At 35.8% G+C, this 57,671-nt stretch carries 46 protein-coding genes, 1 tRNA gene and 1 pseudogene (1 of these 48 only partly in view); 24 read left to right on the forward strand and 24 right to left on the reverse strand.

Going from position 1 to position 57,671, the window contains the following annotated elements; translation table 11 throughout:
- The coding region (locus J3U63_RS11505) for a hypothetical protein (protein WP_267371582.1) at positions 1-239 on the forward strand (239 nt) is incomplete at its 5' end.
- 452 nt (positions 240-691) lie between these two features.
- On the opposite strand, the gene J3U63_RS11510 is transcribed toward J3U63_RS11505, so the two are convergent.
- Complete coding sequence (locus J3U63_RS11510) at positions 692-2,002, reverse strand: hypothetical protein (protein ID WP_267371583.1); 1,311 nt, start codon at positions 2,000-2,002, stop codon at positions 692-694.
- A gap of 1,202 nt (positions 2,003-3,204) precedes the next feature.
- Here J3U63_RS11510 and recC point away from each other — a divergent pair.
- The 13 genes and pseudogenes from recC (at position 3,205) to lysS (ending at position 17,507) form a co-directional block, all read left to right on the forward strand.
- On the forward strand, positions 3,205-6,420 hold the full coding sequence (recC, locus tag J3U63_RS11515) for an exodeoxyribonuclease V subunit gamma (RefSeq protein WP_267371585.1): 3,216 nt from the start codon (positions 3,205-3,207) through the stop codon (positions 6,418-6,420).
- Between the two features lie 8 nt (positions 6,421-6,428).
- On the forward strand, positions 6,429-7,220 hold the full coding sequence (locus J3U63_RS11520) for a TatD family hydrolase (RefSeq protein ID WP_267334329.1): 792 nt from the start codon (positions 6,429-6,431) through the stop codon (positions 7,218-7,220).
- 57 nt (positions 7,221-7,277) lie between these two features.
- Positions 7,278-8,243, forward strand: coding sequence for a ketopantoate/pantoate/pantothenate transporter PanS (panS, locus tag J3U63_RS11525; protein WP_267334330.1), 966 nt, complete (start codon positions 7,278-7,280; stop codon positions 8,241-8,243).
- Between the two features lie 137 nt (positions 8,244-8,380).
- A complete protein-coding gene (locus J3U63_RS11530) occupies positions 8,381-9,784 on the forward strand; it encodes an MFS transporter (RefSeq protein WP_065633176.1) in 1,404 nt (467 codons plus the stop codon).
- Between the two features lie 4 nt (positions 9,785-9,788).
- Positions 9,789-10,421: an MBL fold metallo-hydrolase gene (locus tag J3U63_RS11535; RefSeq protein ID WP_065633177.1), complete on the forward strand. Its 633-nt coding sequence runs from the start codon at positions 9,789-9,791 to the stop codon at positions 10,419-10,421.
- Between the two features lie 124 nt (positions 10,422-10,545).
- Positions 10,546-11,124 carry a biotin transporter BioY gene (locus J3U63_RS11540; RefSeq protein WP_267371589.1) on the forward strand — a complete coding sequence of 193 codons (579 nt, stop codon included), beginning with the start codon at positions 10,546-10,548 and terminating at the stop codon, positions 11,122-11,124.
- Positions 11,100-11,681 carry a YiiX/YebB-like N1pC/P60 family cysteine hydrolase gene (locus J3U63_RS11545; RefSeq protein ID WP_081297440.1) on the forward strand — a complete coding sequence of 194 codons (582 nt, stop codon included), beginning with the start codon at positions 11,100-11,102 and terminating at the stop codon, positions 11,679-11,681. Before J3U63_RS11540 ends, J3U63_RS11545 begins: the two co-directional genes overlap by 25 nt.
- Before the next feature lie 114 nt (positions 11,682-11,795).
- A tRNA-Asn gene (locus J3U63_RS11550) sits at positions 11,796-11,871 on the forward strand.
- 481 nt (positions 11,872-12,352) lie between these two features.
- Positions 12,353-13,081, forward strand: coding sequence for a type 1 glutamine amidotransferase (locus J3U63_RS11555; protein ID WP_267371592.1), 729 nt, complete (start codon positions 12,353-12,355; stop codon positions 13,079-13,081).
- A 29-nt stretch (positions 13,082-13,110) separates the two neighbouring features.
- Positions 13,111-13,926: pseudogene (locus tag J3U63_RS13440) on the forward strand (VanW family protein).
- Between the two features lie 140 nt (positions 13,927-14,066).
- On the forward strand, positions 14,067-14,693 hold the full coding sequence (locus tag J3U63_RS11570; RefSeq protein ID WP_267371596.1) for a Fe-Mn family superoxide dismutase: 627 nt from the start codon (positions 14,067-14,069) through the stop codon (positions 14,691-14,693).
- A 175-nt stretch (positions 14,694-14,868) separates the two neighbouring features.
- Positions 14,869-15,967, forward strand: a protein-coding gene (gene prfB, locus J3U63_RS11575) for a peptide chain release factor 2 (RefSeq protein ID WP_323849472.1) whose coding sequence is annotated in 2 segments (ribosomal slippage) — positions 14,869-14,943 and positions 14,945-15,967 — 1,098 coding nt in all. Because the reading frame shifts where the segments join, the coding sequence is not laid out codon by codon here.
- 25 nt (positions 15,968-15,992) lie between these two features.
- Entirely contained in the window at positions 15,993-17,507 is a 1,515-nt protein-coding gene (gene lysS / locus J3U63_RS11580) for a lysine--tRNA ligase (protein ID WP_267344771.1), read from the forward strand.
- Between the two features lie 796 nt (positions 17,508-18,303).
- Here lysS and J3U63_RS11585 read toward each other — a convergent pair.
- The 4 genes from J3U63_RS11585 to upp all read right to left on the reverse strand — a co-directional run bounded on the left by J3U63_RS11585 (position 18,304) and on the right by upp (position 24,467).
- Positions 18,304-19,725 carry a hypothetical protein gene (locus J3U63_RS11585; protein WP_267371598.1) on the reverse strand — a complete coding sequence of 474 codons (1,422 nt, stop codon included), beginning with the start codon at positions 19,723-19,725 and terminating at the stop codon, positions 18,304-18,306.
- A 775-nt stretch (positions 19,726-20,500) separates the two neighbouring features.
- On the reverse strand, positions 20,501-21,991 hold the full coding sequence (locus tag J3U63_RS11590; RefSeq protein WP_267371601.1) for a hypothetical protein: 1,491 nt from the start codon (positions 21,989-21,991) through the stop codon (positions 20,501-20,503).
- A 496-nt stretch (positions 21,992-22,487) separates the two neighbouring features.
- Entirely contained in the window at positions 22,488-23,744 is a 1,257-nt protein-coding gene (locus tag J3U63_RS11595; protein ID WP_267371602.1) for a uracil-xanthine permease family protein, read from the reverse strand.
- A 96-nt stretch (positions 23,745-23,840) separates the two neighbouring features.
- Positions 23,841-24,467 (reverse strand): uracil phosphoribosyltransferase, encoded by a 627-nt coding sequence (gene upp / locus J3U63_RS11600; RefSeq protein WP_065633185.1) that lies wholly within the window; start codon positions 24,465-24,467, stop codon positions 23,841-23,843.
- A gap of 254 nt (positions 24,468-24,721) precedes the next feature.
- Between upp and J3U63_RS11605 the strand changes: the two genes are divergently transcribed.
- Positions 24,722-25,084, forward strand: a complete 363-nt coding sequence (locus J3U63_RS11605) for a DUF805 domain-containing protein (RefSeq protein WP_267371603.1) — start codon at positions 24,722-24,724, stop codon at positions 25,082-25,084.
- A gap of 64 nt (positions 25,085-25,148) precedes the next feature.
- On the opposite strand, the gene gntR is transcribed toward J3U63_RS11605, so the two are convergent.
- Positions 25,149-26,153 carry a gluconate operon transcriptional repressor GntR gene (gene gntR / locus J3U63_RS11610; protein WP_267334354.1) on the reverse strand — a complete coding sequence of 335 codons (1,005 nt, stop codon included), beginning with the start codon at positions 26,151-26,153 and terminating at the stop codon, positions 25,149-25,151.
- Positions 26,153-26,839 carry a uracil-DNA glycosylase gene (gene ung, locus J3U63_RS11615; protein ID WP_267334356.1) on the reverse strand — a complete coding sequence of 229 codons (687 nt, stop codon included), beginning with the start codon at positions 26,837-26,839 and terminating at the stop codon, positions 26,153-26,155. Before ung ends, gntR begins: the two co-directional genes overlap by 1 nt.
- A 741-nt stretch (positions 26,840-27,580) precedes the next feature.
- On the opposite strand from ung, the gene grcA reads away from it, so the two are divergent.
- Positions 27,581-27,964 (forward strand): autonomous glycyl radical cofactor GrcA, encoded by a 384-nt coding sequence (gene grcA / locus J3U63_RS11620; RefSeq protein WP_065633189.1) that lies wholly within the window; start codon positions 27,581-27,583, stop codon positions 27,962-27,964.
- Positions 27,965-28,044: 80 nt separating this feature from the next.
- Here grcA and J3U63_RS11625 read toward each other — a convergent pair whose 3' ends face one another.
- From J3U63_RS11625 to dnaK, 3 genes are all read right to left on the reverse strand, one after another.
- Positions 28,045-29,136 carry a DUF695 domain-containing protein gene (locus J3U63_RS11625; protein ID WP_267334358.1) on the reverse strand — a complete coding sequence of 364 codons (1,092 nt, stop codon included), beginning with the start codon at positions 29,134-29,136 and terminating at the stop codon, positions 28,045-28,047.
- A 249-nt stretch (positions 29,137-29,385) separates the two neighbouring features.
- A complete protein-coding gene (gene dnaJ / locus J3U63_RS11630) occupies positions 29,386-30,534 on the reverse strand; it encodes a molecular chaperone DnaJ (protein WP_065633191.1) in 1,149 nt (382 codons plus the stop codon).
- Positions 30,535-30,660: 126 nt separating this feature from the next.
- Positions 30,661-32,574 (reverse strand): molecular chaperone DnaK, encoded by a 1,914-nt coding sequence (gene dnaK, locus J3U63_RS11635; protein ID WP_267334361.1) that lies wholly within the window; start codon positions 32,572-32,574, stop codon positions 30,661-30,663.
- Positions 32,575-32,804: 230 nt separating this feature from the next.
- Between dnaK and satP the strand changes: the two genes are divergently transcribed.
- Positions 32,805-33,383 carry an acetate uptake transporter gene (satP, locus tag J3U63_RS11640; protein WP_267371606.1) on the forward strand — a complete coding sequence of 193 codons (579 nt, stop codon included), beginning with the start codon at positions 32,805-32,807 and terminating at the stop codon, positions 33,381-33,383.
- A 91-nt stretch (positions 33,384-33,474) separates the two neighbouring features.
- On the opposite strand, the gene J3U63_RS11645 is transcribed toward satP, so the two are convergent.
- The 12 genes from J3U63_RS11645 to polA all read right to left on the reverse strand — a co-directional run bounded on the left by J3U63_RS11645 (position 33,475) and on the right by polA (position 47,399).
- Positions 33,475-34,416, reverse strand: coding sequence for a hypothetical protein (locus tag J3U63_RS11645; RefSeq protein WP_267371608.1), 942 nt, complete (start codon positions 34,414-34,416; stop codon positions 33,475-33,477).
- 115 nt (positions 34,417-34,531) lie between these two features.
- Positions 34,532-34,975 carry a PTS sugar transporter subunit IIA gene (locus J3U63_RS11650; protein WP_267344781.1) on the reverse strand — a complete coding sequence of 148 codons (444 nt, stop codon included), beginning with the start codon at positions 34,973-34,975 and terminating at the stop codon, positions 34,532-34,534.
- A 14-nt stretch (positions 34,976-34,989) separates the two neighbouring features.
- On the reverse strand, positions 34,990-35,487 hold the full coding sequence (locus tag J3U63_RS11655; RefSeq protein ID WP_267334367.1) for a PTS system mannose/fructose/N-acetylgalactosamine-transporter subunit IIB: 498 nt from the start codon (positions 35,485-35,487) through the stop codon (positions 34,990-34,992).
- Positions 35,488-35,512: 25 nt separating this feature from the next.
- Positions 35,513-36,373 (reverse strand): PTS system mannose/fructose/sorbose family transporter subunit IID, encoded by an 861-nt coding sequence (locus J3U63_RS11660; RefSeq protein ID WP_267349118.1) that lies wholly within the window; start codon positions 36,371-36,373, stop codon positions 35,513-35,515.
- Positions 36,374-36,416: 43 nt separating this feature from the next.
- Positions 36,417-37,241: a PTS mannose/fructose/sorbose/N-acetylgalactosamine transporter subunit IIC gene (locus J3U63_RS11665; protein WP_416379615.1), complete on the reverse strand. Its 825-nt coding sequence runs from the start codon at positions 37,239-37,241 to the stop codon at positions 36,417-36,419.
- A 59-nt stretch (positions 37,242-37,300) separates the two neighbouring features.
- Positions 37,301-38,281 (reverse strand): D-isomer specific 2-hydroxyacid dehydrogenase family protein, encoded by a 981-nt coding sequence (locus J3U63_RS11670; RefSeq protein ID WP_267349115.1) that lies wholly within the window; start codon positions 38,279-38,281, stop codon positions 37,301-37,303.
- A gap of 460 nt (positions 38,282-38,741) precedes the next feature.
- Positions 38,742-40,415: an asparagine synthase B gene (gene asnB, locus J3U63_RS11675; RefSeq protein ID WP_065633200.1), complete on the reverse strand. Its 1,674-nt coding sequence runs from the start codon at positions 40,413-40,415 to the stop codon at positions 38,742-38,744.
- Between the two features lie 188 nt (positions 40,416-40,603).
- Positions 40,604-40,948 carry a YdbL family protein gene (locus J3U63_RS11680; protein ID WP_267344784.1) on the reverse strand — a complete coding sequence of 115 codons (345 nt, stop codon included), beginning with the start codon at positions 40,946-40,948 and terminating at the stop codon, positions 40,604-40,606.
- A 129-nt stretch (positions 40,949-41,077) separates the two neighbouring features.
- Complete coding sequence (locus J3U63_RS11685) at positions 41,078-41,263, reverse strand: YnbE family lipoprotein (protein WP_267334378.1); 186 nt, start codon at positions 41,261-41,263, stop codon at positions 41,078-41,080.
- A gap of 11 nt (positions 41,264-41,274) precedes the next feature.
- Positions 41,275-42,876, reverse strand: coding sequence for an intermembrane phospholipid transport protein YdbH family protein (locus J3U63_RS11690; protein ID WP_267371610.1), 1,602 nt, complete (start codon positions 42,874-42,876; stop codon positions 41,275-41,277).
- A gap of 56 nt (positions 42,877-42,932) precedes the next feature.
- Positions 42,933-44,363: a glutamate--tRNA ligase gene (gltX, locus tag J3U63_RS11695; protein ID WP_267334382.1), complete on the reverse strand. Its 1,431-nt coding sequence runs from the start codon at positions 44,361-44,363 to the stop codon at positions 42,933-42,935.
- 267 nt (positions 44,364-44,630) lie between these two features.
- Positions 44,631-47,399, reverse strand: a complete 2,769-nt coding sequence (gene polA / locus J3U63_RS11700; protein WP_416381307.1) for a DNA polymerase I — start codon at positions 47,397-47,399, stop codon at positions 44,631-44,633.
- A gap of 197 nt (positions 47,400-47,596) precedes the next feature.
- On the opposite strand from polA, the gene folE reads away from it, so the two are divergent.
- The 5 genes from folE (at position 47,597) to ispH (ending at position 53,749) form a co-directional block, all read left to right on the forward strand.
- A complete protein-coding gene (gene folE / locus J3U63_RS11705) occupies positions 47,597-48,256 on the forward strand; it encodes a GTP cyclohydrolase I FolE (RefSeq protein ID WP_267334385.1) in 660 nt (219 codons plus the stop codon).
- 178 nt (positions 48,257-48,434) lie between these two features.
- Complete coding sequence (gene ribF / locus J3U63_RS11710; protein WP_267334387.1) at positions 48,435-49,373, forward strand: bifunctional riboflavin kinase/FAD synthetase; 939 nt, start codon at positions 48,435-48,437, stop codon at positions 49,371-49,373.
- A gap of 40 nt (positions 49,374-49,413) precedes the next feature.
- A complete protein-coding gene (gene ileS / locus J3U63_RS11715) occupies positions 49,414-52,221 on the forward strand; it encodes an isoleucine--tRNA ligase (RefSeq protein WP_267371615.1) in 2,808 nt (935 codons plus the stop codon).
- 108 nt (positions 52,222-52,329) lie between these two features.
- On the forward strand, positions 52,330-52,800 hold the full coding sequence (gene lspA / locus J3U63_RS11720) for a signal peptidase II (protein ID WP_267334391.1): 471 nt from the start codon (positions 52,330-52,332) through the stop codon (positions 52,798-52,800).
- Position 52,801: 1 nt separating this feature from the next.
- Positions 52,802-53,749 carry a 4-hydroxy-3-methylbut-2-enyl diphosphate reductase gene (gene ispH, locus J3U63_RS11725; protein ID WP_267349106.1) on the forward strand — a complete coding sequence of 316 codons (948 nt, stop codon included), beginning with the start codon at positions 52,802-52,804 and terminating at the stop codon, positions 53,747-53,749.
- A gap of 4 nt (positions 53,750-53,753) precedes the next feature.
- Here ispH and J3U63_RS11730 read toward each other — a convergent pair whose 3' ends face one another.
- Positions 53,754-54,008, reverse strand: coding sequence for a YfhL family 4Fe-4S dicluster ferredoxin (locus J3U63_RS11730; RefSeq protein WP_267334395.1), 255 nt, complete (start codon positions 54,006-54,008; stop codon positions 53,754-53,756).
- A gap of 357 nt (positions 54,009-54,365) precedes the next feature.
- On the opposite strand from J3U63_RS11730, the gene J3U63_RS11735 reads away from it, so the two are divergent.
- Entirely contained in the window at positions 54,366-55,571 is a 1,206-nt protein-coding gene (locus J3U63_RS11735) for an efflux RND transporter periplasmic adaptor subunit (protein ID WP_416379613.1), read from the forward strand.
- A 1-nt stretch (position 55,572) separates the two neighbouring features.
- The gene (locus tag J3U63_RS11740) at positions 55,573-57,537 is read left to right on the forward strand and encodes a MacB family efflux pump subunit (RefSeq protein WP_267334399.1); all 1,965 of its coding nucleotides are present in this window, start codon (positions 55,573-55,575) and stop codon (positions 57,535-57,537) included.
- A gap of 124 nt (positions 57,538-57,661) precedes the next feature.
- Here J3U63_RS11740 and J3U63_RS11745 read toward each other — a convergent pair whose 3' ends face one another.
- A protein-coding gene (locus J3U63_RS11745) for a DsbA family protein (protein ID WP_267334401.1) crosses the window boundary here: on the reverse strand, positions 57,662-57,671 show its 3' end. 719 nt of this gene lie beyond the right edge of the window; 10 of the gene's 729 nt are visible here — the last part of the coding sequence; its start codon lies beyond the right edge, outside the window; the stop codon is at positions 57,662-57,664.

Raw genomic sequence — 57,671 nt, forward strand, 5'->3', positions numbered from 1 at the left:
TTTTTATTATGATTATAATGTTTATAAGCATGGAAATAGACTCCTCTCTATTTATGATGACTTGTATAGGCGTTTTATTATTATTTATTTTCACTGTATGTTTATTTTTCTATACTGTCGGTGGTCTAAATTCTTTTGTCAGCAATCGAATTTTTACAGCATTAGGCTATCCTAAACCCTGGTCGCACAATTGCTTTGATATTTTTTTCAGTCGTGCCGTTTGTAATTTTAAAGCGTAACCAAATAACTATGTTAAAACATAAGCACCTTGATTATAACTACGTAAAAACACACCTTCTTTAAAAAGTAAAATACCCTTGAATTGGTGTTGTAAATTGAGTTTTTCAGAGATATTCATACAAAATATTATAATTCATCAGCCTCGACAAGCAGTCATAATTACCCAACCTAAATTAGAACCAGGCACGTTCCCAATTAGAAAATGACTCGCGAAATATTAAACAACAATAAAGCGCTTTTTGTCATTTAACGAGGCTTAATTTATGAATTTCTACAAGTAATAATTTTGACTCACTTTTGCTTATTTTTTAAGCTAGTTCGGCGCCGGCGGCTCCGACGCCAGCATATGCATTTACATCGCATATGCTGGCTATTGCCATTATAGGCGCATAGCGCCAACAATGGCATCGTCGCTCATATCATCACTTATTTTTTATAACGCTGCTTTAATTTAACGTTTACATGCCACTCGCCCACCTGAACTGTTAGGGGCCTCCATATGTGAAACATAACCAGAAAAATTCACAGTAAAATAAATATTATAAGCGGACCAATCTAATTCGCGCGTCCAGTAGTAAGAAAAATAGGTATTTTGCGCTTCCCAATTCGAATCAGGATAGTTTGTACCTGCTACCCATCCCCATTCTCCCATAATAGAACTACCAATTGCGCGGATAAAACTGTTCGGATAAATAGTCCAATTACCGCCAACTGAATTTGCTGGAGAGCTAGTATAATCGCGCCTTAATGGCACATTAGCAAGTCCACCACATAAATTTTGCGCGGTAGCCTGATTTATATCGCCACTCTTTACAGGAACTAACCATACCGATGTTGGATTAAAGGTATAATCATGCGATATCGATTTATCATACCCTAAAGTTGCGCGCACTGTCACATTACCTGTTGGCTTATCATTTAATGTAATAAACCCTAATGAATCTACAGCAACCTTACCACCAGGATTACTGATCAAAGTGTAAGTATAGTCCGTTTGTGCACCAGTCATCACTAACTGAAATTTAGCACCAGGAAAGCCAGTTGTCGGAAACGTTTTTGCAGATACCGTTGGTTGGACTTTAAATCCATAATTAGGCACATAATCAGCTGTGTAACCACCACCATGAACAGCATCCGGCGTGCCTTTAGAACCATTCCATTCCCAAGGTCCCGAAACCGGTGAAGTTATTGTTGCATCATAAGTTCGCCACTGCATCTTAGGTGAAAGAACGATGTCATTAGGTTTAGCATAACAAATCATAGAGTCAGGAGCGATCTTATATTTTTTGGTTAACGTCACGCTATCGCTTTCATTGGGTATGCCATATTGAGAATAGGTTTTGAGCACTGCAGATATCTCTAACGTTAACGGCATGACATAACCACTGCCACAACCGATAATATTATTCAAATCACTATTCGGTATTTTATTTCCTTTTCCATCATACCATTGTGAAGTTGTCACTGTGAGTAAAAAAGGCTTAATCGGATCTGCTTTATCTCCATCAATATCTGAAAAATTAGTTATACTACTTAAATTATTGTAATAATACGTTTTCACAACAAAATCGCTGAACCGAAGATTTCCATCAAATCTTTTTACTACATCACTAATAATATTGCCACTTGCTTCACTATAAAATACATTTTTTACCGTAAAACCATGTTTATCGGATGCTTCTTTTACATTTGCCACTTTCGGCGCATTACCTATAATATTTTGCACGGTAGTAGAGGTTAAGCCATACGCATTTGGTTGCAAAAATAAACTCATAAATAATATAACGATTATTAACTTTATCTTCGCTATCGAAAAATATAAATTGAAAAATTTTGAGCTAAAAATAGCGAAAAACTGAATAGATGATTTTACTAATGTAAATGGAAGAATATTTTGTAATAATGCCAATACAGAAAGTCGGTGTTTACTCTCTAATTGACTTAAACCCGATGCCCGATGCCCGATGCCCGATGCCCGATGCCCGATGCCCGATGCCCGATGCCCGATGCCCGATGCCCGATGCCCGATGCCCGATTAAGACCACATTTTAACATATTTTTACTAATCCTTGTAGTGATTTACTTAATTTTTTCATAAAATTCAATTAGATAAACATTAAAACCATTACAACAAACCTGTATAGGAGCTTGTAAAAGTTTTCGTCATAGTAAATAAGTTCGAAAATTTTGTAATGCTCATTTTGGTAAAGATATGTAAAAATTAATTTATTCAATAAGATAGATAAATAATAATGTGATCATAAATAACGTTTTTAAGTTCATTTAGTTTGCATAGATTAAAAAAGCGTATAGTCAATTATTCAGCTGTTAACAGAGTTATACGACTTTTTAAGTACAAAATACTTAGTAACAATAATCATTGTAATCAAGTAAATAACGTTGTATTTAACAATGAAAAATCAACAAGTTAAACAAGGCAATAGCTCAACTTTAAAAGTTTTGGTAAAAAAAAAGACGATTTTGTTGTCAATAAGTCAGATTAATTATTCGTTTATAATCATAAAGCCAACCACTGAGCTAATTAAGATAGGTCATCACCTCAAAGTGTAATTAAGCGAGCAATATAGTTTAATTCTTCCACAGCAAGATAGGTTTTGATCCTATATATATTTAGTAAATTAAATGCCGATCAATAGCAAGTTAGATAAGAGAGAATATAAAATATTTTGTTCCTCAAAAAATGGATTACCCGTGTTTTTTTAGCAAAAATAGTTTATAGATGATTAATTTAATATAAAAATATAGAGTTATCATTCAAAGACCTTGCCAACATTTATCATAATTAAGCTAAATGATAAAACGTTAAACGTTTGCCTTTTCAAAAGGAAAACCCTATCGAAAATATTCATGCATAAAAGATCAAGTGTGAATAATTATCGATGCTGGATTTATTAATCACTATCAGCGATAATTTCAGGCAACTATACTAATTTTAATGTGATTATGTTTACCATTTACCATTCAAATCAAGTCGATTTACTCAAGTCTTTGGTAAGTCAATTAATGCAGCAACAACCATTAAATGATCTATTTATGCCAGACATGGTTATTGTGCAGAGTCAAGGAATGGCACAGTGGTTACAAATTGAGCTTGCTGATGAATTGGGAATTATAGCCAATGTTGAATTTCCTTTCCCTACTCAATTTATTTGGCAACTTTATCAAACGCTATTACCTAATGCTCCCATTGAAAATACGTTTAATCCTGAATCTATGGCTTGGCGCTTATATTATTTATTACCTAAAATTATTGATGAGCCTGAGTTTATTACCCTTAAACATTATTTAAATATTGATAAGCAAGATAGAAAGTTATATCAACTTGCAACGCGTATTGCACGTTTGTTCGACCAATATTTAGTTTATCGTCCTGATTGGCTGGCACAATGGGAAGCCAATAACACAGTTCAAGAATTAAACTTACATGCCGATGAAGTTTGGCAAGCAAAGCTCTGGCGTAAATTAATATCAATTAGTCAACCTTACCATCGCGCTAATATCTATCAACAAATGTTGGAGATTCTAGCAGATCCTCATTTCGATCCAGCACGGCTGACGCCATTACCAAAACGAATTTTTATTTTTGGTATAACTTCACTTCCACCAATTTATTTATCACTACTTTCAGCATTAGGACAACATATTGATGTCCATTTAATGTTTAATAACCCGTGTAAATGGTATTGGGGAGATATCGTTGAGAAACAATTATCACAATCACATAATGACCCAACCCAAATACCCAATGCTTTATTAACCTCGTGGGGAAAATTAGGTCGAGACAATCTATTTTTATTGCAAGAATGTATGAATAAGCAAGATATTGATGTGTTTGTCGATCAACAACGTGATTGTTTATTACACTCTATTCAACAAGATATTTTGGATCTTTATCCCCAAGTGGCAACCCAACACCCCATTCAAACTCAAGACCGCTCTATCTCTATCCATGCTTGTCATAGTGAACAACGCGAAGTTGAAGTGTTATATGACTATCTTTTGTCAATTTTTGATGCCGATCCATCACTTGAGTTACGAGATTGTATTGTAATGGTATCTGATATTGACAAATACGTTCCTTATATTCGTTCAGTTTTTGGTAATGCTTATGGGCAACGCTATTTACCTTTTACAATTTCAGATCAAAAAGCTCGCAATATTGATCCAATAGTACAGGGCTTCTTTGCGATATTGAATTTTCCACAAAGCCGATTTACTGCTGAAGATTTGTTTAATTTACTTGAAATACCAGCCATTTCTAAACAATTTTCAATCGATGAATCACAATTATCACTATTACGAATTTGGATTGTTGAATCTGGCATTCGTTTTGGGCTTGAACATAACCACAGTTGGCTATTTGGGCTTGAACGATTGCTACTGGGTTATACCATGACAAGCGATCAAGGTGGTTGGCAACAAATTTTACCTTATGATGGTGCAACGGGTTTAGATGCTGAATTAATAGGTCAATTAGCTGAATTTATTGGTGTAGTCAGTAAATGGTTAGTGTTATTAGATGAAGATAAACCTTTGGCAGAATGGCAAAGCTGCTGCCTTGAAATTATCAATGACTTTTTTTTCAAAGATGCCCAAAACGAATCAATATTATTGATGATTGAACAAGAGTGGCAAAAGCTGATAAATAGTGGGTTAACAGCTAATTTTTCCGACAAAATTTCAATTACAATTTTACATGATGCAATGCAGGCACGTTTGGAACAAAATCATTTAGCCCATCGCTTTTTAATTGGTAAAATTAACTTTTGTACTATGATGCCGATGCGTTCAATTCCCTTTAAAGTGGTGTGTCTACTGGGTATGAATGATGGTGATTATCCTAGGACTTCATTACCACTAGATTTTGATTTAATTGCAGAACATCCAAGACGAGGGGATCGAAGTCGTCGTAATGATGATCGTTATCTTTTTTTAGAAGCGATATTATCGGCTGAAAATCAATTATATATCAGCTATATTGGTCGTGATATAAAAGATGATAGTGAGCGCTATCCATCTGTTTTAGTTGATGAACTTTGTGATTATATTGCGCAATACTATTGTGAAGAAGGTGCTGAAAAAACAGAAAATACAAAATATTTTCCTGATTTTTTATGTATCCATCATACTCGAACCCCTTTTAATCCACAAAACTTTTTACAAGATCCAAGAAGTTATGCCGATGAATGGTTACCTGCCGCATTACAGCAAGGTAAAACTGTACCTTTTATCAGCCAAATTACCACTATCACAGTAGATAGTATTAATCTTGATGAACTAAAAAGGTTTTATCAGCATTCAATAAGGTTTTTTTTACAAAAACGCTTCCATTTTTATATCCATTATTTAGATGATAACTTACCCGATGCAGAAAATTTTAATTTAGATAACTTAAAGCGTTATCAATTAAATATAGCAATACTTGAACAACTAATTACAAAAGATGGCAATAATTCACAAGACGATCTTTATCAACGTTTAGCATTAAGTGGGGATTTGCCCGATGGCGCTTTTGGACAGATCATCTATGATGAGCAAAATCAAGCTATGCACACTTTAGCTGATAAAATTAATCAAGAACGCCTAAACTTTACTACTCAAGAAGTTAATTTAACTATTTCTACAAGTCAATACGATTGTCAGTTGCAAGGATGGTTAACCCATATTCAACAAGATGGTATTTTAACTTGGCGCCCATCTAAATTATCAATTCGTAATGGGATTTCGTTATGGATTGATCACTTACTCTATTGTATTTTAAATCCCGATACACTCGACACTCAAAGCCGTATGTATGGTCGAGAAGAGACCCAATGGCGTTTTTCATATTTAAACGCTAATCAAGCCTTAGGTTTTCTGACTGATTTAGTCGAAGGGTATTTACAGGGGATAAATGAACCATTATTTATGCCAATCGAAAGTGCGTGGAGTTGGTTAATAACAGCCTACAACCCGAAAACCGGTGAAATTGTGCCGAGTGAAAAAGCCAATAATAAATTGTTAAGTACTTGGCAAGGTGGTTTGTATTATCCAGCTGAATGTGATAGTTACTATCAAAGGCTTTATCCTGAACTAACTCAAAATTTGATAGAACAAATTATTGTTTTAGCTAAGCGGTTTTTATTGCCGATCTTATTGCATCAAACAACAGTTGAATAGGAGGCATTATGTTTATTGATACACATTGTCATTTTGATTTTCCACTGTTTACCAATCATTTAGACGAATCAATAAATTATATCCGACAAGCAAATATTACCGGATTGATTATCCCGGCAGTTGCCGCTCATCATTTTGATACGGTGCTACAATTAGCCAATCATTATAACGAAATTTATGCTGCATTAGGATTACACCCAATATATAGCCATACTGAAGCTGATTTAGAACAATTACGTAATCGACTCAGCCATCTACCCCAAAAAGTGGTTGCAATTGGTGAAATAGGTTTAGATAAATATAATCTGACGATCGACTGGCAACAACAGTTATTCTTTTTTAGATCACAATTAATGTTGGCTAAACAATTCGATTTACCGGTACTTATCCATTCACGTAAAACTCATGATATTATGTATCACGAGTTACGCCAAGCCGATCTGCCTTGTCGTGGCGTGATACATGGTTTTTCAGGTAGCTATCAACAAGCGATGCAATTTATTAAGCTTGGTTATTCTATTGGTGTTGGAGGAGTCATTAGTTATGATCGCGCAAACAAAACACGCAACACAATTGCTAACTTGCCGCTTGCAAGCCTTGTACTCGAAACTGATGCGCCCGATATGCCATTAAGTGGCAAGCAAGGTCAAGCAAATCGACCTGAAAATATCGTCGAGATATTTAAAATTTTAACTGAATTACGCAGTGAATCACCCGAGCAAATACTTAACACTATCTTAACAAATACCTTGACGCTATTTAGTAGAATTAATAGAATGACCACACTGTGCAAAAAATAAATAACTAATTAATTATTATAAAGATATTTTATTTAACTAACCAGATGGTGTTTTTTTATGGCGAAACGTTATAACCAATTTTTTATTCAATCACTCATATCCCTTACACGCTTATTCCCGCTGTGGGCAATACTTTGTGCCGTAGCAGCCTATTTTTTCCCAAGCACATTTTTACCTGTGCGCCCTCATACATCACAGTTATTAATGTTTGTAATGTTTACTATGGGCGTAACGTTAAGTATTGATGATTTTAAACGCGTCGTTACCAAACCTAAAGCGGTAATAATTTGTACCCTACTGCATTATATCGTCATGCCACTGACCGCTTTAATCTTATCTAAATTGTTTACCATGCGACCTGAGTTATTAGTTGGCATGGTTTTAGTCGGTAGTGTTGCGAGTGGTACCGCATCAAATGTTATGATCTATTTAGCAAAAGGCGATGTCGCGTTATCTGTCACAATTTCGTCAGTATCTACCCTAGTTGGCGTAGTTGTTACCCCGCTACTCACGTTATTATTAGTTGGTACCACTGTTGAAGTTCCGGTTCTGGATATGCTTGTTCATATTGTGCAAATTGTGTTAATTCCAATTATATTAGGTTTATTGGTGCACCATTTACTCAACCCATTAGTAAAAAAATGTGAACGTTTTTTACCACTTTTATCGATGATCTGTATTTTATTAATACTTTGTGTTGTAGTTGCAGGTAGCCATGCACAAATAGGACAAGTTGGTTTTACAGTTATTTTTGCAGTTATTATTCATAATGGCTTAGGATTACTGGGTGGTTATTGGGGTGGACGTCTATTTGGATTTGACGAATCAACCTGTCGAACTATGTCACTGGAAGTAGGTATGCAAAACTCAGCATTAGCAGCAACCCTTGGTACAACTTATTTTTCAGCATTATCCGCTTTACCAGCAGCAGTATTCTCAGTTTGGCATAATATTTCAGGTTCATTACTTGCAGGATATTGGCAAGGCAAACCCGTTAAAAATAAGAAAAAAGCCAACAATTAACAAATATTATTGTAGAATAACCTTCAGTACTTTGTCTGACTTAATAATCGATTAAGCCAGGCAAAACAATATACATTCAGGGCTGATATTTTTCCCCTGTTAAGCCCAGTATTCCGATGAATTTTAGGTTAATTAAAATGAATAGCGAATTACAATTATCCCCTTTTGTGTATCGCATATTACCGTGGATCGCGGCATTTGCTTTTTTTATGCAATCGCTCGATACCTCGATATTAAACACTGCACTGCCAACCATGGCTAAAGACCTTAATCAATCACCGTTGAATATGCAATCAGCTGTCATTAGTTATGCTTTAACACTTGCATTGTTTATTCCGGTTAGTGGTTTTTTATCTGACAAATTTGGTACCAGAAATATTTTTGTTATGGCGGTGGGGCTATTTACTTTAGGGTCATTACTTTGTGCTTCATCCAATTCATTAATTTTCTTAGATATCTCACGCGTTATTCAAGGTATTGGTGGCTCCATGATGGTTCCAGTATCACGTTTGGTGCTCATCAAGTCATTTAAACGAAGCGACTTTTTAGTCGCTTTAAACACCGCAACTATTCCCGGTTTAATTGGACCGGTATTAGGGCCGGTACTAGGCGGTTATTTAGTTGACATGGTCAGTTGGCATTGGGTATTTTTGATCAACCTACCTATTGGTTTATTAGGAATGATAATTAGTTTCCGATATATGCCCAACATAAAAGGCGTGCGAATGCCTTTTGATTTATTTGGTTTTATATTTATTGTCATTACTTTTATTAGTGCAACGTTAAGTGTTGAACTTTTAAACCAAAATCAACAATATCAGCTACCCTTGTTACTTGTAATAATTAGTATTGTGTTTTTGTTTATTTATCGAGGATATGCAAATAAAAAACCAGCGCCGTTATTCCCTTTATCACTATTTAAGATTCGTACATTCAAAATAGGAATTATTGGCAATCTAATTTGTCGTTTAGGCATATCGGGGGTGCCTTTTTTAATTCCTCTATTATTACAAGTAGGATTTGGTTATTCAGCCATTTTTGCAGGTATGATGTTGGTACCAATGGCGCTAGCTTCAATCTGTACCAGAATATTCATTCCTCGAATTTTAGGGCGTTTAGGTTACCGTTTTGTATTAGTTGCTAACACCATATTTGCAGGCATTATGATTGCTTTAATGTCACTTTTGAATTCATCATCACCGCTTATCTTTATGTGTTTATTGCTATTTTGTATTGGTGGCATTAACTCTATTCAGTATACAGCGATGAATAGCATCACATTAGCAAATTTAGAAGGCGAAAATACCAGCAGTGGTAATAGTTTAATGGCAGTAAACCAACAATTAGCGATCAGTTTTGGTACAGGATTTGGCGCAGTATTAGTACGATTGATTAGTCATTCAACCAGTACTATTCATGCATTTCAATATACCTTTATTATACTCGGCGTTGTTACCATATTATCAAGCATGATCTTTGCCCAGTTAAAAAAAGAGGATGGACAAAATCTAACCTCTCATCATCAAGAAACAAGGAGATAACAATATGTTCCAGTATCAAATCATTCCAGTTACAGCTTTCCAAGAAAATTGTAGCATCATTTGGTGTGATAAAACCATGGAAGGCGCAATTATCGATCCTGGTGGTGAGCCTGAATTATTAGAAAAAGCAGTAGAAAAGTTAGGCGTTAACATAAAACAAATTTTGCTAACACATGGGCATTTAGATCATGTAGGTGCAGCAGTTACATTAGCAACTAATTTTGGTGTGAAGGTTATCGGACCTAGTCATGAAGATGAGTTTTTATTTAATGCCTTACCACAACAATCAATGCAATTTGGTTTTCCCTATACCGAAAGTTTTTTACCCGATCGTTGGCTGAAAGAAGGCGATAAAATCCAAGTCGGCAACATTACACTTGATGTACTTTTTTGCCCCGGCCATACTCCAGGACATATCGTATTTATTAATGCAAAAGATAAAATTGCATTTGTTGGTGATGTACTATTTAAAAGTAGCATTGGACGAACCGATTTTCCTCGTGGAAATCATGCTGATTTAATCTCATCAATAACCCATAAACTTTTCCCACTGGGTGATGATTTTATCTTTGTTCCTGGCCATGGACCTATGTCGAGCTTTGGCAATGAACGAATGACTAACCCTTTTTTAGTCTAAGACAACTATTGGTTTAAATAAAAAGCAACATCAATAATGTAAACTTTTTAATGTTAAAATAGTTTACATTATAGTTTTTTGTATTATTATTGCACTACTGTTTATTTTTTAATGGTAGAAAATAATGAAACTTACAACATCTTACCCAACATACATTAATACACTATGTAACTTATCATCTTGGCAACGCAAACTGTGTGCAACTACAGGGGCGGCCCTACTGCTAGGGTTAGCAGCTAATATCAGTATTCCCACATACCCAGTACCATTCACACTTCAATCGTTAGCCGTATTGTTAATTGGCGCTTTTTTAGGTCGTAAACTAGGTGCATTAACCATACTTCAATATCTCTTTTTAGGTGCGATAGGTCTACCATTATTCGCCAATGGTAGTGGTGGAATTATGGCACTGGCTTCACCATCAGCAGGTTATTTATATGGCTATGTATTTAGTGCTTATGTAGCTGGTTTTGCCGCCGAAAAAGGTTACGATCGTCGCTTCATTCTAGGCTTAATCGCTTTCGCTTGCGCACATCAACTCTTATTTGTATTTGGTGTCGTTTATCTAATGGGATATATGCATATTTCACTTATCGAAGCACTAAAAGTCGGCTACTTACCTTTTGTTGGTGTTGATGCAGCTAAATTTATTATTGCAACTTGCGTAATGTTCTCATTATGGCGCCACCACGCACGCAAATAACCATGCAAATTGGCGATATTATTTTCCAAGCCCAGAATGAAGAAAGCGAATTCAATACAGCGATCACTCATTCTGGTGCCCAAATCAGCGCTGATGACATAATCAATCAAATAAGCCATGTTGGGTTATATATTGGCGATAATATCGTTATTGAAGCCACCCAAAAACATGGGGTAATCTATACCCCCCTTAATGACTTTTTAGCCGTTGCAAAATATAATCTTGTCGCAACCATTTATGATGAGTCAGTCATCAAAAATGCATTAACACGAGTTCAAACCTGCCTTGGGTTGCCCTATAACCATAGTTTTCGAGCAGATGATAAGGGCTTTTACTGTAGTGAACTGATTACTTTTGCCTTTAAATACCCGTCAGGTAAAGATTATTTTCAATTATATCCAATGAATTTTAAAGATTCTGTTACTAACCAAATTATCCCCTATTGGATCGATTATTATCGAGCACTTAACCAAACTATTCCACAAGGTACATTAGGTTCACATCCACAACAGTTAATGCGGCAAACACATTTATTTAAAACTATCCGAACATATTAAGCTTAGCAAATAAAGTCAATAAAATAGGTCAATTGAACATAAAAAAGCGATTTGAAATAATTTAATTGTTGACATAGCGACATTAAATCTATAATATGCGCGCTACATTTCGGTTCCTCCATAGTTCAGTCGGTAGAACGGCGGACTGTTAATCCGTATGTCACAGGTTCAAGTCCTGTTGGAGGAGCCAACTTCATTCACCTTATGTTTTTCCAACCTTAGCAAATCATTAAAATTATCAATTTTCAAAGTTACTCATCAATACTTGGTGTTAAGCTAACTAGAAAGCTTATTTAGATGGTATAATGCTGTGGAAATTATATGTCTCAATCATCCTTCAATCCTGCAAAACGTTATTAAGCAAAATTGTTTTGTAAAATCTTAAATGATAACGGTTTAACGATATTATCTAAATGAGTTGGAACTGTGGCTCACCGCTAGAATATAAAATTTAAAAAATTATTTTTAGCTGATAAATTGAAAGAATATCTTGCAAAAAAAATCAATCAATAGCATATTTAATACTATTTATTTGATTTAAAGCTTATTTTTAAAATAAGTTAGCTGCTAAAACGCATTTATGAACAATGGCTTAAACGATTAACAATCGTCAATAATTTCTAATAAAATTAATATAAATTTTGTAAAAATGAAATTTAGGAAAAAGAATAATGCATATACATTTTATTATTCACGAAGATTTCGAAGCACCTGGCGCATATGAGCAATGGGCAAAAATACATCAACACACAATTAGCTATTCGCGTGTCTACCTTGGTGAACCCCTTCCAGATAATATCAATAGTATTGATTTTCTAATTATCATGGGTGGACCACAATCACCGGCAACGACCAAAAAAGAGTGTCCACATTTTGACTCGTTAGCTGAGCAAGCTATCATTTTATCTGCAATTAAAGCCAATAAAGTTGTTATTGGTGTTTGCCTTGGATCACAATTAATTGGCGAAGCACTTGGTGCACATTACGAACATAGCCCAGAAAAAGAGATTGGCAAATTCCCAATTACGTTGACCGAAGCTGGTAAAAAAAATCCGTTATTTTCTCATTTCGGTGATAGTTTAGCTGTCGGTCACTGGCACAATGATATGCCTGGTTTAACTCAAGATGCCCAAATCATTGCCTATAGTGAAGGCTGTCCACGGCAAATTATTGCTTATGGCAAATTGGTGTATGGTTTTCAATGTCATATGGAGTTAACTCATGAAGTGGTTGCTAAGCTCATTGCACATTCTCAAGATGATATTAGTCAAGCTGCAAATTATCGCTTTGTCGATACAGAAGACAAATTACGCGCGCACGATTATAGCCAAATGAACTTAAAGTTGTTTATTTTTCTCGATAAACTTAACAAGTATTATCACTCCACCTGTAAAAATTGATCCATTATTCGATATAAAAACTGTCAATTATGCAAAAAATTGTAGTAGATAAACCGAAAAAACGCAGCCCTTTAAGGTTAAAATTAGGAAAAGAATACTTTATTTTAAAACGTAAACTAGATTGGTGGAAAAATCGTAAGCTATATAGTACTGTCGACATCAATGATCACGCGTGCCGTTATTCCCATAAAAAACATCAATCGGTTTTATTAAGGCAGTTAAAGATGTGGATGTGGATATGTATCTGCAATACAACAAAATCACCAATCTACGCTTAGCGGTAGAAAAACTCAATGGTTCAATCATAAAACCGAATCAACGTTTTTCGATCTGGCATAACATCGGGCGCCCAACGAAAAAGCGCGGTTTTTTAGAAGGTCTTTCACTGCACAATGGCAAAATTGGTAAAGATATTGGTGGGGGACTCTGTCAGTTAGGCAATTTAATTTATTGGATGGTTTTGCATTCTGAATTAACGGTTATAGAACGCTGGCGACATAGTTTTGATGTTTTTCCTGATGTAAACCGCACTCGCGACCTTATCTTATAACTATGTTGATTTGCAGCTACTCAACAAAACCAATACAACATACCGCCTTAATCTTTGGCTTGATGATAAATATTTACATGGGGAACTACTTGCTGATACTCCGTTATGTTATCAATATGAAGTTTTCGAAACCGATCATCGCATTGAGCAACAATGGTGGGGAGGTTACACAAGGCACAATAAAATATGGCAACGAAAAACCCATTTAATAGATCATTATCAGCAAGAAAATCTGATTTGTGAAAATCATGCCATTATGATGTACGTACCCTATTTAAAAAATAGTGAAGATTAATTAACAACCATAAGAAAATAGTAATTTTCACAAACAAATAGTCATCAACTATCTAAATAATAGTTTGTGAGCCATATTAATAACTCGTATACTGCTTAAATTAAGTAGTTAATAATAATATATATGAAAGGAGCAACTTCATGGCCTACACTTTACCAGCGCTACCTTATGCGTATGATGCATTAGAACCTTATATTGATGAACAAACTATGCATCTACATCATGACAAACACCATCAAACTTATGTCAATAATGCCAACGGCATTTTAGAAGCACTATCTGATGAAATCAAACAATTAAGCCCTGAAGCTTTATTAGCTAATTTGGACAAAGTGCCAAGCGATAAAGTTACCGGAATTAAAAATAATGTGGGTGGGCATGTTAATCACACTTTATTTTGGGAACTACTAAAAGTGGGAACTGAACTTAAAGGTGAACTAAAAGCCGCAATTGAAAAAGATTTTGGTACAGTTGATGCATTTAAAGAAAAATTTTCAGCAGCAGCGGCAAGTCGTTTTGGCTCAGGTTGGGCATGGTTAGTATTACAAAATGGTAAACTTGCAGTTGTATCAACAGCAAACCAAGATTCTCCGCTAATGGGTGAAAAATATTCAGGTGTTTCTGGTACACCAATTTTAGCACTTGATGTTTGGGAGCATGCTTATTATCTAAAATACCAAAATCGTCGTGCTGATTACATTGGTGCATTTTGGAATGTCATTAACTGGGACAAAGTGGCTGAACTTTATGCTCAAGCTAAAAAATAATTAATTTAAATAGTTCTGTTTTGAGTTAAAAATGACGCATGATGCGTCATTTTTATTTTCAACAATAATGTATCAAAGCAAGGATAAGACATAAAATTGCTAATTGCTAATTTATGTATAAATCCGCTACAATGTGCGATTATGCCAAAATTATAAAAACCAACAAAAATAAAACATGTTTGAAATTAATCCAATAAAATCCAAAATAGCTGAACTTACTGAGCGCACAAATGTCATTCGGGGGTATCTTTGACTATGATCTCAAGAAAGAACGTCTTGAGGAAGTCAATGCCGAATTAGAACAATCCGAAGTTTGGGCCGATCCAGAAAAAGCACAAGCATTAGGCAAAGAACGCGTTGCGCTAGAAGAGATCATCAATACCATCAATACCTTAGAACAAGGTCTGGACGACGTCGAAGGTCTACTTGAACTTGCTATTGAAGCAGAAGATCAAGACACTTTTGACGAAGCCAATCAAGAACTTGAACAACTCGAAAAAAAGCTAGCTGGTCTTGAATTTCGCCGAATGTTCTCGGGTGATTATGACAGTGCTGACTGTTACTTAGATATCCAATCAGGCTCAGGTGGTACTGAAGCCCAAGATTGGGCGGAAATGTTACTGAGAATGTATTTACGCTGGGCTGAATCGAAAGGTTTTACAACCGAAGTGATGGAAGTATCAGACGGTGATGTAGCTGGCATAAAATCAGCCACAATCAAAGTAACCGGCGATTATGCTTATGGTTGGTTACGCACTGAAACCGGTGTCCACCGCTTAGTACGAAAAAGCCCATTTGACTCAGGAAACCGCCGTCATACCTCATTTGCATCGGTATTTGTCTATCCAGAAGTTGATGACAATATTGATATCGACATCAATCCAGCCGATCTGCGTATCGACGTTTATCGTGCATCGGGCGCGGGTGGTCAGCATGTCAATAAAACCGAATCTGCTGTACGTATTACCCACGTACCAACGGGAATTGTAACACAATGTCAAAATAACCGTTCGCAACATAGTAATAAAGATCAGGCCATGAAACAGTTAAAAGCAAAACTGTATGAGCTTGAAATGCACAAAAAGAATGCCGAAAAACAACAAATGGAAGAAAACAAATCCGACATTGGTTGGGGCAGCCAAATTCGTTCGTATGTACTTGATGATTCACGAATCAAAGACTTACGCACAGGCGTTGAAACACGCAATACGCAAGCCGTTTTAGACGGTGATTTAGATCAATTTATTGAAGAAAGCTTAAAAGCCGGTTTATAACTGGTAATAAATAAAAGGTAAAATTATGTCAACACAGCAAGAGCAACAAAACCATATTGAAGAGTTAAATAACGAGCTTACAATACGTCGTGAAAAGCTAGCTGCAATTCGCAAACAAGGCATTGCTTTCCCGAATGATTTTCGTCGTGACGCAATTTCAAGCGATCTTCATAAATTGTATGATGATAAAACTAACGAAGAGTTAATTGAAAATAAAATTACTGTCACTGTTGCCGGTCGAATGATGATGCGCCGTATTATGGGTAAAGCCTCATTTGTATCATTACAAGATGTTGCAGGGCAAATCCAGCTCTATGTCACTCGTGATGATCTACCCGAAAATTACTACAACGAACAATTCAAAAAATGGGATCTTGGTGACATCGTCGGTGCTAAAGGTTACTTATTCAAAACCAAAACAGGTGAACTATCAATTCATTGTGAAGAAATCCGCCTACTAACTAAAGCATTACGCCCATTACCAGATAAATTCCACGGCTTAGCAGATCAAGAAATGCGCTATCGTCAACGTTACCTTGATTTAATTACTAATCAACAATCACGTGACACCTTTATTGCTCGCTCAAAAGTGGTAACTGAAATTCGTAACTTTATGTTAGAAAATCACTTTATGGAAGTCGAAACCCCAATGATGCAAGTCATCCCAGGTGGTGCATCAGCCAAACCATTTATTACTCACCACAATGCGCTTGATTTAGATATGTATCTACGTATTGCCCCTGAACTTTATTTAAAACGTTTAGTTGTAGGTGGTTTTGAACGAGTATTTGAAATTAATCGAAACTTCCGTAATGAAGGCGTATCACCAAGACATAATCCAGAGTTTACCATGATGGAAATGTACATGGCTTATGCCGATTACAAAGACCTGATTGTTTTAACTGAAGCATTATTCCGCCGCCTTGCAATCGCCGTAACGGGTAATCCAGTTGTACAATATGGCGAGCATACTTTCGATTTTGGCAAACCATTTATCAAAATGACTATGCGTGAGGCAATTTGTCATTACCGCCCAGAAACCAATAATGCTGATTTAGATGATTTTGATAAAGCGTGTGCAATTGCCAAAGCTGTCGGTATTAAAATTGAAAAAAGTTGGGGACTCGGTCGAGTAGTGACTGAAATTTTTGAAGAAGTTGCCGAGGCTAACTTAATTCAACCAACGTTTATTACTGAATATCCGGCTGAAGTATCGCCACTTGCTCGCCGTAACGACGAAAATCCATTTGTAACAGACCGCTTTGAGTTCTTTATTGGTGGACGTGAAATTGGTAACGGCTTCTCAGAACTTAACGATGCTGAAGACCAAGCACAACGTTTTGCCGATCAGGTATCGCAAAAAGATGCGGGTGATGACGAAGCAATGTTTTATGATGAAGATTATATCACCGCATTAGAGCACGGCTTACCGCCAACAGCAGGGCTAGGAATTGGGATTGACCGAACCGTAATGCTATTTACCAATAGCCATACCATTCGGGACGTCATTTTATTCCCAACTATGCGTCCAATTAAATAAACCAAATACCACAAAAAACTCATCTATTAAAAAATAGGTGAGTTTTGTCAGTAAGCACTTATATTTTCTTTAACTTTTCTAAAATTATTTTACTCACAATAAGCATATTATATATGCAATATATATCTAATTAGGCTTTTCCAATTGCCAATCAAGTTCAATTAACATTAATATAATTTAGCATCATGCTTAACGCCACACATGTAGCCTATAACTTAATTAGTAACAGATAAATAATATAGTAAGTTATTACTCACTATAAACATGACCACTAAACGTGGATTACGAATATATAAAGGTTTTATCAGGACTTTTCATTAAACTAAATACTGAAAAGTGAATTTTACATAAACATAACTTAGCAATCATAGAGTATATTTGTTTGATTCATACTCAAATAAGTTATTAACTTACGCTAAAGCAAATCAGCAATCTTTGCGTTTTTAATGCTCACTATTATTTAGCATTAGGTTCACTTAATTACATAAATAACCATAATATGATAATCAATCACATATAGTTTAACCTAGAAAGTAAGTACTTAATCACTTTAAATCATAACCGATTGTTCATTAATACAATAACTTAGCCTTTATGTAGATTTTGGATTCGCAAGCAACGTTGGCTATAAATTTAGCCAACGTGATGTTACTGCAATTTACTCAACTATATCGGTACAGGCTTAGACACCACAAAATTGCTATTTATCGCTCACAAAACCATTTAAGTTAACGAATATTTAACGAATAAACACTATTTTTGCTAACCCTCAACTTTCGTGCTCAAGAAATAAGCACTAAGGATAGACGCAAACCAGATCGTTCCGGGACGAGGAGTAGTTGTGAACGGCGCCTACGTCGAAAAAAACAATGAACAGTGTCGAATCATCACCGATGGCAATAGCGGTGCTGCCGACAAAAATGGATGAGATATAAAAGTGCACATTGCCCCATTCAGAAAGGAAACCTGCGCCGATATTAGCATCGGCATAATTATCACTGGATGGTGGTGTGGCAGGTGTCCATGATGGTCCCCATCCCCAACGCCTGTTAACTGCGTTAGTTAAGTCTTTTACCTGTGGCAAACGATAACCACCGCCTAAACTACTACACCAGGATGAGGCGCTATCAACAGTAACATCGCCTACGCCTAGTGGGCGGGCAACGAACCACTGCTTTAACTCAAAACCATAGCTTAATACCGTTTTATTACGACTATCTTTACCCTCTATCACAAAAGTCTGCGGCAAGCTAGCTGGAGCCACACTACCCAGTAATGCTGAATCCTGTAGGGCTTTTGTTGCTGCAGGACCAGTAAGCGTGACACGTATGAAATTTGGATTAGTGGGTGATGGTGTCATGGTAGCGGTAATACCACCTTTAGTGACAGTTGGCCAGGTTAATGTAGAGCTATCAATACCTTCTATGTCTAAATCAAAATACAAATTATTAGCACCGGTAGTCGGGAAGTTAAGCTTGTACTGTGATGGCTCAGCTGCTTGCTTTACAAAACCTCGTTGTCGATTCCAAATATCGGAAGGTTTGGAATAAACGGGCCCCCCCCGACCCGGCCATGCGTAACAGATTTTAGGCGCGGATTTGGGTCTGGTGATATAATAGGCAGCCGTGCTACCACTAAAATTACCACTATTTGGTACCCCATACTGGGTGGTTAAACTACCATCAGTACTGGTTAATTCTACTTTATAAGGTGCCATACAGCTATCTATGTTGGCACTATGCGTCACGGCTCGATTCAATTTATCGGTAATGCTCACGCTTAAATTACCGGTCGCGGTAATTCCATTAGTACCTTGACCATCACCATCATCATCCCCCCAATAATTGTAAGGCTCACCAATTAAGTCGTTTAAGGCGATAGCGTTAACAGTGGCAGGGACCAGCATTCCAATATCGCTAAAGTGCTCATTGGCTTCTGGGAGAACGATTGGATTATCTGCGGTTGAAGTATTATTGTCCGGTGTGTAGGTGGTTTGAGTCGTGCCGTCAGAAACGGTAATACCTAACAGCCCCTCAGTCGTGGTGACCTTAGTGACCCCATTATCAGAGGTTAAATAGGGTGCACTACCATGAATGACTTGCGCCGTCGTTGCCGACAATGCTTGAGTCGTAGTGACATACAGCAATAATAACCATGGTATCGATGCTAAAGCCAGTTTAGATAATTGACCTGATGCTTGAGTTTGCGTAAAAAACAAGGTTGCACGTAAGATTAACCTTAAATTTATCGCTTTAAGTAAGCGATAGCATAACGCTAAATTAAATGTGCATCTTTTGCTTACTCTGAATGCTGAAAAACGAGGGTGAGTTACCTTGCTTTGATGAAATAAGTTAGGTGTAGAAGTAAGAGTTGAATTAAATTTTAGCCTAAAGAGAGATTGGGGAGTTTTTAAAACATTGTTTTGCCAGCGCTGGTGTCTGGTGTCTATAATTATACTTCATGGCGTTCCACCCGTCAACTAATCTGTTATTTTATTTGATTTTTTTATGTTAAATGGCTATAAATCAAGCTTAAATTAAGCTTAATTTTTAAAATTATAAGGCTATGATAAAAAAAAGTCACTCATTCAGCCGAATTATTTGTAAAGAAATGTAAATAACACCATAAATAATAAATGTTAATAGCCTTTAAATAGTCAAATATAGTTAAAATATAGCGGATTATTTTTTTATTCAAAAATATATCACCCGCTTGTTTATTAAAGTTCTGAATAGATGTTTTGGAATTTAGATGGGTTAAAATTTCGGATGTTGCTTGTTTTATGACGTTTTCTCTTTGGAGAAAACGCCCGACGCCCGAGTAAAGAGGGGATTATATGATCTTCCCCAAATTACTCGTATCGTTCATTTTTGTTTACCGATGCTATCGGCTAGGATTACCCCCTGCCGCTGAAACTGTCCTGTTGTTGCTTAACCTTTATTACGCCTTATTAAACGCCTACGACTTAAGGATTAAGGACTAAGAACTAATGACTAAGGATAGGCGCAAAACCCGCGGAAGCTGTTGACGGGGTCGATGCTGTCAACGTCGCCGTCGTCCGAGCCGACATAGAACGGGGACCTACCGTTGCTGTCACTTGCCCAGTAGAAGTAGGAGACGAAGCCGGCAGCGGCATAACTGTACATGTAGCCCCATTCGGTGAACAAACCCGCACCAATATTACGCTGGTAATTATTTTGAGTTGATGCCGGCGTGGCGCCATCTATGCCATTAACGCATGGAAAGTTGCTATTATTGACGCCACATTTCGCGTTAGTTAAGTCTTTAACCTGTGGCAGACGGTAACCACCGCCTAAATTGCGACACCAGGATGATTGGTTAGGATAGTTATCTGATTTATTTCCGCGATTAACGAACCACTGCTTTAACTCAAAACCATAGCTTAATACTGCTTTATTACTGCTATCTTTACCGACTAACACAAAAGTCTGTGGCAAGCTGGGAGTAGCAATACTTCCTGGTGTGGCTGAACTTTGTTGCGATGATGTTGCCACCGGACCCGTGAGGGTGACGCGAATGTTATTAGCATTATCGGGTGATGGCGTCATGGTGGCGGTAATACCGCCTTGGCTGACTGTTGACCATGTCAATGTTGAACCGTTAATACCACCTATGTCTAAATCAAAATACAGATTATTTGCCCCAGTAGTGGGGAAGTTACGACTGTAACTTGATGACTCAGTGGACTGCACTAAAAAACCTCGTAGTGGATTCCAAATATCAGCGGGACCGGCGTAGATGCCGGTGCCCAAACTCAGATTCGGTTTGGCATAACAGATTTTTGGTGCGGCTTTAGGACTGATATAATAAGTAACAGAACTACCATTGAAACTACGACTATTAGGCCGCCCATACTGGGTGATTAAACTACCAGCAGTACTGGTTAATGCCACTTTATAAGGTGCTTGACAGATATTTAAAGTAGCACTACGACTCACGGCCTGATTGTCTTTATCGGTAATACGTACGCTTAAATTACCGGTTACGGTAATACCATTAGTACCCTGACCATCACCGTCATCATCTCCCCAATAATTATAGGGTGCACCAATTAAAGCACTTAAGGCAATGGAGTTAGCAAGGGTAGGTACCAACATCTGTACATCAGCTAAGGTTTCACCAGCATTAGGTAACACTATAGGGGTAGTCGCTGAAGTATTGATTGCCGGAGTAATGGTAGTACCATCAGATAATTTAATCCAAAGCAGCTCCTCAGTAGTGGTAACTTTAGTTACCCGATTATCAAAGGTTAAATAAGGCTGAGTGCCGTTAATTACCTGCACGGTAGTGGCGGATAATGCCTCAGTATTAAATGAACAGCATAACAATAACAATGATACTAACACTAAAACTAGTTTAGATAACGGGCATGATGCTTGAGTTTGAGTATAAGCCCCGAGTGAATTTAAGATTAACCTTAAATTTATATCTTTAATTAAGCTTAAGGATAGCGCTGAGCTCAAAGCGTATCTTTTGTTTACACTTATTGCTAAAAAACGATGATTATTTACGCTGTTTCGATGAAATAAGTTAAAAGTAGAAGCAAGAATTGAATTAAATTTTAGCCTAAAGAGAGATTGGGGAGTTTTTAAAACATTATTTTGCCAGCGCTGGTGTCTGGTGTCTGGTGTCTATAATTATACTTCATGGCGCTCCATCCGTCAACTAATTATTTATTTTATTTCGTTTTTTTATATTAAATGCCATAAATCAAGCTTAAATAAGCTTATTTTTCGGAATTATAAGGCTATGATAAAAAAAAGCCACTCATTCAGCCGAATTATTTGCAAAGAAATGTAAATAACACCATAAATAATAAACGCTAATAGCCTTTAAATAGTCAAATATAGTTAAAATATAGCGGATTATTTTTTTATTCGAAAATATATCACTCGCTCTTTTCGAAAAAATAAGCGACATTTTTAGCCGTTAATCAACTTAATAATTAACGGCTATTTATTAGTCAGCTGATTTATGAGGTAAAATTAAATTTAGTACAATCGCTAAAATTCCACATAAACTGATTCCTTGCAAAGCATAAGATCCAAAATCAAAAATCATGCCGCCAATACCAAATACAAGTACTAACGAGACGATACACATATTACGTGATACAGAAAGATCAACTTTATGTTTGACTAAAATATTAATGCCAACCGAAGCTATCGAGCCAAAAAGTAATACCATAATTCCGCCCATTACAACTGTCGGAATAGAACTTAAAAAAGCACCAATCTTACCAATAAATGACATTAAAATAGCCCAAATAGCTGCCCAGGTCATTACTCTAGTTCTAAAATTACGCGTTAATGTGACTGCACCAATAACTTCTGCATAGGTAATACATGGCGGGCCACCAAAGAAACCAGCAGCAGATGTTGCTAACCCATCACCCAGTAACGTGCGCTGTAATCCTGGTTCTTTAGTGTAATCTTTACCGGTGACAGAACTAATGGCCATAATATCACCAACATGCTCGATTGTTGGTGCTATAACGATCGGAATCATATATAAAATGGCTTGCCATTGAAACTCAGGAAAAGTGAAATCGGGAATTTTAAACCAAGGTGCTTCGATGACTTGTTGAAAGTTGACAATACCAAAAATACAAGAAAACATGTAACCAACAATAATTCCAGCAATAATTGGCACTAATTTAAAAAAACCTTTTGCCCAGATTGCTACAATCAACGTCGTTAATAAAGAAGCCATTGAAATAATAATCAATTGATAGTTTTCTGCTGATAAACCGCTATTTTTACCCATTGCCATGCCAACCGCTACCGGTGCTAAAGATAAACCAATAACCATAATAATTGGCCCTGTTACAACTGGAGGTAAAATGCGATCAATAATATGGCTGCCATTAATTTTGACTAAAAAAGCAAAAAACATAAAAACCAAACCTGCCGCAACTAATCCACCTAACGTAGCTGGAATTCCCCACTGTGCAACCCCAAAAGAGATAGGTGCAATAAATGCAAATGAAGAAGCTAAAAATACAGGCGCTTTTCCTTTAGTGGTTAATTGAAATAATAACGTACCCACACCCGCTGTAAACATTGCAACATTTGGATTTAATCCAGTTAAAAGTGGCACTAAAACCAATGCACCAAAGGCAACAAATAACATTTGCGCACCGGTAAAAATATCTTGCCAAGCATGTTTAAGTGGCGAGATATTATTGTTTATTTGATCAAGAGCATTTTTAGTCACGTGGTCCTCTCTTAATTACTCTATTAATTGATATTTATTTCTTTACTAAATAGCGGAAATAAAAAAACCGGATAAACCGGTCTAAAATTTGAGATTTTATTTTGTGCCGAATATCTTATCTCCAGCATCGCCAAGCCCTGGTAATATATAACCTTTATCGTTCAATTTATCATCGATTGAAGCGGTATAAAGTTCAACATCAGGATGAGCTTGTTCCAATACTTTAATACCTTCTGGTGCGGCCACTAAAACAAGCACTTTAATATTTTTACAACCTGCTTTTTTTAGTAGATCAATTGTTGCAACCATAGAACCACCCGTTGCTAACATTGGATCAACAACTAAAGCCATACGTTCATCAATGTCAGAAGTTAATTTTTGGAAATAAGGAACAGGTTCAAGCGTTTCCTCATTACGATAAAAACCAACAACGCTTATACGTGCACTAGGTATATGCTCAAGTACACCATCCATCATGCCTAAGCCGGCACGTAAAATAGGTACTACGGTAATTTTTTTACCTTTAATTCGTTCAACTTGTACTGGTCCACACCAGCCTTCAATGGTCACTTTTTCAGTGGGTAAGTCAGCAGTAGCTTCATAGGTTAATAAACTGCCAACTTCACTAGCAAGATCGCGAAAATCTTTAGTGCTAATATCATGTTCGCGCATTAAACCAATTTTATGGCGTACTAGAGGATGTTTTACTTCAACTATTTTCATGGGAGGACCTCAGTGTTACTTTTTATCATCTATTAGTAGGTATAAATAACCACTGAGCGATAATGTTAACATAGATCATTGTAACTGAAAACCTATAATCGTGAGCAAAACATAGCAAACATAAAAATAACATATTGTTTGTTAATATATTATTAGTGATGTGTAAATATTTTGTTTTATTTGTGTTTTTTTATTAGAATAGTCACCGCTTTAAATAGCAAAAGTCAAATATAAATAAAGAAGGAATTATAACAATGAATTGGTTTATCAGTTGTATGACAAAAAATTATGCAAACTTTAGTGGTCGAGCTCGTCGTAAAGAGTATTGGCTTTTCACCTTATTTGTCGCTATATTTTATTTGGTATTAATCATTTTAGCTTCACTCAGTGAAACTATGGCATCAGCAATGTCACTAATTGAAGTAATTTTTTTACTTGTTATTCTTATCCCAAACATAGCAGTGACTGTACGTCGTTTGCATGATACCGATAAATCAGGCTGGTGGTATTTAATTAGCTTCATCCCATTTGTTGGTGGTATTATACTGTTTATTTTCATGTGTATAAATTCTACACCAGGTAGTAACCAATATGGTGATAATCCGAAAGGATTATAATTGCTTGTTTACCTCATCAATTTTATTGATGAGGTTCTATTATTACAACATTATTTTTATGCAATTAAATACTTTCTCCATCTAGATATTCAACAGACAAATCCACCACTTTTTGATCTATCCTTTCCCCATTAATTCTTTTTAATAATAGTTCTGCAGCTATTTTACCCATTTCAATTCTTGGAGTATGTATCGATGCTAATTTTGGATTCATATATTGACCTATTTGATGCCCATGAAAACCGACAATAGCGATTTGTTTAGGAATTTCAATGCCCATTCGTTGGCATTCAAGCAGTACGCCTAAAGCCAAATCATCGTTAGTACTAAAAATTCCATCAACGGCAGGAAACTCTTTTAAAATTTGGTGTAAAAAACGTGCGCCAAGTTCATAAGATGAGGCTTCTTTAGTCGCTAATGTACGCGGCGTTAAGCCTGCTTCTTGCATCGCTTTTTCATAGCCTTGTTGACGAATAATGCTACGTTGATCTTGCCTTGCGCTAAAATAAACAATATTGCGACGCCCTTTTTCGATCATACGATGAATCATATTTCGGGTTGCAGTAAAATTATCAAATCCGACGGCCATATCAATACACGGCGACACACTATCCATAATTTCAACCACAGGAACGCCCGAAATTTCGATCATTTTTAATGTAGCAGGATTATGGATTCTTTCAGTTAAGATTAATCCATCAATATTATAAGAAAGTAATGAACGAACCCGTTGCTCTTCTTTATCGGCATTGTATCCTGTATGAGTAATCATGGTCTGATATCCTTTGGCATCAGTTACCATCTCAATTCCTTTTAAAATATCCGCAAAAACTTGGTTGGTTAACGATGGAAACACAACCCCAATCGCATTACTTTTTGCATTTGATAACATATCAGGCGCTTTATTAGGGATATAACCAAGCTGCTCGATTGCCGCTGAAATTTGAGACTGTAATGGTTTAGACACCAAATTAGGATCGCGTAAATATCGACTCACTGTCATTTTACTTATGCCAATTAAATTAGCAATTTCTTGCAAACCAGTTCGCCGTTTTTTACTATAACTCATCACTGTTTTTCCGGAAGTTGTGGCTGCCAATCAATCGGTGTTTTACCCTGTTTTATAATAAGATCGTTTGCCTTTGAGAAATGCTTACAACCCAAAAAGCCACGATGTGCAGATAATGGTGATGGATGCACAGACGTTAAAACATGATGTTTTTGCCGATCGATAAATTGCCCTTTTTTTTGAGCGGGTGAGCCCCACAATAAAAATACAACACCTTCAAGATATTTATCAATTGCCGCAATAACATGGTCAGTAAACGTTTCCCAACCTATTTTAGCGTGGGAATGAGCTTGCCCTGCTTGAACAGTTAATACCGTATTTAATAAAAGAACACCTTGATTTGCCCAAGAACCTAAATAACCATAAGAAGGAATTTTGAAACCCTCAATATCCGTCGAAAGCTCTTTATAGATATTAAGTAACGATGGTGGTGGTTTAACGCCAGGTAGTACTGAAAACGACAAACCGTGAGCTTGATTAGGTCCATGATATGGATCTTGTCCTAATATCACGACTTTAATGTCATTAAAAGGCGTAAAGCGGAATGCATTAAACACATCATGCTGTGGAGGATAAATCACTTTACCTTTAGCTCGTTCTGATGCGACAAATTGCAATATTTGTTGAAAATAAGGTTTATCTTTTTCCGATCCAATGACATCATGCCATGTTAATTGATTACTCATACAATACCTATATTATTATTTCATATGGCTCAACAACATTATCAGCCGATAACATTAATTATACCTAAAAATAATAATAAACCTAACAGTAATCAAGTCCGTTTAATCTAAATAAACACGCTTAAAAATTCAATTAAACATAAATTAGACATAACTTGCTCGTTCAGCATCAATATTTAACGATCATTTTTGTAATAATCCAAGTTTATGAATTAAGATCTGAAATTTGGATTGATTAATAATCTAATTAATTTTATTAATGAGTAACACACTCATCATCAAAGTAATCATCCCAAAGGGATTAATGATATTTATGGTTATTGGCAATGCGTATACTTAGATGAATAATATAAAATATGCATAAGATCATATTTGTATTGATAATCGTATTGCTATTGATAAAAAGTTATTAAATGATAATAGGCTAGGTGTGGCATTAAAATTTACTTTTACCTTAAGTGAACCGCTTAAAATTGATGTAAAAAATACCGTTTTTAAGGCAACTTGATTTACCTAACTTATTAATCGTCGTTTTATTACTTGTAAAGTATTTTAATACAATTGAATAATAATATCTTACATATCAATCAGTTGATTAGTTTAAAAAAAATATTAATCAATTTTTATCAAAGGTATTACTTATCGAATTAATAGCTTTTTTTGACTTTAATCAAAACTTGAAAGTGCTATATTAACCTTAATTATTTTAGGGCAATAAGGCCCCGTTAGGAGGATTTAAAAATGATTACAGGTATCCAAATTACTAAAGCAGACAATGCAGCACTTCTTAACTCTTTCTGGTTATTGGACGACTCTACAAAAGAAGCTCGTTGTGTCGCTGCAAAATCAGTTTATAAAGAAGATCAAGTTATCCCAACTGCAGAACTTGGTCAATTCGAATATCGTGAAGTTCCATTAGATGTTGCTCCAACTATCAAAGTTGAAGGTGGTCAACACTTAAATGTGAATGTTCTTCGTCGTGAAACTTTAGAAGATGCTGTTCAACACCCAGAAAAATATCCACAATTAACTATTCGTGTTTCTGGTTATGCAGTTCGTTTCAACTCATTAACTGCTGAACAACAACGCGACGTTATTGCTCGTACATTCACAACTAAAATGTAATTTTAGTTTATTATCGAATGATTAAAACCCAGCTTATGCTGGGTTTATTTTTATGAAAAAACAAATTTCTTTGTTCTAAACTAGTCTACCCAAGCTAAATACTCCATCCAAGCAGGATCAAACTCACAGTCAATTTTTACTGATAGATCTTGATATTGATTTAATATATTTTGAATTATTTGAGTAGCAAAATGTTTATCTTCTACATACCAAAGCATAGTTCTTGTTGCTTGGTGTAAAGAATTTTGGGCATGAATGCCTTTCCTATTTTCACGGAAAGCGGCGCTAATGGCATCTTCTATATCGTAAACTAACGATAAGGTCTCTTTACAATCTAGCTCTATACTTAGATTAAGTCCATAACCATAATTAATATCACAAGCCAATGCATTAGCCGTTTCGTTACGCTGCACTAAGGTCGTATCATCAGGATCATCTTTACTTGCTAATTCAAATACAAACAATTGATCTTCACTTTCAGAAATAGGAAAAATACCGGTGTGTTTTAAATCATTTTTCCAGATATCATCAAATCGTTTAGCAAACTCTTCAGCCGTAATACTATTAGAATCAGGCATTGTGTCGACAAAATTAATTGATTGCACTTTTATAGCTAAGTCGTACTCCCCTAAAAGATGATCCAAAATGACTAAAGCTAATGTTTGTGCATAATTTATTTGATCTTTGGCGATTGGTTTAGCAAACATTAAATCCAAAGCAATTTTACGATGATCTTCATGATATTGAATCAATAAATCAGATGCCCCCAATGAAAAAGAGGTACCATTAAAATTTATTTCAAAATCAGAAATTTTATTAGCTCGTTGACGAAATGCCTCGATTTCAAATAGATCTAAACTAGGTGCTAATTTAACAATTTCTACTACTAGTTCAAAACGTTCAATTTTACCTTCAGCAGTAAAAATAATTTTATGTTTTTTTACCTCTCCCCCCATAATTTCGGCAATAACGTCTAATTGGTTTTCACTTAACAAGTTATTGAGCTTTTCCATTAAATCTAAAGGTTGCAATTCACTAAGAGACTGTTCTGACTGTTTAACTTTATTCCAAAAGGATTGGATAGCTATTTTGAGGTTATCATCTGGTGTTGATTGTTGAGCAATGACTACATTTTGTGGCCGCAATTTTTGCCAAAGTTTTTTTAAAAACATAAAAAATCCTATAGATAAAAGTGATTAAAATTATATACAAATAAAAATAATATGTAATTCAATATACTACATTAATTTAATTTTGAACAACATCGATTATCTACGTTTGGTACAAAATATTGCACAAAATTTAGCTATCAAGAATTAACAAAAAAACATTTAAAAATGAGGGTTTATTGATATGAACTAGATAAATAAAAATGGCGAGGTAGTTTTTCTGCCTCGCCATTTGTACATTATTAAAAATTATTAGCCAAAAAACTTTTTCACTTTATCAAAAAAGCTTTTTTCTTTTGGGCTATGCTTAGAACTTTTATCGGCTTTAAAACTTTCGCCTAATTCTTTTAACAACTCTTTTTGTTTACCAGTTAAATTGACTGGAGTTTCAACCACAACATGACAATACAAATCACCCATTGTACTACCGCGTAATGATTTGACACCTTTACCACGTAATCTAAACATTTTTCCTGTTTGTGTTTCGGCCGGTATCGTTAAACTGACTTTACCATTAAGTGTTGGTACTTCAACTTCGCCACCTAGTGATGCCAATGCAATATTAATTGGAATTTCACAATGTAAATTATTACCATCACGTTCAAAAATACCATGTGGTTTAACTTGCACTTGAACATATAAATCACCAGCTGGTGCACCGTTTAAGCCTGCTTCACCTTCACCGGAAAGTCGAATACGATTACCCGTATCCACCCCCGCAGGAATAGTTACAGAAAGTGTTTTTGTTTTTTGGATACGACCTTCGCCATGACACTTTTTACAAGGATTTTTAACTACTTTGCCTCGTCCATGACAAGTTGGGCACTCTTGCTGTACGGCAAAGAAACCTTGGCGCATTTGCACAACCCCTGCACCATGGCAAGTTTCACAGGTAACAACATCTGATGCTTTTTCTGTACCTTGGCCATGACAAGTATCACAAGTAACCCATGTTGGTACTTTTATTTCTTTGCTGACACCCGCAGCGGCTTCTTCAAGTGTTAAGGTAATATTGTATTGCAGATCGGCACCGCGTGATGCGCTTTGCGCTCGTCCGCCACGACCACCACCAAAGAAATCACTGAATATATCATCAAATGCTGAACCACCACTAAAGCCGCCGAAGCCACCAAATCCACCGGCACCTGCTCCGGCACCACCGCCAAAACCTTGCTCGAAAGCAGCATGCCCATATTGATCATAAGCTGCTTTTTTCTGCGCATCGGTCAAAACTTCATAAGCTTCTTTCACTTCTTTAAATTTTGCTTCTGCTTCAGCTTTATTATCCTGATTTTTATCAGGATGATATTTCATGGCAAGGCGTTTATAGGCTTTTTTTATTTCAGCTTCAGTAGCACTTTTACTTACGCCTAATGTTTCATAATAATCTTTCTTCGCCATAATTTACCTTTATTTTTATTTATTACATAAACAACTAAACGGGCTTGAGTTACCTCGCGCCCGTTTAATGTGTTACATGTTTAAAACTCGTTGAAATAACTCATTAAAAAACACAGCGGTTAATGCTTATTTTTTATCATCATCAACTTCTTTAAAGTCTGCATCAACAACATCGTCTTGCGCTGTAGAGCTACTACCTGCTTGAGCTGACTGTTCTGCCTGACCTTGTTGCTGCGCTAGTTCAAGCAATTTTTTAGATGCTTCCATTAATGCATTAATTTTCGCTTCGATTTCAGCTTTATCTTCACCACGCGCTGCAACTTCTAATGCACTCACTGCATCTTCAATGGCTGTTTTATCAGCAGCTGGTAATTTATCGCCTGCATCAGACACTTGTTTACGCGTTGAGTGAACAAGGTGATCTGCTTGGTTACGAATTTGAGCTAACTCTTCAAACTTACGGTCAGCTTCTGCATTCGCCTCAGCATCATTTACCATTTTTTGAATCTCTTCTTCACTTAAACCTGAAGAAGCTTTAATAGTAATATTTTGTTCACGTCCAGTGTTTTTATCTTTTGCTGATACATGTAAGATACCGTCAGCATCAATATCAAATGTTACTTCAATTTGTGGCATACCACGCGGTGCAGCTTGAATACCATCAAGATTAAACTGACCTAATGATTTGTTATCACTTGCACGTTTACGTTCACCTTGTAACACATGAATGGTTACCGCTGATTGATTATCTTCAGCTGTTGAGAACACTTGACTATGTTTAGTTGGGATAGTTGTGTTTTTCTCAATCAAGGTAGTCATCACACCACCCATTGTTTCAATACCTAAAGATAATGGTGTTACATCAAGTAATAACACATCTTTAACATCACCACCAAGTACCCCACCTTGTACTGCTGCGCCCACTGCTACAGCTTCATCAGGGTTAACGTCTTTACGTGGTTCTTTACCAAAGAAGTCAGCAACCGCTTTTTGCACCATAGGCATACGAGTTTGACCACCGACTAAAATAACATCTTTAATATCAGATACAGATAAACCAGCATCTTGTAGTGCAGTTTTAACCGGATCCATTGAGCGTTTAACTAAATCTTCGACTAATGATTCAAGTTTAGCGCGTGTCACTTTAATATTTAAGTGTTTTGGACCTGATGCATCAGCCGTGATATATGGTAAGTTGATATCAGTTTGTTGTGCTGATGATAATTCAATTTTCGCTTTTTCTGCCGCTTCTTTTAAACGTTGCATTGCAAGTGGATCATTTTTCAGATCGAATCCTTGTTCACGTTTAAATTCATCAACTAAATAGTTAATTAAGCGTGAGTCAAAGTCTTCACCACCTAAATGAGTATCGCCATTAGTTGCTAATACTTCAAATGTTTTTTCGCCATCAACATCGTCAATTTCGATAATTGAGATATCAAATGTACCACCACCAAGGTCGTATACAGCGATAGTGCGGTTACCCACATCTTTATCTAAACCGTAAGCAAGTGCAGCGGCTGTAGGTTCGTTAATAATACGTTTAACATCTAAACCAGCAATACGGCCCGCATCTTTAGTTGCTTGACGCTGTGCATCATTAAAATACGCTGGAACAGTGATAACTGCTTCAGTGACTGGCTCACCAAGATAATCTTCTGCGGTTTTTTTCATTTTCTTCAATACTTCAGCAGAGATTTGCGGTGGCGCAATTTTTTGACCTTTGACATCTACCCATGCATCGCCATTATCAGCTTTAACAATTTTATAAGGCATAATAGCAACATCACGTTGTACTTCGGCATCATCATAACGACGACCAATTAAACGTTTAATGGCAAATAGTGTATTTTGTGGATTGGTTACTGCTTGGCGTTTAGCGGGTTGACCAACTAAAATTTCACCATCTTGTGTATATGCAATAATTGACGGGGTTGTACGATCGCCTTCAGCATTTTCTAATACTTTTGCTTGACCATTGTCCATTACTGCAACACATGAATTTGTTGTACCTAAATCAATACCAATAATTTTACCCATAATCTTTTCTCCTCAAAACCTGTATTTTATTTCTTGTATATAAGTCTTAAATATTTATTTTCAAGAGCTTATTTTTCACAAAGAAATGTTATTGTTTCCACATAAATGGGAACATTATTATCAATATCAAGGGGGCAAAAAAATTATTTTTTCTTAAATCTTGATTATCAGCTTTTCTACACTTATTATTGCCGCTCTTTTTTATTATGATAATTATTTATAGGATCCTTATGGAACAAACTAAACTTGCAAACCCAGGTCCACTTGGCTTGATGGGATTTGGCATGACCACCATTTTATTAAATATTCATAATGCAGGATTTTTCCCTGTGATGACAGCAATCGTTTCTATGGGTATTTTTTATGGAGGGCTTGCGCAAGTCATTGCTGGAATTTTAGAATTTCGCAAAGGTAACACGTTTGGTACAACTGCATTCACCTCTTATGGTTTCTTTTGGATTGCATTAGTAGGAATTTGGTATTTACCAACCTCACCAGCAACTGCACCAACTGATACAACTTTTGTCGGTATTTTCCTTGCGTTATGGGGGATTTTTACCGCTTTTATGTTTATTGGTACCTTAAAAGCTAATCGTGCATTACAATTCGTTTTTGCTAGTTTAACGATTTTATTTGCTTTATTAGCAATTGGTAACATTTGTGGCAACCATGACATTATTCATATAGCTGGTTTTGAAGGTATTATCTGCGGAGCTAGCGCTATTTACCTTGCCATGGCCGAAGTACTTAATGAACAATATGGCCGTACAATTTTACCAATTGGCGCGCCTAAAGGTGCTGCACATTAATAATATTAAGTCGTCATGCAATGACGAATATGCGAGTAATAAAAACGGGGGATACCCCGTTTTTTTATAGAAAAATTATTTAATTAATAAATTATTTAGTGTGTTCGGTAAGTAAAGCCTTACATACATTCACAAGAGATTGAGTATGCTTGGTAATTATTTGCTCTGATAAATAATTATCTTTTGAAGAGCCAGCATTCTTGATAAGAATTTTACCATCTTGATCAATATTGCCAGATGTAATCATTAAGTAGTTGGTTAATTGTGTTGCCATTTCACCAGAATGAAAAGTCACACCATCTAAAGTTAGTATTGATGTTTTCGGTTTTAAAAAAATTAAATCCTCCCCATTACCAATACTATCGATAAAAATAAATTTTTTATCTTTCATTTGTTCCGAATAGCTTTCTAACATTTTTAAACCATATTGACCACCATTACCATCGTCGTATAAAACAAACGCAATTTTTTTCTTTTCTTTTTTATCAAGCTGATGAATTAAATTAATAATTGTAATAATACTTGAAGTATTACAAACAAAATTTTTTTGATTAGGAATGCCATTTTTATATTTTAAAACAATAAAAAATAACAAAATGGTCGAAATAATCGACAATATTCCGGAAATACTAAAAAATCCCTCAACTTGAATTTTAGGAATAAAAACAAAGTAATTTAATATCAGTGACGCGATAAATAAGATAATAATAGGTAAAATACCTACAAAATAACCTAATTTACTAAATTGAGGTGTGAATGCGTATTTTTTCTGAAGATTAAAATTTTTAATACCGGTATCATAATAAGTACAAATAATTAATTCAGCTTTATCTAAATCACCAATATAAGCATTGTAATAATTTTCATATCGTCTTGTTGCTAACTTTAATTTTGCTAATTTAGCTTCAACACTATAACCTAATTGAATCAGTTCTTTCGATATTACTCTTAAAAAAGTAATTTTCTCTTTAGACGTAAATCGTTTACCAAAAATGACACAGTATCTTAGTACAAGGTCTTTAAATTTATCCATTTTTAATCATTATTTGAATTTAGAAAAACTGTTAGTGCGATTTATCATTCACACTAACAGCGAAACAAATAGATAATATTAAAATGATGATTATCTATTGAAGATGTAAGTTTAATCAATAATCATCTTCGTTTTGAGATTGGGCAAAATTAGCCATATTGCCAATAGCTTCTTGAATATTTTCTTGTCCTGCCTCAATACACTCTTTTGCTAAATCCAGTAGTGATAATGAATCCCTATTACATACAGCATTAATGACCATTGGCAAGTTCATACCGGTAATTATCCGGACATTCATACCTAATTTTTCCCACTCAGGCAAACATCGCATTGATGCGTTATAAGGCGAGGCACCAAACAAATCGACAAAAATTAATACACCTTTACCACTATTAAGCGACTTTGAACAATTAAACAAATCGGTTTTTAATTGATTAATATCTTGTCCTGGATTAAGCGATAATGATGCAAATTTATCTTGTTCACCAACAATCATTGTAACACTATCTTTAATCCCTTCAGCCATCTTGCCATGACTCACTAATAATACACCTATCATATTATTTTCCTCGATTATTCAAACATTTTAATCGCTTCATTTAACGTTACTTTTTTCAAAGAAGGGGTTGCTTGGAAATAGATATCCATATTGGGATAGCTGTTTTGTAAATCGATTAGCAAATCAAGTTGTTGTTTATTAATTGATACTTCTTTAATTATTGACGTTGCTCCCGGTACAAGTGGTAAACCACCAATATTAAGATTGGTTATTGGCACGCCCGCCTTAATAATTTTATACATAACTTCAATATTTTTAGTAATCAAAATAACATTAAAATCATCATACTGGCGATCATTCCAATATCTTACTGCACCATCTTCTTTTAATACTCTTATTTTATGCCCTGTGCTGGCACCAGCACCTAAAATAATATTTTTAGTAAACTCATCATTTGCAGAGTAATCATCGGCTACAAACAACGCATTTGCTCCGGCTGCTTTAGACACATTAGTGGCAACTTGACCATGAATAAGGCGACTATCTACGCGCGCTAAAACGACTTTTCCCATAATTTAACCTCTATATTTTTTAATTTTATAAAATGCCAATAGCTGCTAATACACCGAGTATTATTGTTAATCCAACTAATGCTTGAGTTACTTTTAATCCTTTCTTATAAAAATAGAAATATAATCCCATCACAACCATAAGTGGCAAAACCCCTGGTAAAATTTTGTCCAGTGTGTCTTGGATAACGAAATCTTTGCCTGATAAAGTAAATTTTAAACTTGATGATACTTTAATATAACTAGCAGCTAAAATACCCATCATAAACAACCCTAAAATGGATAGTGCTTCAATAATCATCTGCATTTTATTACCAACAACTTCAGTTGCCGCATTTCGACCTAACTTAAAGCCTAACTGAGCAAAATAGTACCCCACAAAAAGTTGATAAATGACAAAAGCAAAGAAAGGAAATAAAGCACCGATTGCTAGACCTTCTTGAGCCCAAGGTAGCGCAATGGCTATGAAGATATACTGAATGGTTCCTGAGTCAATCGCGTCACCAATTCCCGCCAAGGCCCCCATTAAACCCGCTTTGGTATTATAAAGCACATCATTATCAATACTGATCGGTTTTTTCTGATAAACTTCATCTGCTCTTACAGATTCTAATGAAGCCATAATGCCTGAGATAGTACCGCCGCCCCAAGTTATCTGGGTATTAAAAAACAGTAAATGTCTTTGGTAAGCAGCAGCTAACTCACTTTTTGATTTATATAATTTTTTAAGAATTGGCATTAACCCCCACATTAACGAAGCAGCTAGATAACGGTCAAATGAGTGTGGGATCTCATTAGCATAATACCACCGTAACCAAGCAAAAGTGATATCTCGTTTAGTAATTGCCTCTGGCTTTAGATCGATACTTTCTTGTACTATTTGTGTCATTATAAAATTCCTCTTTCTAATCTATTAATCAAATAGTTACAGATTAATAATCATCATCATCAATTTGATTGTTATTATTTGAATTACTTCTTGGTTGATCTGCGACAGAATTAACTGCTTCACTTTTTGCTAGAACAAAAATAAATGCAATGATAGCGCCAACAATCGCGTAAGTGACCATGGTGATATTAAGTGGTTTTGCCATAACAGCCATAAAATACGCAAGTAAGAAGAAAATAATGTAACTTTTTTTACCAATAACATAGATAGTTAATGCAATACCGACAGCAGCAAGTCCGCCACCAATAACATTAAGGATGTGGAAAACTAATCCCCCTGCATTTGTTTTAATAACATCCGCAATAATTGGCGCACCAAAATACAGTGCTACAAACATAAATGGGACAAAAAGAACAAAGCTACAAATTATTGGTAGTATGATGATTGATAAAGTTAGACCAGAGCTATTTGCCTCTTGTGCATACTTTTCAGTTAATTTCATAATCATCGTATTAAAGAAAAATCTTAACTGATATAGGTAAGATCCCAATAATCCAACAGGCACTGCAACGGCAACTGCAGCGGTTGGTTCCATTTTACCCAGTAAAGCGACAGGAACTGCAACGGCTGTTGCAATGGCAGGTTCTGATGGCATTTGCCCACCTGGTGAAAAAACGCCCATGTAGATTAGTTGAATAGCTGCTGTGGTTATCATGGCATTATGAATATCATTAAAGACAATACCGACAATTAACCCCGTCATCATCGGTGTAAATCTTAGTGTCAAAGTTGCCCCACCTAGCCCCCGAGACATAACCATCGCAACCCATACTGAAATAATCGCGGCTTGTAGAAATGTAACATGCATATCTTGCATATCTAAACTCCTTGATATTGTTATTATCAATTAAACTTTAAAATAAACCATTAAGAAACAACGGATTGCAATTGTAAATTATTGACAAAATTTTCTACATCCTGCACACATTTTTCACCCATACCTTGTAAACATTCAATGGCATAAGCTGAAGTATGAGGTGTGACAAGCACTTTTGGATGCTGGACTAAGGGATTATCGTTATATGAAGGTTCAACGTACATTACATCTGTTGCATGTCCTGCAACAACACCACTATCTAGCGCGTTAATTAATGCACTTTCGTCAATCAATTCGGCTCGTGCGGTATTTGTAATATAAACACCTTTTTTCATCAAAGAAAATTGAGGTTGTTTTAAAATATGGTAGCTTGTTTCGTTTAATGATGCATTTAAAGAGATGATATCAGCATTTTTCAGCAAATAATCTAACTCAACAATTTCGATGCTGTGTTTACTCGCCCATGTTTTGTTAACTTTAGGGTCAACAACCAATAATCGAGCATTAAAACCGTGTTTGAATATTTCTGCTACGCGGCTACCAATATTCCCACATCCGATAACACCAACAGTTTTACCCGTAACATTGATGCCTAGAAAAGAGGCTCTTTTTTGCCATTCATTTGCCTTAACCGCAGCTTGAGATTGAACAGTTTGTCTAATTAATGCCAATAAATTAGTCACAGCATTTTCGGCAACCGCATCACGCTCAACTAAAGGCGGCACAATAGTGACGATAGTTCCATGCTCTTTAGCTGCTACTACATCAACATTATTAAAGCCGATACCATGACGTGAAAGTAGGAGTAAAGGTTGTTTTTTATTATCAAAAAACGCCTTGTTAAAAAATGGTCTAACACTTGCTATAACAATATTGAATTCTTGCAATGCGTCGGCGAGTTCTTTTCCGGGAATATTATTTTCAAAAGTAAAATGTTTTACTTCACCAATTTTTTCTAATCGTTTTAAATGATCAGGAAAATATTTCCCAAAACTACTTGAGTTGATTATTGCAATTTTATAATTTTTCACTCAATGCTCCTAATTAATCATACACCCTTACGTATTAATTATCGGAAAATAAAGGTAATTTACTTTCCAGACAGCCATAATGTGACTGGTAACATTTAGTATAATTTATAAGATTTAGAAAAAAGTGAATTTAGATCACAGATTTAATAAAAAACTTTTTCTATTAAATAGAGCCCAAAAACTAAAAGATATTGGAAAGCCAATAAACTATTTTTGATAAAAAATCGCAATGCAATTTAGTCCATCAATTATCAAATTAACCAATCCAATTGAATCATACTTAAAATGAGTATCAGTAATAAAAAAATTGAGCACTGCAATAGGCAGATGGTGAATGATAAGATCCCGTATAGATAGGGTCATAAAGAAAGTATTTAGACTTCACTGAACAATAAAAAAGGGCATATAGCCCTTTTTATAATCAACTCAGATAAATAAGCGAGTATTTAAAGTTGATATATTACTTTTTATAAGCATCATTATGCACGCCTATCGCAGCACGACCTGACGGATCATTGAGATTTTTAAATGACTCATCCCACTCAATCGCTTTTGCTGTTGAGCAAGCGACCGTTGGACCACCCGGTACACAGTGAGCAGCACTTTCAACTGGGAATAATTCATCAAAAATTTCACGATACATATATGCTTCTTTTGAAGCGGGTGTGTTATATGGAAAACGGAATTTAGCATTTGCTAATTGCTGGTCAGTAATTTTACTTTCAGCAATCTCTTTTAATGTGTCAATCCAGCTATAACCTACACCATCAGAAAACTGTTCTTTTTGACGCCAAACAACAGATGCGGGTAAATAAGACTCAAATGCTTCACGGACAATATGTTTTTCCATTTTGCCGTTGCTGCCACACATTTTATCTTTAGGATTAATGCGCATCGCCACATCTAAGAATTTTTTATCCAAGAATGGAACACGAGCCTCAACGCCCCATGCTGCCATGGCTTTATTAGCACGAGCACAATCATACATATGAAGTGCCGCTAATTTACGAACCGTTTCTTCATGGAACTCTTTAGCGTTTGGCGCTTTATGGAAATACAAATAGCCACCAAATACTTCATCGGCACCTTCACCCGATAAGACCATTTTAATGCCCATCGCTTTAATTTTTCGCGCCATCAAATACATTGGTGTAGAAGCTCGGATGGTTGTTACATCGTAAGTTTCAATAAAATAAATTACATCACGAATAGCATCAATACCTTCTTGAATAGTAAAGTTAATTTCGTGGTGAACGGTACCAAGATGGTCAGCAACAGCCTGTGCAGCTTTAAGATCAGGCGCGCCTTTCAAGCCAACAGCAAATGAATGCAATTGTGGCCACCAAGCTTCAGATTTTTCATGATCTTCAACCCGTCTTGCTGAGAATTTTTTGGTAATAGCTGAAATAACCGAAGAATCAAGTCCTCCAGAAAGTAATACACCATAAGGAACATCAGACATAAGATGGCTTTTAACCGACTCTTCTAATGCTACACGAAGTTCGTTAATGTCAGTTTTATTATCTTTGACATTTTCGTAATCCATCCAATCGCGTTTGTAATAAGTTTTGATTTCACCTTCAGTGCTTGACAAATAACTGCCCGGCGGAAAAGCTTCAATCGTTTTACAAACTGGCACTAATGCTTTCATTTCAGAAGCGACGTAAAATGTGCCATTTTCGTCATAACCCATATACATAGGGATAATGCCAATATGGTCACGACCAATAAAGTAAGCATCTTTATTAATATCATAAAGAACAAACGCGAACATACCTTGTAAGTCATCAAGGCAATGAATGCCTTTTTCTTGATACAGAGCAAGGATTACTTCACAGTCTGATCCTGTTTGAAATTCATAACGATCTTTGTACTGATTTCGGAGTTCTTGATGATTATAAATTTCGCCATTAACTGCTAAAACTAATGTTTTATCTTTATTATAAAGTGGCTGAGATCCAGTATTAACATCAACAATTGATAAACGTTCATGAGCAAGAATTGCTTTATCAGAAGCAAAAATACCAGACCAATCAGGCCCACGATGACGCTGTAGACTTGATAATTCTAGTGCTTTTGTTCGTAGTTGTTCTGGATCTGATTTAATATCAAGAATACCTAAAATCGAACACATTGATTTTCTCCATTTAAAATCGCACACGCGATACTATTACAAAATAAAAAACTAACTAAAAAATTCACACCATTGTTATTAGTAAAATAAGGTATGTCAAACTATCTGTTTAACAGCATACACATTATTCATACACAATTAAAGTACAATGTGATTATACTTTTCCTATTACTGCGAAAAGCTAAAAATTATTTTTTTAACCAGCGACCTTGTTGCTTGATATATTGCCCTGCTGGGGTTTTCTCTTGAGCTTTACTACCCGCTCTTTTTTCAACTTCACTTAAAGACACATTCGTTTCAGCTGAGACTTTTTGATATTGTGCTTTACGAGCCTGGTTAATTAATTGAGCAATTTCACTTGCATTAGCTTCATTTTTAACTACACCTAAATAACCATCATCTTGCTCACCCACAAAACCTTGCGCTTTAGCTTGACTCAATGCATCCATTGCTTGATCTAAATTTAATGCAAACACGGAAAAAGATAAAACCATCGACAATAAAACACATGATACTTTTTTATAGATTGTCATAACAACCCCCTAAACAATTACATCATAATTTATTTAATTGAATATAAATAACAAAAGTTATTGATATACCATATTAGATTTTTATTTATCAATATCAAAAATGCCAATCAAACACGAAAATTCAATTATTTAATATAAGCCTGACTTATTAATAATATTATCTAATGCCTTATCAACTTTAATATTAATTTGGTGATCTATTTTTACATTTAAATTAATATTAATAGGTTCACTTGGTGCTTCTACTTTAACTGTGGGTGAACATCCACTTAATATAGTGGCACATATCACCATTGCAATAACATTTCGTAGCATAAAATAACCTCTTATTTAAAAGATTCCTTCTTTAAATGTGCTTCAATACGTTGACGAATCGGTTCACTAATGTGATCTGATAATTGTAAACTCATCAATAATTTAACAATATTTTCTTGTAGATTAATATTTAAATTAACGGCTTTACCTTTTTTTATTTTTGGATTTTTGCCTTGAATGTTAATCGCTAAATTTGCTATTTCATCAGCATAATTAACACTAGCAGCAAGTTTAGTATATTCAAAATTCTGTAACACATTGGTGACTAATTGCATGTTAGGATTGTTTTTTGCATAATCTTGCAATGCTGAATTATTAAATGCTAAATACCCTGATGCAGTTGTAGCAAGTTCACCGTTTTCAATTGAGACATTATACCTATTATTATTTGCTGTTGAAATCTGAGTTATTTTGATTGGTAACATACCATCAATAGATCCTTCACCATTAAGTCCCTCAACCGGGTAAGTGGTTAAGATATCCTTTAATTGGATTGCTTTTAAATAGACTTTGATACTTTGCTTAAGTTTATTGAAATTTATTGTGCTATTGTTAACCAAAATTTTTCCAGAAAAAAGCGTTGACTCAAAGCGATGCCAACTTAATTTGCCTTTGCTTATGGCGTTAAAAGATGCTAAATATTCTCCGGCAAATTTTACATTTTCAAATAATATGCCGACATTCACATTTCGTATTCTTGTATTAAATGTTTCAATCAAGAACTTATTATCTTTAACTAAAAGTTGCCCACCACTTGATGCTGATTTAATTTCAACATTATCATAAATACCATCCAAATTTTGGATATTGAATCTTCCATCAATGATGACATTTTCAATAGTTACTGGAATTTTAGATTGCATTGCAAAATTTAGTGTGCCATTAAGATTAGCTAACATTAGGTTGGGTGAAATACTTACTTGCTCTGCATTTATTGTCGAGTTACTGACATTGAGTGAAAGACGATCATGTTTTAGCCACCCATTAAAAAGAACCGTTATTTTGGCATTTTTTATATCAGCTTGATTTAAGATAGTATTAAATTCAGCAGTGGTGATATCCACTCGAGATTCAGCACGATTTAACAATAAATTAGCTGAAAGTTCACCACTATAATTTTTATTGAATGAAGCACGAAGTTGCAATGAATCTAACTGCTTTTCCACATTAATTTTAATATCAATAAGTTCATTGTGTTGCTGATAAAAACGTATTGAATCAATATGTATTAATTTGGGAAGCCATGTATAAAAACTAGCGAAATTGGAAAAGGGGCTATCTGATTGTTCAGTATGACTTTTATCATCTATTGGCAATGAATCTGTATCGATTTTACTTTGATTTGCTTGCCAGTAAATTTCTAAATCTGTCGCCGATAAATTCGACCAAGAAAATTTTAAATTTTTACCGGTAATTTTCAGTTGAGATTGTTTAGATAGGGTCAGTTCATCAAAACATAAACCGTTAAAACCGATGCTCATACCTCGCCAATCAACTGTAAGATCGAGTTCTTGTTTTAAACTCTGCCAATACCACCATCCAAATGAACTAAATAATAGCACAATGAGTAATAGAAAAGATGGGATCAAATAACGCTTCTTTAAACGTACCATTTAATATTCCTGACCCATTACATTCATTGCCGGTTTTGCCGGCAATGATAATTGAATCACACTGATGTCTGTTCCCGTTGATCAATATAAGCAAGCGCTTTATCTATACGAGCTAAAGTCCGTTTTTTACCTACAGCAAAAACGGTTGCATCAACCGATGGAGATTGACCAATACCCGTTACAGCAACGCGTAATGGCATACCCACTTTACCCATACCAACCTCAAGCTCAGTTGCGGTTGCTTCAATAGCATGATGAATTTTATCAATTTGCCAATCAAAATCAGCAATCGCCTCAATTTTCGCTTTAATAGCTAATAGTGGCGCTTTAGCAACTGGGCGTAGGTGTTTTTTAGCTGCATCAGCATCAAAATCATCAAAATCTTGATAACAATACGCACATGACTCAGCCATCTCTTTCAAGGTTTTACAACGCTCAGCAAACAATTTAATTATGGTTATAAGGTCAGGACCTTGACTTAAATCATAGCCATGTTGGTTCATATGCCAAACTAAATGCTGCGCAACATAATCGGCATCCAAATGATTAATATAATGATGATTCAACCAAAGTAATTTTTCGGTATTAAACGCACTTGCAGATTTACTTACTGCATTTAACGAAAATAAATCTATCATTTCAGATATCGAAAAGATCTCTTGATCACCATGTGACCAACCAAGACGCACCAAATAGTTAAGTAATGCTTCCGGTAAATAACCATCATCACGATACTGCATCACACTTACTGCACCATGACGTTTTGATAATTTTTGTCCGTCGTCACCTAAAATCATTGATACATGCCCATACTCAGGTAGAGGTGCATCTAATGCTTTAAGAATATTAATTTGACGAGGCGTATTATTAATATGATCTTCACCGCGTATAACATGTGTAATTTGCATATCCCAATCATCAACGACAACGCAAAAATTATAAGTAGGTGAACCATCAGTTCGGCGAATAATTAAATCATCAAGCTCTTTATTGGCAATTTCAATTGGACCACGAATTAAATCGTTGAAAACAACAACGCCATCAACCGGATTAGCAAAACGCACAACATGCGGCTCATCATGAGTATGCTGTTTTTGTACAGCATCACAACGACAATGCCCATCATAACGGGCTTTTTCCCCTTTTGCCATTTGCTCTTCGCGCAGTTTTTCTAGGCGCTCTTTAGAACAATAGCAACGGTAAGCCGTTCCTTTGGCCAACATTTCGTCAATCACTTGATTATAGCGATCAAAACGCTTAGTTTGGAAATATGGGCCTTCATCCCATGACAATTTAAGCCAATTCATACCATCCATGATAGCATCAATCGCTTCTGGTGTTGAACGCTCAAGATCAGTGTCTTCTATACGTAAGACAAATGAACCCTTGGCATGGCGAGTATAGAGCCAAGAATAAAGTGCAGTACGAGCACCACCAACATGTAAATAGCCAGTTGGACTTGGCGCAAAACGAGTTTTAATTTTCATGAAATAATCCTAATAATAACAAAAGTAAGCTTGGTCATGAAAACTCAAAACCAACGCTTTTTTCTCTAATTCGACCCAATCAGTCAATAGAATAACTTTTTGATATAAATTCAGTTTAGTTGCTTATTCTAGCATGGTAAAAGGTTTCGGCAATAGCCGATTACTATCGGCAACATGATTGCGACAATCGTTAATACAGTTAAGTTGATTTAGACGATTTAATAGAAATCGTTGAACAAACAAATCTATGCGTGTTTTAACTAAAAATTAATGTGCTTCATCCCAATTATTACCCACACCGACATCCACTTTTAACGGGACTGATAATTGGTAACAATTTTCCATAATAGATTTAATTTCAGTTCGATACGCATCAACTAATTCATGCTTAACCTCAAACACTAACTCATCGTGCACTTGCATAACCATTCTTATATTACCGGCTGACTGTTTTTTAATCCATTTACTCATCTCAATCATGGCAATTTTGATAATATCAGCAGCAGTGCCTTGCATCGGTGCATTAATCGCTGCGCGTTCCGCTCCGCGGCGCTCAATGCCATTTGTTGAGGTGATTTTTGGTAGATATAAACGTCGACCCGAAAGTGTTTCAACATAACCACGTTCAGCGGCTAACTGACGCGTTTGTTCCATATAGTTTTGTACGCCGGGATAACGTTCAAAATACCGATCGATATAAAATTGTGCTTCTTTGCGAGCTACATTGATTTGTTTCGACAAACCAAAAGCACTCATGCCATAAATCAGTCCAAAATTCACCGCTTTCGCTCGGCGCCTTTCTTCTGATGTCACTTCACTTTCGGACTTACCTAAAATTTCGCCCGCAGTTACGCGGTGGATATCTTTGTCATGAGCAAAAGCATTAAGTAAGCTTTTATCTTGCGACAAATGCGCCATGATACGTAACTCAATTTGTGAGTAATCCGCCGAGATGATCTTATACCCTTCTGGGGCAATAAAAGCTTGACGAATGCGGCGACCTTCTTCATTTCGAACTGGAATATTTTGTAAATTTGGGTCATTAGAAGATAAGCGCCCCGTCACTGTACCAATTTGGTTATAATTGGTATGAATACGATGATCAATAGGGCTAATCATTAATGGTAATTTATCAGTATAGGTATTTTTAAGTTTTGCCAAGCCTCGATAAAACAGAATCATACGTGGCAATTGATAATCATTAGCAAGTTCACTTAGCACTTCTTCACTGGTTGATGGATCACCCTTAGGTGTTTTTTTCAATACCGGCAATTGATGCTTATCAAATAAAATGGCTTGTATTTGTTTTGGCGAAGCAGGATTAAATTTTTCGCCAGCCAAAAATTGTAGTTGTTGCTCGGTTTCCCTTAGTTTGCTGTCCAATTCCTTTGAATATTCATTGAGCAACTTAGCATCGACTAAAACGCCTGTTCTTTCCATCTCGGCAAGTACCAGAGCAAGCGGCATTTCAACATCAGTAAAGAGTTTGATTAATTTTGGATCTTTTTCAAGGCTTGGCCACAATTTATTATGCAGTTGTAGCGTAATATCGGCATCTTCAGCGGCATATTGAGTGGTTTTTTCAATATCAATGGCATCAATAGTTAGCTGTTTTTTATCTAACTTAGTCAGTTCATTATAAGTAATAGTTTTATGATTTAGGTAACGATGAGCCATACTATCCATATCATGACGTTCGGTGCTATTTAAGACATAAGATTCAAGCATCGTATCAAAAGCAATGCCTTGCACTTTAATATCATAATTAGCCAAAATACTATAATCAAACTTAGCATTTTGCGCGATCTTTTTGATATTAGGATTTTCTAAAATTGGTTTTAATTTTGTTAATACTTCATCAAGTGGTAACTGATCTGGAACCCCTAAGTATTGATGAGCTAGAGGAATATAAGCGGCTTGATAAGGAACCACACTTAACGATATTCCAACGAGCTTAGCATGCACATGATCAACACTATCTGTTTCTGTATCAAAAGCAAATTGTTTACAATTACTTAACTTAGTGAGCCATTCATCAAGTTGTGCCGACGTTAAAATGCATTGATAATCAGACTCTTTATTTTGTTTAACGTCTTCATTATCGGAAAATAATGGCACACCACCGCTAGGGAATGATTTTTGTTGTTTTAAGAAAGTACCTGCCATTAACTCTTTTTGCCAGCGGTGAAAACCATAATAGGCAAATAATTCGTTTAATGCATTCACATCAATATCACTTACCATCAGTTGTTCGCTAGTAAAATCCAATTCTACATCAGTTTTAATGGTGGCAAGTAAATAAGAGAGTTCAGCCTCTTCTTGGTTATCAATCAGTTTTTGTTTTAAAGATTTTGCGCCACGAATTGAAAGTTTTTCAATTTCATCAAGACGAGCATAAATATCTGTTATGCCACTAAATTCAGCTAATAAGCTTTGAGCTGTTTTTTCACCAACACCAGGAACGCCAGGAATATTATCGGAAGAATCGCCACGCAGTGCTAAATAATCAATAATTTTCTCGGGTGGAACACCAAATTTTTCGATCACCCCTTGAGGATTAAGTACGGTGTTATTCATAGTGTTAATTAAAGTAATGTTATGACTCACTAACTGAGCCATATCTTTATCACCAGTACTAATTAGCACATCCAGATTTTCGCTTTCAGCTTGTCTAGCTAACGTACCAATAACATCATCAGCTTCAACACCTTCAATACACAGTAAGGGTAATCCCATTGCTTTCAAAATAGTATGAATAGGCTCAATTTGAGGGCGAAGATTTTCAGGCATCGCTTCGCGGGTTGCTTTATATTCGCTATAAATCTCATTACGGAAAGATCCCCCTTTAGCATCAAAAACCACAGCAATATGAGTCGGATTAAATTGATTAATTAAACTACGAATCATATTAATGACACCAAAAATAGCCCCTGTTGGTTCACCTTTGGCATTAGTTAACGGAGGACATGCAAAAAAAGCACGATAAAGATAAGAAGAACCATCAATTAAGATAATGGGTGTGTTATTTGGCATCATAATCACCTAGGTTATGCTATATAATAGTGAATAGTATAACCTAATTGGCAATAATATTCTTATTATGACCGATAATATAACGTAAAAATGTTTAATATGAATCATACACTTTAGTATAAAAAACGCGTAAAAAACTGTATCTTACACTGTGACTGTTATATAATATCACATCTATTTTTTGCCTGAGTATTTGATAAATGACACAATTAAGTCTAGCTGCGCAAAAAGTCAAAGCGGCCTTAGCTGATAAAAATCTTGAAACGCCATCATGTCGTCTAGCTATGGATAATAGTGAGCGTAAGGCTAAAATTGAAGCTCATTTTCGTGAAATTATGAAGTTAATGGAACTTGATTTAACAGATGATAGTCTGGCTGAAACACCACATCGAGTTTCTAAAATGTACGTTGATGAGATTTTTTCGGGGCTTTACTATGAAAACTTTCCGAAGATCACCTTAATTGAAAATAAAATGCAAGTTGACGAGATGATAACCGTTCGTGATATCACTTTAACCAGTGTATGTGAACACCATTTTGTCACCATTGACGGCAAAGCAACTGTCTCTTATATCCCTAAAGATAAAGTGATAGGCTTATCCAAAATTAACCGAATTGTCGAATTTTTTGCCTCACGTCCACAAGTACAAGAAAGGTTAACTCAACAAATACTCGTTGCCCTTCAAACCTTACTAGGGACGGTCAATGTGGCGGTCTCAATTGATGCAACCCACTATTGTGTTAAGGCTCGAGGCATTAAAGATTCAAGTAGTAGAACAACGACAACAGCGCTGGGCGGCGGGTTTAAAACAAATCCAAGTACCAGACAAGAATTTTTACGAGCACTTAATCATTATTAACAATAATAACCCGATTTGATTGATATTGATGTTAAACCCAAACTCAGCATTAAATATCGGTCTAAAACATATTAAAATAAGTGATATAAGACAATAACAAATCCGACTTTATATTACGTGCATCTTCAAGAAAGATTGGTATAATTCTCGGCTACTTAATATAAATAACATTGTTTTCATGAAGATTATCCGTGGTATCGCTAATTTAAAAAATCAATTTTCTCAATGCGTTTTAACATTAGGAAATTTTGATGGTGTGCATTTGGGTCACCAGCAATTAATTCATCATCTTATTAAACAAGGTAAAAAATTAAATTTACCGACTGTGTTAATGTTATTTGAACCACAGCCATTAGAGTTTTTTAATCCTAATAATGCGCCTTCACGGTTAACATCATTTCAAGAAAAGGTGATTTTTATTAAAGAGCTTGGGATTGATTATATTATAGCGATTCCATTTACTCAGACCTTTGCCCGCATGTCAGCTGATTGTTTTATTCAAGATTGGTTAATCAATAAGCTAAAAGCCAAATTTATCACTATTGGTGATGACTTTCGATTTGGATTCGAACGGCAAGGTGATATCAACCTTTTACAACACTATGCACATCAACACGACTTTGCTGTGGAAAATATGCCGACATTTGTTTGGAATCATTTAAGAATTAGTAGCACAGCAGTGCGCCAAGCTTTGTTGAATAATGATTTTCAATTAGCACACAGTTTATTAGGGCGTGATTACACCATCCAAGGTCGTGTGGTGCACGGTAATGCGTTGGCAAGACAACTCGGTTTTCCAACAGCTAATATTCATCTACATCGAAAAAAACCTGCATTGCAAGGGGTTTATGTGGTTAAAGTTAAAAATTGCTGTAACCAACAACACTATTTTGGCATTGCTAATATTGGCTTAAGACCGACTATTCAAGGAAAAAAAGCAGTTTTAGAAGTGAATCTATTTGACTTTTCGGGTGACATTTATGGACAATATTTAGACGTGACTTTTGTCCATAAATTGCGCGACGAGAAAAAATTTGACTCATTGGCTGAGTTAAAACAACAAATTACACAAGATGTTTGCACTGCCAAACAGATCAGTGCACAATTAACCCATTAAAAAGAAGTAGTATCAACCAAATTAACTGGAATAAATCAGCATGACAGATTATAAAAATACACTAAACTTACCGGAAACGGGCTTTCCAATGCGAGGCGATCTTGCTAAACGAGAACCGGCAATGTTACAAAATTGGTACGATAAAGAACTTTATCGTAAAATCCGCCAAGTAAAAAAGGGTAAAAAAGCCTTTATTTTGCATGATGGACCTCCATATGCCAATGGCAAACTTCATATTGGTCATGCAGTTAACAAAATAATTAAAGATATTATCATTAAATCAAAAGGGTTAAGTGGTTATGATTCCCCATATATTCCAGGTTGGGACTGTCACGGCTTACCGATTGAGCAAAAAGTTGAAGAACAAGTAGGAAAACCGGGCGTAAAAGTAACACCTGCTGAGTTTCGTCAAATTTGTCGTGATTATGCCGCTTCACAAGTTGAACTACAAAAAGCCGATTTTATTCGTATGGGTGTGCTGGGTGATTGGCAAAATCCATACCGTACAATGGACTATGATACTGAAGCCAATATTATACGTGCTTTAGGAAAAGTCATTCAAAATGGTCATTTAGTTAAAGGTGCTAAACCTGTTTATTGGTGTACTGATTGTATGTCATCGTTAGCTGAAGCCGAAGTTGAATACTACGATAAATCTTCACCAGCCATTGACGTAAAATTCAAAGCGATGGATAACCAAGCTGTTGCTAATAAATTTGGTGTCAATACTGATTTAACCATCTATGCCGTGATTTGGACAACAACACCTTGGACATTGCCGGCAAGCCGAGGTATTGCCTTAAATGCTGACTTTGAGTATCAACTGGTACAAATCAATGATAAAGAATGCTTAATTTTAGCCACTGACCTTGTCGAATCAGTTATGAAACGTGCCGAAATTTCAGAGTGGAAAATTATTGGCAGCTGTAAAGGTGATGCGCTTGAGCTATTACGCTTTAAACACCCTTTCCTTGACTTTGACGAACCTATTGTACTCGGTGATCATGTTACTGTTGATGCCGGTACAGGTGCAGTGCACACCGCACCAGGTCACGGTGCGGAAGACTTTATTGTCGGTCAAAAATATGGTCTTGAAGTGGCTAACCCTGTTGGTGGCAATGGCTGCTATTTACCGGGTACAGGTGCAGGTTTAGATGGCTTATTTGTATTTAAAGCTAACAAAGTTGTAATTGAAATTTTAAAAGAAAATAATGCATTACTGCATTTTGAAAACATTGAACACAGTTACCCATGTTGTTGGCGACATAAAACACCGGTCATTTACCGAGCAACACCACAATGGTTCATCAGCATGGACAAACAAGGGTTACGTGCGCAATCATTAAAAGAGATCAAACAAGTTCGTTGGATCCCTGATTGGGGACAAGCACGAATTGAAACCATGGTAGCAAACCGCCCAGATTGGTGTATTTCTCGTCAACGTACATGGGGCGTACCAATGACGTTATTTGTGCATAAAGAGACCGAAGCGCTACACCCAGACACATTAGCATTAGTTGAAAAAGTCGCTAAATTAGTTGAACAAAATGGTATTCAAGCTTGGTGGGATGCAGATATTAGAGATCTATTAGGTCCTGATGCCGATGATTACCGTAAAGTACCCGACACATTAGATGTGTGGTTTGATTCCGGATCAACTTTCTATTCAGTCGTTGGTGTTCGCGCTGAATTTGCAGGTCATGAAGCAGACATGTACCTAGAAGGTTCAGATCAGCACCGTGGTTGGTTTATGTCTTCATTAATGTTATCAACCGCGATTGATAACAAAGCTCCTTATCAGCAAGTATTGACCCATGGCTTTGTGGTTGATGGTCAAGGCCGTAAAATGTCAAAATCACTTGGTAACATTGTGACACCACAAGAAGTAATGAATAAACTGGGTGCAGATATTTTACGTTTATGGATCGCCTCAACTGATTATTCCGGTGAAATGAGCTATTCCGATGAAATTATCAAACGCTCAGCCGATAGCTATCGTCGAATTCGTAATACAGCTCGCTTCTTATTAGCTAACTTAAATGGCTTTGACCCAGCTAAGGATATGGTAAAACCGGAAGATATGGTGGTGCTAGACCGATGGGCTGTTAGTATGGCTAAAGAAGCACAAGAACAAATCATACAAGCTTATGAAAACTATGACTTCCATAAAGTTGTTCAACGTATCATGCAATTCTGTTCAATCGAAATGGGCTCATTCTATTTAGATATTATTAAAGATCGCCAATATACAGCTAAAAGCGACAGTATTGCTCGCCACAGTTGCCAAACAGCGTTATATCATATTGCGCAAGCCATGGTACGTTGGATAGCGCCGGTATTATCGTTCACAGCTGATGAAATTTGGCAATACTTACCTGCATCACAAAAATCAGAATTTGTGTTTGAAGATGAATGGTATTGTTCACTCTTTAGTTTATCTGATAGTGAAGCATTAAATAGCGAATATTGGGCACAAATTTTAGCTATTCGTAGCGAAGTCAATAAAGTGCTTGAACAAGGTCGTAACGATAAAGTGATTGGTGGCTCACTTGAGGCTGCGGTGACACTTTACGCCGATGAAAAAATTGCGGATGCTTTAGCAAAATTAGAAAATGAATTACGTTTTGTTTTATTAACTTCACAAGCTAGTGTTAAAACATTAGCGTCTGCGCCAAAATCAGCAATACAAAGCGATATCAAAGGTTTGAAAATTGAATTGGCTAAAGCGCAAGGTGATAAATGTCCTCGTTGCTGGCATTATACTGTCGATAATGATCCAACAACGCATTTATGCAAACGTTGTGAACAAAACATCCATGGTAATGGTGAAATCAGACATTTTGCTTAATAAATAGTCATTAATTCATCAAACAAGGGTTATAGGCAACCACACTATAACAATTTAATTTCTTTACCGCCGACAATTGTCGGCGGAAACATAATGAGCATATACGCTATGAAAAAAAACAATGGGCTTTACTGGCTATTGTTAGCAATAGTTGTTTTTATTGTTGATATTGCAAGTAAATTCTGGATATTAGATCGCTTTGCTTTATATGAGTCAGTGAATCTTTTACCTTTCTTCTCAATCACTTATGTGCGTAATATTGGTGCAGCCTTTAGTATTTTTGAAGGCCAACGTTGGATGCTTGCATCTATTGCATTAATTATTAGTGGTGTAATTATCTATATGTTATATCGCAATACAGGCAGACAAAAATTAGAAAACTTTTCATTATCATTAATTTTAGGAGGCGCATTAGGAAATTTATTCGATCGCCTTTACCATGGTTTTGTTGTCGATTTTCTTGATGTCAATTTTGGTGATTGGCACTATCCAACGTTTAATATTGCAGACTGTGCAATTTGCGTAGGTATTGGATTATTTATTCTTAGCAGCTTAAAAAAACCCAAGAAGACCATCTAACATGCAAATTATTTTAGCGAATCCACGAGGCTTTTGTGCCGGTGTTGATCGTGCTATTACTATCGTTGAACGAGCACTAGAGTTATTTGGTGCGCCAGTTTATGTCCGTCATGAAGTTGTTCATAACCGCTATGTGGTTAATCGCCTTAAAGAGTTAGGGGCTATTTTCATTGAAGAGATCAATGAGGTGCCAGACAATGCTATTTTAATTTTTTCAGCACATGGTGTGTCTAAAAGCGTTCGTGAAGAAGCCAAACAACGTCAACTTCGTATATTTGATGCTACTTGTCCATTAGTCACTAAAGTGCATATGGAAGTGGCTCGATCGAGTTATCGAGGTGAAGAAGTCATTTTAATTGGTCATGCTGGACATATTGAAGTCGATGGCACCATGGGGCAGTACAATAACCCAGAAGGTGGAATTTATCTGATCGAATCCATTGAAGATGTTGAAAAACTAAAAGTGAAAAACGAACAACACCTTTGTTTTACCACGCAAACCACACTATCAGTTGATGATACAGCTGAAATTATTGCTGCACTAAAAAAGCGTTTCCCAAATATCCGCAGCCCTCGTAAAAATGACATTTGTTACGCCACAACTAATCGCCAACAAGCGGTTAAACAGCTCGCTTCACAAGCAGATGTGGTATTAGTTGTTGGCTCTAAAAACTCGTCTAATTCAAATCGTTTAGCTGAACTCGCTAGACGCAATAGCAAGCATGCTTATTTAATTGATTTTGCCTCTGATATTGATCCCGCTTGGTTAACCAATGCCCGCACAATAGGAGTGACGGCAGGCGCTTCTGCACCCGATATTTTAGTCCAACAAGTTATCGATCACTTAAAAAATTTAGGTTGTACAACACTCACCGAAACCGACGGTATTTTAGAAAATATTACATTTGAAATACCTAAAGCACTTCGGATTGAAGTAAAAGCAAACTAACAGTTTAATTTGAGTGTTTTAGTTGCTCAAATTTTGCCAGTAGCTGATCATGGGTCTCGATATGCTCAGGATCAGCAATAATCGCATTTTGAATAGGGCAAACACGTTGACAGGTTGAATGATCATAATAACCCACACATTCAGTACATTTATTGGGATCAATTTCGTAGGTGTCAAACCCCATCGAGATAGCCTCGTTCGGACACTCAGGTTCACACATATCACAATTAATACACTTAGAGGTTATTTTTAACGCCATTACTTTGTTTTTCTTAATCCACTTAAAAAATTTGCGCCATTATAACGCAATCCTTAATAAAACCTAAGATAAGATGCAGTAAGCAAATTCAAAATTAGTCTGTTTTATAAAAAAGGTAATGTATGAGTATACCTTTATCTAAGTAAGATAATATAAACTATTAGATTAGTTAAATGAGTATTTTTGTTGAAATTCAAAAATATCTTCCAAATTTTCATGCTACAACCAAAGAAAGCCTTATCACACTTAAAATTGCTTAAAATATTTTCATAATTATTACAATTTATTATCGTTAGTTATCAATGGCATTTGATTTTATACGATACAATGACGAAAAATTTTATAAAAAATAATAGGATGAAAAGATTGTCAAAGTTTTTAAAAATTAAAAATATTGCTATAACCTTTATTATATTAGCCATTATTTATCTTGTTTATTGGATTTTATCCCCTTCTGAAAAAGCAGTAAATTATATTACCGCACCAGTGACTAAAAGTAATATTGAAAAAACTGTTCTTGCCGATGGAACCATCAGTGCTTTTAAGCAAGTAAGCGTTGGTGCTCAGGTTTCTGGTCAAATCAAAAAATTATATGTGGAATTAGGCGATGAAGTTAAACAAGGCGATATGATTGCCGAAATAGATGATCTTAAACAAAATAATGATTTAAGACAGTCAGAAGCTTCATTAAATAGTTTAGAAGCTCAACGTAAATCGAAAAAAGCAAAATTAGTTAACTATCAACTTACTTACGATCGTCAATTAAAGTTAGTCAATAAAGGGGTTGGAATTCAATCCGATTTAGATGCCGCTAAAGCTGATCTTGATGGAATTAAAGCCGATATAGCAGCACTAGATGCAGATATTATCAGTGCTCAAGTTGCCGTTGATACCGCTAAAGTGAACTTAGGGTATACTAAAATTCGTTCGCCAATTGATGGTGTCATTGTGGCAATTCCGGTTGATCAAGGGCAAACTGTTAACTCTGTTCAAAGTGCGCCAACAATAGTCAAAGTTGCACAACTGGATAAAATGACCATTGAGGCACAAATTTCTGAAGCAGATGTGATTAATGTAAAAAAAGGCATGCCTGTTTATTTTACAATATTAGGCCAGCCCAATAAACGTTTTGAGGGATTAACACTACGAGCAATCGAGCCTGCACCAGACTCAATTAATACCGAAAGTTCATCTAACTCAAGTACCTCCTCTTCAACGACTAAAACAGCCATCTACTATAATGGTTTGTTTGATGTTGATAATCCAAATCACATTTTACGTATTTCGATGACAGCTCAAGTTTATATAGTGTTATCACAAGCTAAGGATGTGCTTACGATTCCATCACAAGCTATTGAAAAGAATTTAGATGACGATAAAGCTATTGTTTACGTACTTAATCAACATAATGATATTGAAGAGCGAAAAGTCAGTTTAGGTGTCAATAATAATGTTAATGTTGAAATCAAATCAGGGCTTAAAGAAGGAGAAGTCGTCATTGTAAGTAGTATCAATGGTGCACAACTCAATCCTAATGGACGGACCCCAAGGATAAGATTCTAATATGACAAATAATAACCCGCTGATTAAACTGGAAAATATAGTACGTGAATTCCCTGCTGGCGATTCAACCATAAAAGTGCTTAAAGGTATCAATTTGTCGATTAATGCTGGTGAAATGGTTGCCATTATTGGCGCTTCAGGATCGGGCAAATCAACTTTAATGAATATTTTGGGTTGTTTAGATAAACCCAGTTCGGGGGTTTATACTATTGGAGGTCGAACCACTAATCAATTATCCCCCGATGAATTAGCCGAATTACGTCGTGAACATTTTGGTTTTATCTTCCAACGTTATCATTTATTAAGTGCCCTTACTGCGCAAGGGAATGTCGAAATTCCAGCAATTTATGCTGGCGCATCTAATGAATTTAGGCAACAACGTGCTGTTGAAATTTTAACGCGATTAGGGTTAGAAGATAAAATCAATAACAAGCCGAATCAATTATCTGGCGGTCAGCAGCAACGAGTCAGTATTGCGCGAGCGTTAATCAATGGTGGGCAAGTGATTTTAGCCGACGAACCAACCGGCGCGCTAGATCGTAAAAGCGGTTTAGAAGTTATGGCAATATTGCGCGAACTTCATAAACAAGGCCATACTGTCATCATTGTGACTCACGATAGCAATATTGCCCAAAGTGCACAGCGCATTATAGAAATCAGTGATGGTAATATTATTTCAGATGCTAGTAATCCTAACTATCATGATGATGATGATAATCGACAAATAAAACAGATAGAAACAACCAAAACACAAGATAACTGGTTAGCCAAATACTATCGTTTTCGTGATGCATTTAATATGGCAATATTATCTATGTTATCGCAGCGACTACGTACTTTTTTAACCATGCTTGGTATTATTATTGGTATCGCTTCTGTTGTGTCAATGGTAGCATTAGGGCAAGGAACCAAGCAAAAAATTCTGTCTGACATTAATTCATTAGGAACAAGCACCTTAGAAATTTATGCTGGTAATGGATTTGGTGATCGTAATGCCGATAAAATCACAACATTGCGATCTTCTGATGCTGACTTTTTAGCCAAACAAAGTTTTGTCCATAGTACCACGCCTAACCTTTCAACTAGTGTCTATTTTCGCGTTAATAATTTGGCGGTAACAGGAACAGTTAATGGGGTTGGTGAACAGTATTTTACTGTGCGTGGTTATAATATAACTAAAGGTAAAGCGTTTGATCACGCAAGTGTTCTGTCGTCCGCGCAAGATGCTGTCATCGATGAAAATACCGTTAATCGCTTATTTAATAATCAAGATCCAATTGGTAAAATTATTATGGTTGGGCAACTACCAGTTAAAGTCATTGGTATTGCAACTAAACAACAGCAAGGCTTTGGTAGTAATGAAAGCCTGAATATTTGGTTACCTTATACCACAGTGATCAATCGCATGGTTGGGCAAACATCATTAAAAAGCATTACTGTTAGAGTAAATGATAATGTTGATCTATCCGTAGCAGAACAAGCGATTAATAAGATTATGCTACAACGCCATGGCACTAAAGACTTTTTTATATTTAATTCCGATAGTATTCGTGAAACCGTGAATTCTTCAACATTGGTGTTAACATTATTAATCTCAACTATTGCGTTAATTTCACTGTTGGTTGGCGGTATTGGCGTAATGAATATTATGCTGGTGTCAGTCACAGAAAGAACGCGAGAAATTGGGGTAAGAATGGCGGTTGGAGCTCGCTCTAGTGATATTCTTCAACAATTTTTAATTGAAGCAGTGTTAGTCTGTTTAATTGGTGGTATTTTGGGAATTATACTATCATTTGTGGTTGGGCTGATTTTCAATTATTTTGTCTCTTTATTTGCTATGAGTTTTTCAATCATTTCAATTATTGCGGCATTTAGTTGTTCAAGTATCATTGGTATTATTTTTGGTTATTTTCCTGCCAAACGAGCGGCAAAACTTGATCCAATTTATGCACTAGAACGTGAATAATACTCCAATAAAATCCCTTTGCTGAAATAACTCAAACAAAGGGATTGATTAATTTACAGCTCGCTAATTGATTAATGCAATGAATATTTTCTATGTATCTATCAATTATTTAAACAGTAATAAATTACTCATTA

Origin of the sequence: Gilliamella sp. B2838 (genome assembly GCF_026536185.1) — a bacterium.
In the GTDB taxonomy this organism is placed as follows: Bacteria; Pseudomonadota; Gammaproteobacteria; order Enterobacterales; family Orbaceae; genus Gilliamella.

Coding starts and splice junctions, on each gene's coding strand:
- recC (WP_267371585.1), top strand. CDS start 3,205: ATGTTTACCATTTACCATTCAAATCAAGTCGATTTACTCAAGTCTTTG.
- J3U63_RS11530 (WP_065633176.1), top strand. CDS start 8,381: ATGAATAGCGAATTACAATTATCCCCTTTTGTGTATCGCATATTACCG.
- J3U63_RS11625 (WP_267334358.1), bottom strand. CDS start 29,136: ATGTTTTTAAAAAAACTTTGGCAAAAATTGCGGCCACAAAATGTAGTC.
- J3U63_RS11555 (WP_267371592.1), top strand. CDS start 12,353: ATGCATATACATTTTATTATTCACGAAGATTTCGAAGCACCTGGCGCA.
- dnaK (WP_267334361.1), bottom strand. CDS start 32,574: ATGGGTAAAATTATTGGTATTGATTTAGGTACAACAAATTCATGTGTT.
- J3U63_RS11605 (WP_267371603.1), top strand. CDS start 24,722: ATGAATTGGTTTATCAGTTGTATGACAAAAAATTATGCAAACTTTAGT.
- dnaJ (WP_065633191.1), bottom strand. CDS start 30,534: ATGGCGAAGAAAGATTATTATGAAACATTAGGCGTAAGTAAAAGTGCT.
- polA (WP_416381307.1), bottom strand. CDS start 47,399: ATGATGCCAAATAACACACCCATTATCTTAATTGATGGTTCTTCTTAT.
- J3U63_RS11690 (WP_267371610.1), bottom strand. CDS start 42,876: ATGGTACGTTTAAAGAAGCGTTATTTGATCCCATCTTTTCTATTACTC.
- ispH (WP_267349106.1), top strand. CDS start 52,802: ATGCAAATTATTTTAGCGAATCCACGAGGCTTTTGTGCCGGTGTTGAT.
- ung (WP_267334356.1), bottom strand. CDS start 26,839: ATGAGTAATCAATTAACATGGCATGATGTCATTGGATCGGAAAAAGAT.
- lspA (WP_267334391.1), top strand. CDS start 52,330: ATGAAAAAAAACAATGGGCTTTACTGGCTATTGTTAGCAATAGTTGTT.
- J3U63_RS11570 (WP_267371596.1), top strand. CDS start 14,067: ATGGCCTACACTTTACCAGCGCTACCTTATGCGTATGATGCATTAGAA.
- J3U63_RS11665 (WP_416379615.1), bottom strand. CDS start 37,241: ATGCATGTTACATTTCTACAAGCCGCGATTATTTCAGTATGGGTTGCG.
- upp (WP_065633185.1), bottom strand. CDS start 24,467: ATGAAAATAGTTGAAGTAAAACATCCTCTAGTACGCCATAAAATTGGT.
- ribF (WP_267334387.1), top strand. CDS start 48,435: ATGAAGATTATCCGTGGTATCGCTAATTTAAAAAATCAATTTTCTCAA.
- J3U63_RS11655 (WP_267334367.1), bottom strand. CDS start 35,487: ATGGGAAAAGTCGTTTTAGCGCGCGTAGATAGTCGCCTTATTCATGGT.
- panS (WP_267334330.1), top strand. CDS start 7,278: ATGGCGAAACGTTATAACCAATTTTTTATTCAATCACTCATATCCCTT.
- J3U63_RS11540 (WP_267371589.1), top strand. CDS start 10,546: ATGAAACTTACAACATCTTACCCAACATACATTAATACACTATGTAAC.
- folE (WP_267334385.1), top strand. CDS start 47,597: ATGACACAATTAAGTCTAGCTGCGCAAAAAGTCAAAGCGGCCTTAGCT.
- J3U63_RS11735 (WP_416379613.1), top strand. CDS start 54,366: ATGAAAAGATTGTCAAAGTTTTTAAAAATTAAAAATATTGCTATAACC.
- asnB (WP_065633200.1), bottom strand. CDS start 40,415: ATGTGTTCGATTTTAGGTATTCTTGATATTAAATCAGATCCAGAACAA.
- J3U63_RS11685 (WP_267334378.1), bottom strand. CDS start 41,263: ATGCTACGAAATGTTATTGCAATGGTGATATGTGCCACTATATTAAGT.
- J3U63_RS11535 (WP_065633177.1), top strand. CDS start 9,789: ATGTTCCAGTATCAAATCATTCCAGTTACAGCTTTCCAAGAAAATTGT.
- J3U63_RS11650 (WP_267344781.1), bottom strand. CDS start 34,975: ATGATAGGTGTATTATTAGTGAGTCATGGCAAGATGGCTGAAGGGATT.
- J3U63_RS11660 (WP_267349118.1), bottom strand. CDS start 36,373: ATGACACAAATAGTACAAGAAAGTATCGATCTAAAGCCAGAGGCAATT.
- gntR (WP_267334354.1), bottom strand. CDS start 26,153: ATGAGTTATAGTAAAAAACGGCGAACTGGTTTGCAAGAAATTGCTAAT.
- J3U63_RS11645 (WP_267371608.1), bottom strand. CDS start 34,416: ATGGATAAATTTAAAGACCTTGTACTAAGATACTGTGTCATTTTTGGT.
- lysS (WP_267344771.1), top strand. CDS start 15,993: ATGTCAACACAGCAAGAGCAACAAAACCATATTGAAGAGTTAAATAAC.
- J3U63_RS11680 (WP_267344784.1), bottom strand. CDS start 40,948: ATGACAATCTATAAAAAAGTATCATGTGTTTTATTGTCGATGGTTTTA.
- J3U63_RS11545 (WP_081297440.1), top strand. CDS start 11,100: ATGGCGCCACCACGCACGCAAATAACCATGCAAATTGGCGATATTATT.
- gltX (WP_267334382.1), bottom strand. CDS start 44,363: ATGAAAATTAAAACTCGTTTTGCGCCAAGTCCAACTGGCTATTTACAT.
- grcA (WP_065633189.1), top strand. CDS start 27,581: ATGATTACAGGTATCCAAATTACTAAAGCAGACAATGCAGCACTTCTT.
- J3U63_RS11740 (WP_267334399.1), top strand. CDS start 55,573: ATGACAAATAATAACCCGCTGATTAAACTGGAAAATATAGTACGTGAA.
- J3U63_RS11730 (WP_267334395.1), bottom strand. CDS start 54,008: ATGGCGTTAAAAATAACCTCTAAGTGTATTAATTGTGATATGTGTGAA.
- ileS (WP_267371615.1), top strand. CDS start 49,414: ATGACAGATTATAAAAATACACTAAACTTACCGGAAACGGGCTTTCCA.
- J3U63_RS11520 (WP_267334329.1), top strand. CDS start 6,429: ATGTTTATTGATACACATTGTCATTTTGATTTTCCACTGTTTACCAAT.
- satP (WP_267371606.1), top strand. CDS start 32,805: ATGGAACAAACTAAACTTGCAAACCCAGGTCCACTTGGCTTGATGGGA.